The 57,671-nt window shown below is 49.2% G+C and carries 57 protein-coding genes and 3 pseudogenes (2 of these 60 only partly in view); 37 read left to right on the top strand and 23 right to left on the bottom strand.

Going from position 1 to position 57,671, the window contains the following annotated elements:
• Nucleotides 1-144: the final stretch of a transposase gene (locus JOY44_RS23025; protein WP_197985699.1), read on the top strand. 396 nt of this gene lie to the left of the window's left edge; 144 of the gene's 540 nt are visible here — the last part of the coding sequence; its start codon lies off the left edge, out of view; it ends in the stop codon at nt 142-144.
• Between the two features lie 439 nt (nt 145-583).
• Nucleotides 584-1,657 carry an IS630 family transposase gene (locus JOY44_RS23020; RefSeq protein ID WP_171574415.1) on the top strand — a complete coding sequence of 358 codons (1,074 nt, stop codon included), beginning with the start codon at nt 584-586 and terminating at the stop codon, nt 1,655-1,657.
• A gap of 5 nt (nt 1,658-1,662) precedes the next feature.
• Here JOY44_RS23020 and JOY44_RS23015 read toward each other — a convergent pair whose 3' ends face one another.
• Together JOY44_RS23015 and JOY44_RS31640 are read right to left on the bottom strand one after the other, a co-directional pair.
• Nucleotides 1,663-2,886, bottom strand: a complete 1,224-nt coding sequence (locus JOY44_RS23015; RefSeq protein WP_171575738.1) for a PAS domain-containing protein — start codon at nt 2,884-2,886, stop codon at nt 1,663-1,665.
• A gap of 332 nt (nt 2,887-3,218) precedes the next feature.
• Nucleotides 3,219-4,333: pseudogene (locus tag JOY44_RS31640) on the bottom strand (ISAs1 family transposase).
• 923 nt (nt 4,334-5,256) lie between these two features.
• On the opposite strand from JOY44_RS31640, the gene JOY44_RS23000 reads away from it, so the two are divergent.
• Nucleotides 5,257-6,870: a histidine kinase N-terminal 7TM domain-containing protein gene (locus JOY44_RS23000; RefSeq protein ID WP_171575737.1), complete on the top strand. Its 1,614-nt coding sequence runs from the start codon at nt 5,257-5,259 to the stop codon at nt 6,868-6,870.
• Between the two features lie 212 nt (nt 6,871-7,082).
• Nucleotides 7,083-7,361, top strand: coding sequence for a helix-turn-helix domain-containing protein (locus JOY44_RS22995; protein WP_171575736.1), 279 nt, complete (start codon nt 7,083-7,085; stop codon nt 7,359-7,361).
• A gap of 14 nt (nt 7,362-7,375) precedes the next feature.
• On the opposite strand, the gene JOY44_RS22990 is transcribed toward JOY44_RS22995, so the two are convergent.
• From JOY44_RS22990 to JOY44_RS22980, 3 genes are all read right to left on the bottom strand, one after another.
• Nucleotides 7,376-8,205 (bottom strand): IS5 family transposase gene (locus tag JOY44_RS22990; RefSeq protein WP_415881121.1). Its coding sequence is split into 2 segments (ribosomal slippage): nt 7,376-7,815 and nt 7,815-8,205, totalling 831 coding nucleotides; the frame shifts between segments, so codons are not numbered across the junction.
• Nucleotides 8,206-8,225: 20 nt separating this feature from the next.
• Entirely contained in the window at nt 8,226-9,533 is a 1,308-nt protein-coding gene (locus JOY44_RS22985; protein WP_171573592.1) for an IS701 family transposase, read from the bottom strand.
• Nucleotides 9,534-9,607: 74 nt separating this feature from the next.
• Nucleotides 9,608-10,491, bottom strand: a protein-coding gene (locus tag JOY44_RS22980) for an IS630 family transposase (protein ID WP_197985220.1) whose coding sequence is annotated in 2 segments (ribosomal slippage) — nt 9,608-10,162 and nt 10,165-10,491 — 882 coding nt in all. Because the reading frame shifts where the segments join, the coding sequence is not laid out codon by codon here.
• 122 nt (nt 10,492-10,613) lie between these two features.
• Here JOY44_RS22980 and JOY44_RS22975 point away from each other — a divergent pair.
• The 16 genes and pseudogenes from JOY44_RS22975 to JOY44_RS31630 form a co-directional block, all read left to right on the top strand.
• Nucleotides 10,614-11,321 (top strand): annotated as a pseudogene (locus JOY44_RS22975) (IS630 family transposase); the annotation flags it as partial.
• A 265-nt stretch (nt 11,322-11,586) separates the two neighbouring features.
• Nucleotides 11,587-12,099 (top strand): DsbA family protein, encoded by a 513-nt coding sequence (locus JOY44_RS22970; protein WP_171576214.1) that lies wholly within the window; start codon nt 11,587-11,589, stop codon nt 12,097-12,099.
• A 92-nt stretch (nt 12,100-12,191) separates the two neighbouring features.
• Nucleotides 12,192-12,614, top strand: a complete 423-nt coding sequence (locus tag JOY44_RS32655; protein WP_171575735.1) for a response regulator transcription factor — start codon at nt 12,192-12,194, stop codon at nt 12,612-12,614.
• Nucleotides 12,615-12,721: 107 nt separating this feature from the next.
• Nucleotides 12,722-13,312: a Dps family protein gene (locus JOY44_RS22960; RefSeq protein WP_171576213.1), complete on the top strand. Its 591-nt coding sequence runs from the start codon at nt 12,722-12,724 to the stop codon at nt 13,310-13,312.
• A gap of 259 nt (nt 13,313-13,571) precedes the next feature.
• Nucleotides 13,572-13,910 carry a hypothetical protein gene (locus JOY44_RS22955; RefSeq protein ID WP_171575734.1) on the top strand — a complete coding sequence of 113 codons (339 nt, stop codon included), beginning with the start codon at nt 13,572-13,574 and terminating at the stop codon, nt 13,908-13,910.
• A gap of 202 nt (nt 13,911-14,112) precedes the next feature.
• A complete protein-coding gene (locus JOY44_RS22950; protein WP_171575733.1) occupies nt 14,113-14,517 on the top strand; it encodes a hypothetical protein in 405 nt (134 codons plus the stop codon).
• Nucleotides 14,518-14,706: 189 nt separating this feature from the next.
• Nucleotides 14,707-16,308: a GMC family oxidoreductase gene (locus JOY44_RS22945; RefSeq protein WP_171576212.1), complete on the top strand. Its 1,602-nt coding sequence runs from the start codon at nt 14,707-14,709 to the stop codon at nt 16,306-16,308.
• 59 nt (nt 16,309-16,367) lie between these two features.
• Nucleotides 16,368-17,276 (top strand): SDR family NAD(P)-dependent oxidoreductase, encoded by a 909-nt coding sequence (locus tag JOY44_RS22940; RefSeq protein ID WP_197985695.1) that lies wholly within the window; start codon nt 16,368-16,370, stop codon nt 17,274-17,276.
• A gap of 101 nt (nt 17,277-17,377) precedes the next feature.
• Nucleotides 17,378-18,271, top strand: a complete 894-nt coding sequence (locus tag JOY44_RS22935) for an alpha/beta fold hydrolase (RefSeq protein WP_207211202.1) — start codon at nt 17,378-17,380, stop codon at nt 18,269-18,271.
• Nucleotides 18,272-18,381: 110 nt separating this feature from the next.
• A complete protein-coding gene (locus JOY44_RS22930) occupies nt 18,382-19,482 on the top strand; it encodes an alkene reductase (RefSeq protein WP_171575731.1) in 1,101 nt (366 codons plus the stop codon).
• A gap of 29 nt (nt 19,483-19,511) precedes the next feature.
• Nucleotides 19,512-20,306: an SDR family NAD(P)-dependent oxidoreductase gene (locus JOY44_RS22925; RefSeq protein ID WP_171575730.1), complete on the top strand. Its 795-nt coding sequence runs from the start codon at nt 19,512-19,514 to the stop codon at nt 20,304-20,306.
• Nucleotides 20,307-20,445: 139 nt separating this feature from the next.
• Nucleotides 20,446-21,834 carry a mercuric reductase gene (locus JOY44_RS22920; protein ID WP_171575729.1) on the top strand — a complete coding sequence of 463 codons (1,389 nt, stop codon included), beginning with the start codon at nt 20,446-20,448 and terminating at the stop codon, nt 21,832-21,834.
• Entirely contained in the window at nt 21,831-22,022 is a 192-nt protein-coding gene (locus tag JOY44_RS22915) for an SDR family oxidoreductase (protein WP_171575728.1), read from the top strand. The genes JOY44_RS22920 and JOY44_RS22915 overlap by 4 nt, the downstream gene beginning before the upstream one ends.
• An 88-nt stretch (nt 22,023-22,110) precedes the next feature.
• Entirely contained in the window at nt 22,111-22,590 is a 480-nt protein-coding gene (locus JOY44_RS22910) for a DUF1348 family protein (RefSeq protein WP_171575727.1), read from the top strand.
• 51 nt (nt 22,591-22,641) lie between these two features.
• Nucleotides 22,642-23,031, top strand: coding sequence for a DUF302 domain-containing protein (locus JOY44_RS22905; protein WP_197985693.1), 390 nt, complete (start codon nt 22,642-22,644; stop codon nt 23,029-23,031).
• 26 nt (nt 23,032-23,057) lie between these two features.
• Nucleotides 23,058-23,468: pseudogene (locus JOY44_RS31630) on the top strand (DUF6130 family protein).
• Nucleotides 23,469-23,564: 96 nt separating this feature from the next.
• Here the strand turns inward: JOY44_RS31630 and JOY44_RS22890 are convergent.
• From JOY44_RS22890 to JOY44_RS22820, 16 genes are all read right to left on the bottom strand, one after another.
• The gene (locus JOY44_RS22890; protein ID WP_171575726.1) at nt 23,565-24,383 is read right to left on the bottom strand and encodes a hypothetical protein; all 819 of its coding nucleotides are present in this window, start codon (nt 24,381-24,383) and stop codon (nt 23,565-23,567) included.
• 2 nt (nt 24,384-24,385) lie between these two features.
• Nucleotides 24,386-25,222: a DUF488 family protein gene (locus JOY44_RS22885; protein WP_171575725.1), complete on the bottom strand. Its 837-nt coding sequence runs from the start codon at nt 25,220-25,222 to the stop codon at nt 24,386-24,388.
• A 456-nt stretch (nt 25,223-25,678) separates the two neighbouring features.
• On the bottom strand, nt 25,679-26,707 hold the full coding sequence (locus JOY44_RS22880; RefSeq protein WP_171575724.1) for a class I fructose-bisphosphate aldolase: 1,029 nt from the start codon (nt 26,705-26,707) through the stop codon (nt 25,679-25,681).
• Between the two features lie 152 nt (nt 26,708-26,859).
• Nucleotides 26,860-27,507: a cysteine hydrolase gene (locus JOY44_RS22875; protein ID WP_171575723.1), complete on the bottom strand. Its 648-nt coding sequence runs from the start codon at nt 27,505-27,507 to the stop codon at nt 26,860-26,862.
• A 30-nt stretch (nt 27,508-27,537) separates the two neighbouring features.
• Nucleotides 27,538-28,287: an SDR family oxidoreductase gene (locus JOY44_RS22870; RefSeq protein WP_171575722.1), complete on the bottom strand. Its 750-nt coding sequence runs from the start codon at nt 28,285-28,287 to the stop codon at nt 27,538-27,540.
• A 203-nt stretch (nt 28,288-28,490) separates the two neighbouring features.
• A complete protein-coding gene (locus JOY44_RS22865) occupies nt 28,491-29,486 on the bottom strand; it encodes an alpha/beta hydrolase (protein ID WP_171575721.1) in 996 nt (331 codons plus the stop codon).
• Between the two features lie 331 nt (nt 29,487-29,817).
• On the bottom strand, nt 29,818-30,219 hold the full coding sequence (locus JOY44_RS31625; RefSeq protein WP_197985776.1) for a hypothetical protein: 402 nt from the start codon (nt 30,217-30,219) through the stop codon (nt 29,818-29,820).
• Entirely contained in the window at nt 30,110-30,400 is a 291-nt protein-coding gene (locus JOY44_RS32990) for an alpha/beta fold hydrolase (protein WP_242541851.1), read from the bottom strand. The genes JOY44_RS31625 and JOY44_RS32990 overlap by 110 nt, the downstream gene beginning before the upstream one ends.
• 154 nt (nt 30,401-30,554) lie before the next feature.
• A complete protein-coding gene (locus tag JOY44_RS22855; RefSeq protein ID WP_171575720.1) occupies nt 30,555-30,992 on the bottom strand; it encodes a cupin domain-containing protein in 438 nt (145 codons plus the stop codon).
• An 83-nt stretch (nt 30,993-31,075) separates the two neighbouring features.
• Complete coding sequence (locus JOY44_RS22850) at nt 31,076-31,945, bottom strand: alpha/beta fold hydrolase (RefSeq protein WP_171575719.1); 870 nt, start codon at nt 31,943-31,945, stop codon at nt 31,076-31,078.
• Nucleotides 31,946-32,002: 57 nt separating this feature from the next.
• On the bottom strand, nt 32,003-32,653 hold the full coding sequence (locus tag JOY44_RS22845) for an MOSC domain-containing protein (RefSeq protein ID WP_171575718.1): 651 nt from the start codon (nt 32,651-32,653) through the stop codon (nt 32,003-32,005).
• Nucleotides 32,654-32,891: 238 nt separating this feature from the next.
• The gene (locus JOY44_RS22840; RefSeq protein ID WP_171575717.1) at nt 32,892-33,521 is read right to left on the bottom strand and encodes a response regulator; all 630 of its coding nucleotides are present in this window, start codon (nt 33,519-33,521) and stop codon (nt 32,892-32,894) included.
• Nucleotides 33,522-33,526: 5 nt separating this feature from the next.
• A complete protein-coding gene (locus JOY44_RS22835; protein ID WP_171575716.1) occupies nt 33,527-35,791 on the bottom strand; it encodes a CHASE2 domain-containing protein in 2,265 nt (754 codons plus the stop codon).
• Nucleotides 35,792-35,807: 16 nt separating this feature from the next.
• Nucleotides 35,808-36,599, bottom strand: a complete 792-nt coding sequence (locus tag JOY44_RS22830) for a DUF928 domain-containing protein (RefSeq protein ID WP_171575715.1) — start codon at nt 36,597-36,599, stop codon at nt 35,808-35,810.
• 8 nt (nt 36,600-36,607) lie between these two features.
• On the bottom strand, nt 36,608-39,247 hold the full coding sequence (locus tag JOY44_RS22825; protein WP_171575714.1) for a CHAT domain-containing protein: 2,640 nt from the start codon (nt 39,245-39,247) through the stop codon (nt 36,608-36,610).
• 22 nt (nt 39,248-39,269) lie between these two features.
• Nucleotides 39,270-44,216: a beta strand repeat-containing protein gene (locus JOY44_RS22820; RefSeq protein ID WP_203032093.1), complete on the bottom strand. Its 4,947-nt coding sequence runs from the start codon at nt 44,214-44,216 to the stop codon at nt 39,270-39,272.
• Between the two features lie 494 nt (nt 44,217-44,710).
• Here JOY44_RS22820 and JOY44_RS22815 point away from each other — a divergent pair, with 494 nt between their 5' ends.
• From JOY44_RS22815 to JOY44_RS22775, 9 genes are all read left to right on the top strand, one after another.
• Entirely contained in the window at nt 44,711-44,950 is a 240-nt protein-coding gene (locus JOY44_RS22815; RefSeq protein WP_171575712.1) for a hypothetical protein, read from the top strand.
• A 190-nt stretch (nt 44,951-45,140) separates the two neighbouring features.
• On the top strand, nt 45,141-45,341 hold the full coding sequence (locus JOY44_RS22810; protein WP_197985689.1) for a DsbA family protein: 201 nt from the start codon (nt 45,141-45,143) through the stop codon (nt 45,339-45,341).
• A gap of 129 nt (nt 45,342-45,470) precedes the next feature.
• Entirely contained in the window at nt 45,471-46,151 is a 681-nt protein-coding gene (locus tag JOY44_RS22805; RefSeq protein WP_171575711.1) for a VOC family protein, read from the top strand.
• Between the two features lie 187 nt (nt 46,152-46,338).
• Nucleotides 46,339-47,193 carry an oxidoreductase gene (locus tag JOY44_RS22800; protein WP_171575710.1) on the top strand — a complete coding sequence of 285 codons (855 nt, stop codon included), beginning with the start codon at nt 46,339-46,341 and terminating at the stop codon, nt 47,191-47,193.
• 51 nt (nt 47,194-47,244) lie between these two features.
• Nucleotides 47,245-47,955 carry an SDR family NAD(P)-dependent oxidoreductase gene (locus tag JOY44_RS22795; protein ID WP_171575709.1) on the top strand — a complete coding sequence of 237 codons (711 nt, stop codon included), beginning with the start codon at nt 47,245-47,247 and terminating at the stop codon, nt 47,953-47,955.
• A 106-nt stretch (nt 47,956-48,061) separates the two neighbouring features.
• Complete coding sequence (locus JOY44_RS22790) at nt 48,062-48,391, top strand: NIPSNAP family protein (RefSeq protein WP_171575708.1); 330 nt, start codon at nt 48,062-48,064, stop codon at nt 48,389-48,391.
• A 245-nt stretch (nt 48,392-48,636) separates the two neighbouring features.
• Nucleotides 48,637-49,287: a VOC family protein gene (locus tag JOY44_RS22785; protein ID WP_203032092.1), complete on the top strand. Its 651-nt coding sequence runs from the start codon at nt 48,637-48,639 to the stop codon at nt 49,285-49,287.
• A gap of 319 nt (nt 49,288-49,606) precedes the next feature.
• Nucleotides 49,607-50,917: a dihydrolipoyl dehydrogenase family protein gene (locus JOY44_RS22780; RefSeq protein WP_197985688.1), complete on the top strand. Its 1,311-nt coding sequence runs from the start codon at nt 49,607-49,609 to the stop codon at nt 50,915-50,917.
• A 128-nt stretch (nt 50,918-51,045) separates the two neighbouring features.
• Nucleotides 51,046-52,119, top strand: coding sequence for an IS630 family transposase (locus tag JOY44_RS22775; protein WP_171571797.1), 1,074 nt, complete (start codon nt 51,046-51,048; stop codon nt 52,117-52,119).
• Nucleotides 52,120-52,124: 5 nt separating this feature from the next.
• Here the strand turns inward: JOY44_RS22775 and JOY44_RS22770 are convergent, their stop codons facing one another.
• Nucleotides 52,125-52,265: a hypothetical protein gene (locus JOY44_RS22770; protein ID WP_171575706.1), complete on the bottom strand. Its 141-nt coding sequence runs from the start codon at nt 52,263-52,265 to the stop codon at nt 52,125-52,127.
• 55 nt (nt 52,266-52,320) lie between these two features.
• Here JOY44_RS22770 and JOY44_RS22765 point away from each other — a divergent pair, with 55 nt between their 5' ends.
• Nucleotides 52,321-52,707 carry a cupin domain-containing protein gene (locus JOY44_RS22765; protein ID WP_171575705.1) on the top strand — a complete coding sequence of 129 codons (387 nt, stop codon included), beginning with the start codon at nt 52,321-52,323 and terminating at the stop codon, nt 52,705-52,707.
• Here JOY44_RS22765 and JOY44_RS22760 read toward each other — a convergent pair.
• The gene (locus JOY44_RS22760) at nt 52,688-53,995 is read right to left on the bottom strand and encodes an IS701 family transposase (protein WP_171573592.1); all 1,308 of its coding nucleotides are present in this window, start codon (nt 53,993-53,995) and stop codon (nt 52,688-52,690) included. The two genes, JOY44_RS22765 and JOY44_RS22760, sit on opposite strands and share 20 nt — an antisense overlap.
• Nucleotides 53,996-54,126: 131 nt before the next feature.
• Between JOY44_RS22760 and JOY44_RS22755 the strand changes: the two genes are divergently transcribed.
• The 7 genes from JOY44_RS22755 to JOY44_RS22730 form a co-directional block, all read left to right on the top strand.
• Nucleotides 54,127-55,010, top strand: a protein-coding gene (locus JOY44_RS22755; protein WP_197985220.1) for an IS630 family transposase whose coding sequence is annotated in 2 segments (ribosomal slippage) — nt 54,127-54,453 and nt 54,456-55,010 — 882 coding nt in all. Because the reading frame shifts where the segments join, the coding sequence is not laid out codon by codon here.
• Entirely contained in the window at nt 55,003-55,182 is a 180-nt protein-coding gene (locus JOY44_RS22750) for a hypothetical protein (protein ID WP_171573862.1), read from the top strand. The genes JOY44_RS22755 and JOY44_RS22750 overlap by 8 nt, the downstream gene beginning before the upstream one ends.
• Nucleotides 55,183-55,312: 130 nt before the next feature.
• Nucleotides 55,313-55,816 (top strand): helix-turn-helix domain-containing protein, encoded by a 504-nt coding sequence (locus tag JOY44_RS22745; protein ID WP_171573907.1) that lies wholly within the window; start codon nt 55,313-55,315, stop codon nt 55,814-55,816.
• A complete protein-coding gene (locus tag JOY44_RS22740) occupies nt 55,813-56,388 on the top strand; it encodes an IS630 family transposase (protein WP_171575927.1) in 576 nt (191 codons plus the stop codon). Before JOY44_RS22745 ends, JOY44_RS22740 begins: the two co-directional genes overlap by 4 nt.
• Nucleotides 56,389-56,442: 54 nt before the next feature.
• The gene (locus tag JOY44_RS32985; RefSeq protein WP_415881123.1) at nt 56,443-56,721 is read left to right on the top strand and encodes a hypothetical protein; all 279 of its coding nucleotides are present in this window, start codon (nt 56,443-56,445) and stop codon (nt 56,719-56,721) included.
• On the top strand, nt 56,652-56,909 hold the full coding sequence (locus JOY44_RS22735) for a hypothetical protein (protein WP_203032091.1): 258 nt from the start codon (nt 56,652-56,654) through the stop codon (nt 56,907-56,909). The genes JOY44_RS32985 and JOY44_RS22735 overlap by 70 nt, the downstream gene beginning before the upstream one ends.
• Nucleotides 56,910-56,969: 60 nt before the next feature.
• On the top strand, nt 56,970-57,671 hold the 5' portion of the coding sequence (locus JOY44_RS22730) for an SDR family NAD(P)-dependent oxidoreductase (protein WP_171575704.1). 105 nt of this gene lie beyond the right edge of the window; only the first 702 of its 807 coding nucleotides appear in the window; the start codon lies at nt 56,970-56,972; its stop codon lies off the right edge, out of view.

Raw genomic sequence — 57,671 nt, 5'->3', positions numbered from 1 at the left:
CAAAAAGCGATTCGATCGCTGGCTTACAAGTGGGGCAGAATTTTGTGGCGCTGTTGGCAGGACAACACTCCCTATGATGAGGAGAAGTATGTTGCTGCATTGAGACAGAAGCAATCACCGTTAGTCAAACGGTTGGCAATTTAGTCACTCATTTTCCTGACAAATGAAACCAGTTAAACATCAAATAAACAATGGAGAAATCAACAGAAAAAACAACTGCGAGACAAATGTAAAAATCAAGCAAGCCTGAAATAGGTAACTGAATAAATCTGAAGTTGAGAATAAAAACAATTCACTAACCAACTACAGACGATTTTGTTGGGCATCCAAAAGCAAGTAATACACCAAAACTAAAGGTTCAGACTTCTCTATTGACTCCGTCCACCTCAGGGACTATTTTAGACAGCCTCAATGCAAAATCTCCTGACATTTTACTGTCAAGGACTGCCTTTACGAATGAGATCGCTGTAGGCTGGGTTAGTGATAGGTTACTTTGTGGGAAGCAAGCAAGCGAGCTATGTAGGTCTTATACGGAATTGAGTAGGGGAGTATCATTTAGCAAGATGAAAAAGGTACTCTGTCCATGCCTCGACCCCGCACTCAAATTAGCCCTCATCTAGACTACGCAGATCTAACTCAGCGGTATGTTCAGTGCCAAGATGCTGGCGAGAAAAACCGTTGGTTGGTGATTCGATTGCTCAGTCATCCAAAGACTCCGATGAGCATCGAACAAACCGCTGAGATTTGTGGACTCAGTTGTAGTGGAGTGCGGAAAATTGCCCGTCGCTACAACGCCGAGGGTGCGGTCGGACTAGTCAATCGGCAACGCTTGAACCCTGGGGGCAATCGGTTGGCTTTAAGTGATGAACAGCAACGGCTATTGCGGCAACGCTTACAGAGTGCCCCGGATGATGGCGGACTCTGGAGTGGACCGAAAGTTGGGGAGTATATCGAAACCTACTTTGGCATTTGCTTACACCCCTCAACAGCCTGGAAGTATCTACGACGTTTGGGGTTGAGCTTGCAGGTGCCGCGTCCGGTGCATCATCAAAGCGCAACCCTTGAGCAGCAAGCAGAGTTCAAAGCAGGATTAGCAGGTCATGTGGCGTGGTTGCGCTCGTTGTTTCCCAATCGGGAGATTGTAATTTGGGCGGAAGACGAAGCTCGATTAGGCTTGCAACCCATTGTCAGGCGGGTTTGGGCACCCATAGGAGAACGCCCATCAGCGCATCATTCTCGCCGCTATCAATGGGTCTACACCTATGGTTTTGTCCATCCTGCCACTGGAGCGAGCTACTTCCTTTTATTGCCCCGTGCCAATGTCTCCATGATGCAGATGGCGTTAGAGCTATTTGCGGCTCAGGTCAATCCCCATCGTCAGCAGTTGATCATTCTATTGGTTGATCAGGCCGCGTGGCATATGAGCCAAAAACTTCAGGTGCCCCCCGGCATTTTCTTCTACCCGCTATTGCCCTATACCCCCCAACTGCAACCCACTGAATGTGTCTGGTCTTTGCTGCGCGAAGCAATCGCTAATCAAGTGTTTGACAATCTTGATGCTTTAGAGGATGTCTTAGTCAAGCGGTGCCAATGGTTGATGCAGCATCCTGTGATAGTTCAAGGCAAAGTGGGCTTTGATTGGATTCAAGCAATTTAATCTGGTCAAAAAGTACTGCCTTCCGCAATTCCGTATAATACCCGATATTCCGTTTCCACAAATTCGTCATCCTGAGCCATCAAAAGACGTTGATAACTGGCTAGCAGATGGTGCAGGTCGTCTGGATGGATCAGCAGCGTCAGGAGATCGTTGTCCATCCGTCGGATCTCGTCTACGGAATAGCCCAAAACTGCTTCAACTTGTTGATTGCAGTAGATATTGCGTTGCTCAATCAGGTCATACACATACAGAATTGCTAGGGTGGAGTCGGCTATCTGCTCGGTCAACTGCTGCTGCTGCCGCAATGCCGCTTCGGCAGCTTTGCGATCGTCAATCATCATCCAACACCCTACGATTTCCAGCGGCTCTCCCTCAAGGTTGCGGATCAGCCTCAGATCGTCTTGCACCCAACAATAGTGTCCATCGCGATGCCGAAAGCGGTATTCATGGCTGTGGTGTCCTTGCTCAAATAGAGCAGGCAGTCCAGCGAACATCTTCGGTGCATCGTCGGGATGCAAACGCTGAGCCCAAAAGTCTGACCCTCCCAAAAAATCAGACGGGGTGTAGCCAAACATCCTGGACACGTTCTCGCTGATGTAGGTACAGGCAAAATTTCCCCCTGCTTCGCAAGAGTAAACCATGCTAGGGCTGGCAGCGAGGAGGAATTGCATCCGTTCCTGCAATGCTTGATTTTCGAGTTCTGCCTGTTTAAGTGTGGTCAGATCCTGCACATTGATTACCACACCGGAAATCGTGCCATCCAGTTCTACATAAGGCGCATAGGTGGCTTTAGCATAACGCCGCTGACCATCACCATAGTCTTTCCATGACTCCACGGTCTGCTCAGTTGCTCCTGCAAGGCAGTTGTCTAGCAAGGGTTTACAGACCGTCTCAAAAAAATCTTGACCGAGTAAATAGCCGAATGAATGCCCCACGATTTCATCGTAGGCTTTCTGGTGCCAGGTTAAATAGGTCTGGTTAACGACTTGGTAGATATAGTTGCGATCGATTAAAGACACGCAATCTGGGGTGGCAGAAACAATCCGCTCGTAGCTATACAACATCGCTGAGAGTTGCTGCCGCTCTGGCTCAGAAGCGGCGCATACTGCAAACCTTTCACCTTTCCCACTCTTACATTTAGCTGTATCAGGGTAGTTAGCTGGGCTGAGTTTGCTTTGACCTCTCTTCGATAAAGCCAACGAATCTTGAATCGATCTGGAGAGAGACATGATGTACTGTAAGCCCTGATGTTAGTGATTGAGATGGCTGATACTAAGGAGTTTGAACTTGCAAGTGTTAGGGAATCGCTAAAGGGCTCCGTAAACTAGTCCACACGATATACCGCTGTTTCGAGGCACTGATGAGGGTTGGAATCCCTTGTTCAAGCAGCTCGCATCCGTACCGATAAGCCTCCAACCGATCACTTGCAACAAACTGTCTTGCTAGCCGATACAGCTCTTTGCCATAGGTCACTCCATCTTGCATAGACTGATCCATGTAGAACTTGAACGGAGTGATTTGTTGTTCTGGGATCATGTTGGGAGCAGATTCTAGAGCAGGGTTATTTCATTCTAAATAGCTTCTTCAACAACTTCAGCCCATAACCTGCTTTCCGCCTTGCCTGTGCCATATTAGTTTCTCCGGCATCCCGATAGAGGTTGAGGGCTAGATTCCGGGCAGTGGCAAATAGGACAGGTAGTGCGCTGACTCGGATTCTAGAACCATCTTCGCCTTGAGTCACATCTCGCACATGATGGACTTTATTCTCAACGTGCCAGTAATCCCGTATCCGTCGCCCAAACTGTTCGACTGTTTCGTCTAACGAACTGATGTAATAACGGATTTCAGGCTTTTTAATCAAGATATATTGCCCCTTGAGGATGTGCCGATAGCTCTTGACTCGAATAATGCTTCGTAATCCTGACCATTCTTCTGCTCCGGGCAACCCATCCCAGGTCTTCCACAAGCTGACGCTTCGGCGTTCGACTCGACCATGCCCCGTTTCAACGCAATTAATATGGGATTCGGACTGAAATTGTGCCGTAATTGCAGCGTAAAAATTGCCGTGGTTTCCTTTCAATGCGCCGAGATAGTCGTTTTCAGAGTCGATGATTTGCGCAGATATTTTTTTTGAGTGTTCAAAGCGTCGAAAGCAAACACCACTCCGCGTTTTGCCAGTTGCTCTAAGATCGGCGGAATCGCTTTAATTTCATTACTTTTGCAATCCACGGGCTGGGGAGGTAGGATCAGTCCTCGTTCCACGACGTATGCCGTGACTAATTGAATCGCAGGATGAGATTCTGTCGTACTCGCGTTCGTCTCAATCTGGTAAGAACCCCGTAAGACCTTACCATCAAGAGCGATCGTTTCTCCCGCTTTCGGTTCTATTGTGAAGAACTCTGAGATACAAGCTCCGTAGGATTGATAGTCCAGCGTTAATAGCACCCGACGGATCGTACTATAGGATGGTAGTCCATGTTTCGGTGACCCAAACAGGAGAATCAGGGATTCACGGTATTCCTCTAACCAATCTCCCATCGCGATAAATCCGCCACAGCCTGCACTGATCGCTAAGGTAAACAAGGCTAAACAGACGGCATACTGATGACGGCTGCCCGCGCCTCGGCGGGGGTCGGGTAGGTGAGAAAATACTTCTACGATTGCAAGCGTACTCATCACGATCAAAGGGGGGAGAATGGACTTCCATACTCTGGACCCTATGCTCACCTACTGTCTAGAATGAAATAACCCTGGATTCTAGAGCGATGGTAGATGGAATCGTAAGGACTGACATTATGTGCTTTCCCAACTATTGCTGGAACAAATTGGAACAAACGAGTAGGAACTTTGCAGCATAAATAACTCCTAGCGAACTCATGCGGTTATTTCTCCCAATCGTTTTGTCCTTATAAAACTTACTCGTAAAGTAGGAAATGACTTTAGAATTCAATTCAAGGTTTTCCTGAAATTTTATCTATCTTTAGATAGAGTATTGCAACATTTCTACACAAATTCAAGTAATCTTTGATACATTTCTTCAAAGATTACTTGAACTTTATATTTACCGCCTGATCAGCTTTTTGTGACCCTACCGAAAAGACTGAATTTTCACTTGTCGTGTAAAAGCATATGCCAATTAATCTGCTAGAAATTTGTGCAAATCTAAGCAAACAGGGCAAACGATTTACCAACTCAAACACGGATTGCTAGACAATTACCTGTGCCAGCAACTCAAACACCCATCGCTCAAAATGGCCTTTGCGTAAGTCCCACTAAGAAATGGACGATGCCGATTAAAGATTGGCGACCAGCCTTAAATCGGTTTGAGATCACTTACGATGATCGTTTTCTACTACAGTTCCCTACCTTCGAAACAAATTATTTGACATAACCCTGGACTCACTAGATTAAGGCTCTCAAAGCGCCTATTCCGTCTTGGTAGTTTCTATGTAGCTGATTAATAAAATGCATTCAAGCAGACTTTTGGCACAGTCTCTAAGACTTCTAAGGCTTTTTGTTTACTATCCAAATAGCTCTAAGCAGCCAAAACTCGCTAGCGGCTCTCGCGGTGAGAGCCTGCCCCGGAACCCAATGTCACTATGCTCTTTAAACATAATACCTCTTTCGCTATCCTCAGCCTCACAGCGCTGCTCGCGGTTGCGGTTGCGGCGGCTGCTTGGCGCAGGCGTGCTGCCTCCTCTGCCAGCAGACCATTTATTTTATCGTTGCTTTCTATTGCTTTCTATGCCACTGTTGCCGCTCTCGAAGCGGCAGCGATCGCTCTACCCGACAAAATCTTTTGGTCTAAGTTGGAATATGTTGGCTCTGGCTGCGTGGTTACGTTCTTTCTCATCTTTGCTATCCACTTCACGCACAAAAGGCAGTGGCTCACACTCAAAAACACCGTCTTGTTATGGCTACTCCCCAGTCTCAATGTGGTTTTAGTGGCAACCAACGAACAGCATCGGTTGGTTTGGAGTGGCTTTTTGCCATATTCCCAGGGCACAAACCAGATTGTTTACCAGCATGGTCCAGGTTTTTATTGGGTAATGTCCTGCGTTTATCTTTATACACTCACTGGTTCACTGCTACTGGTTAAAGCGATGCAGCAATCCGCGCGACTCCAGCAGCAACAATCCTGGCTGGCGTTAGCAGGAGCGCTCGTCCCGTTGCTCGGTGGTAGCGCATATATGCTCAATCTCACGCCTGCCGGTTTAAACCTCACTCCCATGAGCTTTTTGCTGACAGGTATCATCTATTTCGTCACGCTCTTTCGCTTTCGTCTGTTTGATCTTGTACCAGTGGCACGAGACACGTTGATCGAGAGTATGTCGGATGGTGTCTTAGTACTAGATTTACACAATCGGTTGATTGATATAAATCCAGCTGCCCAGCAGCTCACTGGGATCAGAGTAACTTGCTTGGGGCAACCGCTCAGGCAATTATTCTCAAGCTGGCAAGTGATCGCTCAGCTTTGCGAAGCGTCTGAAACAGTGCAGTGTGAATTGCTCCTTAAGGTGAGCGCAGACTGCTATGTGGAGTTACACGTCATACCTTTACGCGATCGCTGTAAAGGTCTCACTGGGCGCTTGCTTGTCTTGCGCAATGTCACTCAACGGCAACAAGCTGACCTTGAACTACGACAGGCAAACGAACGCCTACAAGCACAGCTGCATGAGATCAAGGCACTCCAAACGCAGCTACGTGAACAGGCGATCCGCGATGCTCTGACGGGCTTATTCAACCGACGTTATTTTGAGGAGACGCTCCCTCGAGAGTTGGCACGCGCGGCTCGGGAAGCTTACCCGGTCGCTGTGATCCTGATGGACATCGATTTTTTCAAGCAAGTTAATGATACCTACGGGCATCAAGGTGGGGATTGCGTCTTACAGGCTTTTGGTAGTTTGCTGCGCGATCACAGCCAACAAGGCGACATCGCGTGTCGTTACGGTGGTGAAGAATTTGTACTGACGCTGCCTGCTATAACGCTGAAGGATGTTTATCAGCGAGCAGAACAGATTCGACGCTCCTTTCAAGCAATGCGCGTGCAGTTTGGTTCTGCAACTATCTGCACGACACTTTCGCTGGGGGTCGGGTTATTCCCTGAACATGGGGACACCAGTCAGTCTCTCATGCAAGTCGTTGATCAAGCCCTCTATATTGCTAAAGCGGCGGGACGAAATTGTGTTAGATGTGTCGAGACAGTGGTCTAAGCCACTGGACGGCTTCCTTGTAGTACTCACTGTTGCGGAGTTTTAGGGGCAAAGGTAGCGTAGCTGCAAGTTTCTTGACAAGTCAAAACCGTAGGTTTTTTCGTAAATGCCCCCGCTGGTCCCATTCCGGAAAATTTGCTGAATCAGCCGGACTCCTGTTGTTGTTTTAGTCAACATTTTGGTACGATTGACTGCACCATCCGGAGAATGCAATGACAGCCCAGGATCGCGATCATCCTTCAGCCTTTCCTTCAGAGGACGCGAAACAGAAACTTGCTCAGTCCTATGCCCAGTTAAAGTTGGCAACGGGAATTGACCGAGCTGTCTGGAGTCGGTACTTCAGAGGAAAACGATCGCCTACGCTACGGCAGTGTCAGCAAGCGGCTGTGGCACTAGAGCTAGATGCGATCGACTTTGTGGCAGCTTTATTAGAACGGGTGGCGGCTCAGTCTTCTCCTGGGGATGCAGATCTAGTTAGGGGGATAGATTAGAACTCTTGCGTGAATCAAGAAGAGAGCGAAAGTTCACAGTTGATGATCGCCGCAATCAGGTTGAAGCGCAACCCGAAGCGCTTGCGTCGATTTCGATACCGTTCAGCGAGAATCCGAAAAATCTTGAGCTTCCGATTCACATGCTCAGCGACCACTCGTAATCGGGCTAGAGTGCGGTTGTGCTGACGCTCGGCTTTGCTCAGTTTGCCTTTACGGGGCTTTTTGGTTGGAGTGCAACTACAGGGATGTAGCTTTGCCATACCCTGATAGCCTCTGTCCGCTAAACACAACTGCTCCGGCAGCATCGGCAGGCGATGGAGCTTGAACAAGCGAAAGTCATGGACTCGCCCTTTGCCAAAGGCTGTGCAGATAATCTGTCCAGTCGCTTGATTGACTACCACTTGAGCTTTTAGGGTATGCCGCTTTTTCTTGCCGCTGTAGTAGCCTCGCTGTTTTTTTGGGGACGCTCAATGGGGCTTTCAGTCACATCCACTGCCACTACGCTCCAAGTACTGGCATTCTGGTAGAGTTGCTTTTTGCCGGGTAGCCGAAACTGGTCTGAATTGGTCAATAATCCTTCCACCTTTTGAATCAATCGACATACGGCTGACTCGCTCATCCCCCACGTGGTGGCGATATGAAACTGTGTCCGGTATTCTCGCCAGTATTCAAGTACGACCAACAATTGGTCTTCTACGCTTAATTTGCACTGTCCACCCCGTTTTCCCCTGCGGTCAAGATCGGGACGCAATATTGCTACCATCTGCTCAAACGTTTCAAGGTGAACCCCACATCGACGTTTGAAAGCTCCGGGTTTAAGTTGGCTAAGTTGCTCGTAGGTCATAATATCCCTCATTAATCACTCTAAGCAGATGAAAAGATAAGTTGGAGGTTTAGCTGATGCACCCGTGGACAGATAAACTGATTCATCTTCTGCGTCAGTTGCTCAAACCCTAACTGAAGGGAAGCAATGGGAAAAACCGTCAACCAGTGTTTAAGCCAATTGAAGCAAACTAAAGGTTGAATAACTAAACGCAAGTTGTTGAGTAAGTTCTTCCAACCGCTCTGGTTATTCCACCACGGGTGCTGCGAAAACCGCTGATGGGCCAGTGGACAGGAGTCGTTGAATGGGTCGGCAAACAAACTGACCATCAAAAACGTACTCATGACCAACTCCCACCACTTCTCAATCTGCTCATAGCGGGTCATACGAAAGTCTGCCCACCCGAGTGCATCTTTGGCTTGTTTGAGACCATACTCAATCCAGGTTCTAAAGCCATAACTGTCACCAATATCTTTGAGTTTGATTGCCGGGGCACAGACCATGACATAGGACGTTGAGTTGTCCGGTAACGTGTCAGGGTCAGTGGTCAACAGCCAGTACTGCTTGCGGTGGCTTTTGCCGTAAATCACCTCAGCCATGTGACGGGTTTCTGTCGTGCCATTACTAAAGGTGCGCTTGAAGGTCTGCCAAGGCTCCTGGTACACCTCCTGGTCTTGCGGTAGCCACAAAGCATGGTTGCTGCGAATCGCCAGGATGTAAGGTAGGTTTAATTCATCTAGCACATCGACAAAGTTGACTTTACTTTCGCCATACAAGCTATCGGCGAGCACCAGTTCAAACTCAAATCCTAGTGCTTGTAATTGTCGAATCATGGTTGCCGCAATTTGCGGTTTACTTTGATACTCTTCTCCCTCTTTGAGTCGTTCTCTGGGTTTATACACCTCAAAACTCAATGGCACAATCATGCCATCGACTAAGCCGTAGGCAGTGACAGCGACAATGCCATTTTCCTTCTTACCGACGTTGCCGATGTATTGCCGTTTGACGTAATCAGTGCTTTTTCCCTTCTTACAATCTCCAGTTTCATCAATCAGTAATATCAATGACCGACCGTTGAGTACCTTGAGGGTCAACTCCAATCGCTTCTGGCGTAACTGTTGCACCTGCCAAGGAGACTCGGTAAGGAAGTGATGTAAGTTTTGCTGATTGTTTAAGCCTACTGCTTTGGCAATGGCAGGTAAGGATTTGCGTTTAATCTCGCTAATCATCCCCAGATGCAGAAGCTTAAAGGCTTCATAGCTGCGCACTTCTGGGAATAAGTCCTCATACAATTGGCAGTATTCATCCACAAAATGTATCGTCGGGCGGGCGGCTCTAGATGCTGGCATGGCAATTGAATCTGGACAAACGTACCTCTATAATAGATAGTCTCTAGTCAGAGTGATTTAAGAGGGATATAGCGCTACGCATGAATGTTGGAACACTGATTGAACGCAGCATCGACACACTCACGAAAGCTATCAAACTCATCCCACCGTTGCCTCATCCAATTCTTAAGCACAAACCACCAATGCTCAATCTGATTGAAGTCAGGAGAGTAGGCAGGCAGATACCAAAGCTCACAGTCAGCCGCTGCTACCCTGTCCTCAATGCTTTGAGAATGGTGAAAACTAGCATTATCGATGACGATGACATCTCCTGGCTGCAGTTGCGGTAATAGACACTCCTCTAACCACACCTCAAACAAATCCCGGTTACACGAGCCGATAAACGTCAGCGGTGCAAAAAGCTTCCCCTGTTTAAGTGCCGCAATCCAACTGACTCTCTCGGTGCGTTTGCCCGACTTGAGGGCATGAAAGCGGTGTCCAATCTCGCAGTAGCCATAGGGATACTCGTCTCGATTATCAACGCCTGCTTCGTCGACATAAACCATCTGAGCCGCTGTCTTGGTCTTCAATCGCGCTTGAAACTCTTGGCGCTTAAGCTCATCTCGCTCTTGATACCCGTACGTCTTTTTTTTCGACTGATTCCCAGCTTTTGCAACGCATCACTGATGTTTTGTTGCGTCACACCCTCTCCCCATAAAGTTGCCATTTGCCCTTGGGTCTTGCCGCCATGCTCTTGCACAAACTCCCTAAACCGTTGCCAATCGGTGATTTTATGTCTACACCCCTGCTGATAGTTGCGTATGGCTCCACACTTCCCGGTTTGGGCTTCTCGTTTGAGCCACTGGTCTAAGGTATTGCGGCTGATATTTAACATCCGGCTGACTTCGGTTTTACGGTCTCCTCGTTTGACTGCTGCAATTGCTTTCTGACGAAGGTCGTCACTGTAGGGGGCTGGCATAAAAGGTCATTGATATTCTTTGCAATCTTAACTATACGTCCTCATAAGATTTCGTAGTGCTATATCCTCCTCCTTGACCTAGTTCTAGCTGCTTACATACATTCACGCAAGAGGTCTAGTATATCGAAACCTACTTTGGCATTTGCTTACACCCCTCAACAGCCTGGAAGTATCTACGACGTTTGGGGTTGAGCTTGCAGGTGCCGCGTCCGGTGCATCATCAAAGCGCAACCCTTGAGCAGCAAGCAGAGTTCAAAGCAGGATTAGCAGGTCATGTGGCGTGGTTGCGCTCGTTGTTTCCCAATCGGGAGATTGTAATTTGGGCGGAAGACGAAGCTCGATTAGGCTTGCAACCCATTGTCAGGCGGGTTTGGGCACCCATAGGAGAACGCCCATCAGCGCATCATTCTCGCCGCTATCAATGGGTCTACACCTATGGTTTTGTCCATCCTGCCACTGGAGCGAGCTACTTCCTTTTATTGCCCCGTGCCAATGTCTCCATGATGCAGATGGCGTTAGAGCTATTTGCGGCTCAGGTCAATCCCCATCGTCAGCAGTTGATCATTCTATTGGTTGATCAGGCCGCGTGGCATATGAGCCAAAAACTTCAGGTGCCCCCCGGCATTTTCTTCTACCCGCTATTGCCCTATACCCTCCAACTGCAACCCACTGAATGTGTCTGGTCTTTGCTGCGCGAAGCAATCGCTAATCAAGTGTTTGACAATCTTGATGCTTTAGAGGATGTCTTAGTCAAGCGGTGCCAATGGTTGATGCAGCATCCTGTGATAGTTCAAGGCAAAGTGGGCTTTGATTGGATTCAAGCAATTTAATCTGGTCAAAAAGTACTGCCTTCCGCAATTCCGTATAACTTTAGTTGGAGCTAGCCTTCCATAGTGAGATGGATTGATTCACCCATCACTTGATTATACAAAAGTGTCAACTCTGAGTGGACGACAAATGAAAGTCCATTGCCTATATTGAATGCATACAAACACAGACAACAACCGAGTTGCAGGTTTAGAGTTTGCTATACACCAATCATACAAAGAAGGTATAGAGATTGCTTGTGATGAATACCTTCCTTCAGAGGTAGCAGTGAATCAAGACCGGGATCGCAGTTCGTTATCCGTCCCACCTTCCATCCAAGATCACAGGCAAGGCTTGCTAGATGCCACCATGGTGCTGGTGCTGTATGGGGACTATCAATGTTCTCAGAGTGCGGACGTTTATAGATTGATTAAAGTCATTCAGCGACAGTTCGATGTTTCTTTGGGAGAGGATTACTTGTGCTTTATCTTTCGACACTTTCCACAGCGCCAAATTCATGCTCAGGCTCAACGTGCGGCTGAAGCGGCGATCGCGGCGGCGGTTCAAGGGCAGTTTTGGCAGATGCATGACATACTATTCAACCATCAACAAGCGTTAGGAAACGGTTACCTGGTGGAATATGCCAATCATTTAGGACTCGATGTTTGCCAATTTTTGCAAGATTTAGCCGGGAAAGTACATGTTGCTCGCATCAATCAAGATATTGAAAGTGGCTTACAGAGTGGAGTAATAAATGCCCCAGCCTTATTTATCAATGGCATTCGGTATAGCGATCTCTGAAACACGGAGCGGTTGATAGCAGCTATAACCACCAAAAGTCATTAAGTCCGCTAGTTTTTAACCCTAATGAATAGCTCAATGAGGATTATTTTATGGCATCCATTCCATTACTGATCGAAGATGAACTTGAGCGCTTAAGCGCTCCCACTCAGATTGATTCCTTTGGTGGTTCTTCTGTGAATCGAGCGTTCATCACTGTTGCACAAGAGGTTGTAGGCTTGCTGAAGCAATCTCATCCTTTTCAGACCGACAGCATTAATCGCACTGAGATGATCATGATTCGGGCGAGCGATCCAGAGTACAGGCAAGTTATGGAAATCGAACCATTAACGGCTCGTGAGCTAGAAGTGTTGCAATTGATTGTGGAGGGACACAATAATCCCACGATCGCTGGCAGGCTACATATCACGATGGGTACGGTGAAGACTCATGTTCGCAATATCTTGAAGAAGCTCTATGTGAGCGATCGCACTCAAGCCGCGATTCGGGCACTCCGCTCTGGTCTGGTTCGCTAGATCGAGCCATTCCATTAGCTCAACAAAAAAGCTAGTGACTGGAAAAAATAGTCTCTTGACACAGGCAAAAGATACAACCATTGACTTCCACAGAAGGAGCGCCAATTGTGCCCACTCAAAATACAAACAAAATCACTCAAGTCGATCGCAGCCAGCCTTTGCTACATCAATATGGACATGAAATTCAACAGTACGGTACTCTACTCAATCTGTCGATCACCCTCAACCCTAGTGTCCGCAGCGAAAGTTGTGCGTTAGTCAATCAAATTTTGGCAGATACCATCATTCTCTACCACCTCTACAAAAAACATCACTGGCTGATGCGTGGACACACATTTTATCAACTGCACTTGCTATTCGACAAACACGCCAGTGAGCAGCTTGAGTTAATCGATGCACTGGGCGAACGAGTTCAAACGCTGGGCGGTGTGGCGATCGCTGACCCACGTCATGTCGCAGAAGTCACCAAAATTCAGCGTCCTCCCAATGGTGTAGAAGCAGTGCCCGTAATGCTGTCACGGTTGCTAGAAGCACACGAATTGATTATTGGAGATTTGAGAGTGGCGATCGATAAAACGGCAGCCAATCAAGATAGCGGTACGAATGATTTGTTGGTGAGCCAAGCGCTGCGAACGAATGAGCTACAGGTTTGGTTTCTGGCAGAACATTTTGTGGATACACCACTGGTAAGCAGTTAACTTGAGTCATTCAGAGGCTGCATTAGTTGCTGATTAAGTTTCATATTCTCTAGCTTCTAAACCCAACCTTTCTATAAAGACAGAGAGTAAAGTCATGTACCAAATTTCATTCCCTAATCATGATCGAGTGCATTCTACTGTGTCTCGCAAGCACAATCGTAACCGGGGTGTCATGCTGTCAGACCTAGGGTGGCAGAAATTGACTTAGGCAAGTGCTCTCCATGCTCAATGGGGCAATCGTTACACGTATGAAAATTGAGTGAGTGATCGCTCACTCAACGAGCGCACCATCAGCCGCATTCTCAGTTGCGAAGTAAGAGTAGACAAGCGAACACTGAAAATCTTCTTTGCAGCGTTTGATTTACAGCTTGATAGGGATGACTATATGACCGCTGAATTTCATCCCGTTGGTCAACCCATCACAAACCTTTCACTCTATCTAAACTCAACCGTTCATACCGTTGAGACAACTTTATCCTATCAGGAACTCATTGAACTCTATCAACGGTTGATGCAGGATTTGAGGCACCTTTCTCATTTACTTAATTTGGGCGAGGTGAATGAAAGTCTTCAATTGCAAGCAACAGAATTCAATTAGCCATAGTTGTTTAACTATTTAGCGATCGCTGGGCGTTGCGAAGTCAGTCTAGGCAAAGATATTCAAGCGGTGTTAGCCACACTGCAAAATTGATTCAGAAGTTTTATGAGGAATTAAAACTTTCTGAGGCACCTGAAAATAATATGCCTAAACCTGAAATGTATCCACTTTTAAGTCATCTATTTTACCAAGGAGAACTGTGATGAAAAGCCAGATTGTTGCAACAATTACCGCATTTAGACTTAGCTCTTCGATTCCTATAGCACTCTTATTTGGAGTTGCTTCATTAGCTCTCTCTATTGATTCGCGTGCAAATGCAGTTGAGTTATTTGAGTTTCTGCCTAACCAAACTATCTCTCAATTAACTGGTATGGAAAGAGCCGATTTAGAAAAACCGACTAGAGCAGCAAGTGATTTCAATACTCAGCTAGCCAGTCCTATTTCCAGCCAGCCAGGACAACCTAAATCTCGATTAGATACTCGTAAAGATGACCAAGTGAAGGTAGAGGATGCTCCAGAAGGTTGCCGTGCTTATTTTCCTCCAAGCGGTTCAGTCAGTCTTTTTGACTATCAACAAGGCATAAAGTTATGTAAGTACGGTCGGTAAATCTGAGATTGACGTTTGATGTCCAGTGATTACAGAAAGAGCTACAGGTGGCACTAGCACCAGAGGTTGCAAGTGTGCAGCAAGTAAGTTTGCTTAATGACACAAATTTGTTCTGATGTCAGAGTGCCATCAATTTTCGTTATTTCTGCCTACATTCATCCATTACACAGAACCCAGAAGGAGGATGCCATGACTCAATATGACTATATTGTGATTGGTGCAGGTTCGGCAGGCTGCGTGGTCGTCAACCGTTTGACCGAAGATAGTGACACAACCGTGTTACTTCTCGAAGCAGGTAACCCGGATACGAAACCGGAGATTTACATCCCATCGGCTTTCTTGAGCCTATTGGGTTCCGAGGTCGATTGGGCATACTTCTCTGAGCCGGAACCGTACTTGAACGATCGCAAAATGTTTTGTCCGCGTGGCAAAGTTTTGGGAGGCAGCAGTTCGATTAATTTCATGATGTATGTTCGAGGCAATCATCACGATTATGACCATTGGCAAGCATTGGGAAATCTCGGCTGGAGTTATCAGGATGTCTTACCCTATTTCAAGAAGTCAGAGCACCAGCAACGAGGAACCTCTGAATATCACAGCATTGATGGTGAATTGAGCGTCACCGATATCAAGCCTTCTGCTGTCGTGTCTCAACGCTTTATCGATGCTTGTGTCGCAAGGGGTTATGACTATAATCCTGATTTTAACGGGGCACAGCAGAAAGGGGTGGGACCTTATCAGCTAACGGTCAAGGATGGTAGGCGACATAGTGCGGCGGCGGCTTTTCTCCTACCCATTCTGCAACGTCCCAATTTGACTGTGACGACAGGCGCGTTAGTGACTCGATTACTGTTTGAAGGTACTCGCACCGTTGGAGTGGAATATCTGCACGAGGGCACGCTCCAGCAAGTGCGAGTCAACCAGGAAGTGATTTTAAGCGCGGGTGCGTTTGATTCACCGAAACTATTGCTGCTATCCGGTATTGGGAATGCAGATTATCTGCAAGCAATGGGAATTTCAGTGGTCGCTGATTTGCCGGGCGTGGGTCAAAATTTGCAAGATCACCTGCTTGTCTCTGTGGTGTATGCGGCCACCCAAGCCGTACATCCGACTATCACCAGTAATGGGGTCGAAGCCGGATTGTTTTTGCATAGTGAGGGAGATCGGGAGGTTGCGCCCGATTTACAGTTCTTTTTCGGTCCCATTCAGTTCTTACCGCCTGGTTATGCCTCAGCGGAGTTTGGCTTTACGGGTGCCGTCTCTTTAACCCGTCTCCAAAACGTGGGCAATGTTGAATTGAGATCGCTTGACCCCAACGATGCACCGATGTTTCGGATGAACTATCTACAGAGTGAAGTCGATGTGCAAAAGCTGGTAGCGGCGCTGAAATTAATGCGTCTATTGCTTCAGAGCAAAGGGTTTGACGAGTTTCGCGGCAAGGAAATTGCTCCGGGTGCTGAGGTTCAAAGTGATGAGGCACTCGAAGCTTACGTCCGAGACGCTTGTAGCACAGTGTATCACCCTGTCGGCACCTGCAAAATGGGCACTGACAACATGGCGGTGGTAGACCCGGAACTGCGAGTCCGTGGGATTGAAGGGTTGCGGGTCGTGGATGCTTCCATCATGCCAACCATCACCACTGGCAATACAAACGCACCCACGATCATGATTGGCGAAAAGGCGGCGGACTTCATTAAGGCCAGTCGTACTCGACAAACTCTGATGACTCAGTACAACATCAAGAATCCAGCGCACTCAATTTATTTGGGAATGGGCGATCGCGAGTGGTAAAAGTTCATCTGTTGATGAGAAGAATCTGCACTTAACACTTGACATCCATCAAAGAGCACATGATGACACAGATTAAGACACCTTTTGGTCAGCATTCCACCGCTGCTGAGGCCGTCAAGGGCATTGATCTTTCTGGCAAACGGGCGATCGTCACTGGAGCAGCATCCGGCATTGGGGTAGAAACGGCGCGGGCACTGGCTAGTACAGGAGCTGAGGTGACACTGGCTGTGCGTAACACCGAGGCAGGAGCGCAGGTTGCGGCTGACATCACGGCTATCACCGGAAACCAGAACATTTATGTTGCCTCGCTTGACCTCAGCGATCGCAGATCGATCGCCACATTCGTTGCCGCATGGGATAAACCATTGCACATTCTCGTCAACAACGCTGGGGTGATGGCGTTGCCCGAACAATACACGCCCGAAGGCTGGGAGATGCAGTTTGCCACCAACCACCTCGGACACTTTGCACTAGCACTCGGACTCCACGACGCACTGGCTGCGGCTGGTGCGGCACGGCTCGTCTCCGTTAGTTCTAGCGGACACATGCTCTCGCCCGTTGTTTTCGACGATATCCACTTCGCGTTTTGTCGTTACGATCCGTGGCTGGCATACGGGCAATCCAAAACCGCCAATATTCTCTTTGCGGTTGGTGCTACTACCCGCTGGTTCAAGGATGGTATTACGGCTAATGCTTTAATGCCTGGCGCGATCGCGACTAACCTTCAGCGTTATGTTGGTGGTATCCAGACCCCACCAGAACGGCAGAAGACACCGGAACAGGGTGCTGCTACCTCAGTGCTGCTGGCAACGACCCCGTTGCTGAAGGGCATCGACGGTCGCTACTTTGAGGACTGCAATGAAGCCGCAATCGTACCTCGGCGAACCGAAGACTACAGCGGCGTTGCGCCCTATGCCCTTGACCCAGATAACGCCGATCGACTCTGGGAGGTATCGTTTTCAAGTTGAACCTCAAGGAAGGAGTCCTTTCCCTCTTTTACCCGAAAGATTTAGAGCAGTGCCGCCGCTGATAAACCGATGGGGCAACTGTTGAGAAGAGGGCATTGCGCTTGATCGCATCGGCTAGGGCAATCATCTTTTCGCCACCTAACAACATCAACAAACACAAAGGAGATTACGACATGAATATGCTCATCCGCAGGAACGGCATCCGCCTACTTTTGATCGCCGCACTTTCCCTGGGAATCATCCTGATCACTTCCCTGGGAGCCATCATGAACCCTGCAAACGCCCAAGACAACAAGCCCACCGTCGTCCTCGTCCACGGCGCGTTTGCCGAGTCCGCCAGTTGGGACGGTGTATTGACCAAACTGATCACAAAAGGGTATCCGACGATCGCCGTCGCCAACCCTCTGCGCGGAGTCAAGAGTGACGCGGACTATGTTGCCAGCATTCTCAAGGATATCAAGGGTCCAATCGTGCTGGTCGGGCACTCCTATGGAGGCTCAGTGATTACCAATGCAGTTAATGGCAACCAGAACGTGAAGGCACTGGTCTACGTTGCTGGCTTTGCCCCTGAGACGGGTGAGACTGCCGTCGCTCTCTCCGGTCGTTACCCAGGCAGCACGCTCGGACTGACACTCGCGCCGCCGATCGCCCTGCCCGATGGTGGAAAAGACCTCTACATCCAGCAGTCCAAGTTCCACGCGCAGTTTGCTGCGGATGTGCCCGTTGCAGATGCGAAGCTGATGGCTAGTACCCAGCGACCAGCCACGGACGCTGCACTGAATGAGGCATCTGGCGCACCGGCATGGAAGTCCACCCCGTCCTGGTTCATTTATGGCGATCGCGACTTGAACATTCCAGCAGCGGTGCACGCTTTCATGGCGAAGCGCGCTGGATCAAAGGAGACGATCGCCGTGAAGGGCGCGTCCCATGTGGTGATGATTTCCCATCCGGATGCCGTTGCCAGGCTCATCGAGCACGCTGCGGCTGCGAAATAGAATCGGGGCAAATGATGACACTTCTCTGGGAAGAATTGTTCTGCCTGCTCACTTGACCTGTTGTCTTTAAACAGGAGAATCACAATCATGACTATTGGAGAGAATACGCTATGAGTCTTGCTATCAATCTTTTCTCGCCGCTTCAACTGGGTTGCTATACACTGCCGAATCGGGTTGTTATGGCACCGATGTCCCGCAACCGTGCTGGCGAAGGCAACGTGCCTACTGCGTTAAATGCAACTTACTACGCTCAACGCGCCTCAGCGGGACTGCTGATTACCGAGGCAACCCAGGTAACGCCTTATGGACAGGGCTATCCAGCCACTCCAGGTATCCATTCACCTGAGCAAGTTAAGGGTTGGCAACGGGTGACAGAGGCGGTGCATACCCGTGGTGGACGCATTTTCTTGCAGCTTCAGCATGTGGGACGGATTTCGCATCCATCGCTACAGCCTAACGGAGTGTTGCCAGTTGCACCCAGCGCGATCGCACCTGAAGAGGGAGAAGCTGCAACTTATGAGGGTTCCAAGCCCTATGTCACACCGCGTGCCCTGGAAACAGATGAACTTCCAGGCATTGTTGAAGCCTATCGCCAGGGTGCTGAGAACGCTCTAGCCGCTGGGTTCGATGGGGTTGAAGTTCACGGCGCGAATGGTTATCTACTTGATCAGTTTTTGCGTGATGGCACCAACAAGCGCACCGATGCTTACGGTGGCAGCGTTGAAAACCGTGCTCGGTTGCTGTTGGAAGTGACCGAAGCGATCGTTGGGGTATGGGGAGCTGATCGTGTGGGTGTCCGGCTGTCGCCCAGCAACACCTTCAACAGCATGACTGACTCTGACTCCAAAGCGACGTTTGGTTACACCATTAATGCACTCAATCGCTTTGGGCTAGCGTACTTGCATTTGATTGAACCCAGTGAAGCCGATGAACGACATGGGGGTACGCTCACTCCTACGGTTTATTTTCGCCCATTCTTTAAGGGTCTCCTGATGACGAACGGGGGCTACGATCGCGACAAAGCCAACGCTGCGATCGCTCGTGGCGATGCCGATCTAGTCTCCTTTGGCACTCTCTTCCTTGCCAACCCCGACTTACCAGAACGTTTTCAATCAGATACCGCACTCAATGCACCCGATCCATCAACCTTTTACGGTGGCGATGAGAGAGGTTACATCGATTACCCGGCGCTTGAGCTTCAGGTGCGCTAGGTTTATCAGTACTTTTGGGGACGATGATTATGGATTTGAAATTAATAGGGAAAACAGCATTAGTCAGCGGCTCTACAGGCGGCATCGGCTTTGCGATCGCGCAATCGCTTGCCCAAGAGGGAGCCTCAGTGATCATCAATGGACGCTCAGAGGAACGAGTAAAGCAAGCGATCAACAAGATCAACGGACTCGCTCCAAAGATTAAACTCTCAGGTATTGCAGTTGACTTGTCTACTCGTGAAGGTGCTGAACAACTCTTTCAGCAAGTGCCCACTGTAGATATTTTGGTGAATAATCTGGGCTTTTACGAGCCAAAAGCATTTAGTGATATCTCAGACGATGATTGGCTCAAAATTTTTGAAGCAAATGTTTTGAGCGGTGTTCGCCTCAGTCGTCAGTATTTGCCTGCCATGCTAACGCAAGACTGGGGACGCATTATCTTTATCTCTAGCGAATCTGCCGTCCAAATCCCGGTGGAAATGATCCACTACGGCATGACCAAAACAGCCCAAATTGCGATCGCCCGTGGTCTGGCTGAAATGACGGTTGGTACAGGTGTAACGGTCAATTCCGTGCTGCCTGGACCCACTCGCTCGGAAGGAGTCGGCGATTTTGTCGAAAAAATGGCAAGCGATCGCGGTGTTGAGGTTGCTCAGGTCGAAAAAGAGTTTTTTGAGTCCGTGCGTCCTTCCTCGCTGCTCAAGCGTTTTGCCACGTCCGAAGAGGTCGCCGCCTTAGTGACCTATGTGTCCAGCCCGCTCTCATCCGCCACAAATGGGGCAGCACTGCGGGTGGATGGCGGTGTAGTCAGATCAATTCTCTAGTTTTTCATTCACCTAAGCACAGCTATCGCAACTCTGGGCATTGGAAGATCAATCATCAAACGAGACAGGCTTTCCAGGCAAAGCAATCTAGACATCAGAGACGGATATTGTTTGGCTGTCAACCGCAAAGGAGAAGTCAGTGGACATTGAATACTACGATGACATCATTATCGGCGGTGGCAAAGCCGGTAAAACACTGGCACCCGCGCTAGTCGCGGCTGGACATAAAACCGCTTTGATAGAACGCAGCTTAACCATGATTGGTGGCGGATGCATCAATATCGCCTGCATTCCCACAAAAACGATGGTGGCAAGTGCAGAGGTCGCCCATACCGTGCGGCACAGTGCTACGTATGGGGTTAACACTAGTGCACCTATCGTAGATTTGGCAGCGGTAATCCAACGCAAGCGATCGGTCGTGGAAGCGGCGCGGGCAGCGAACTTGCATAATCTTGAAACGGCTCTCGGTCACGATCTCATCATCGGCACAGCGCGGTTTATCGCTCCTAAAACCATTGAAGTGGCAACGGCTGAAGGCACTATTCGACACCTCACCGCCGGACGGCTGTTTATTAATACTGGTACGCGACCGTTGATTCCATCAGTGCCGGGACTTAAAGAAACTGGATTTCTCACCAGCGAATCGATGATGGAATTGGAACAGTTGCCAGAGCATTTAATCGTTCTCGGCAGCGGTTATATTGGCTTGGAATTCGCCCAGATGTTCCGGCGCTTTGGCGCTCGCGTGACTGTAGTTGGGCAAAGTGGGCAAATTTTGTCATCGCAAGATTCTGATATCGCGATCGCTGTTCAAACCCTCTTAGAACGAGACGGTGTTGAATTCCTGTTGGAGTCGAAAGTATTGAAAGTTGATCGCGCTCGCAATGAAACCAGGCTGCAAATTCAGGTGGGCGATCGTGAGATCAGTCTTCAAGGAACCCATTTACTGGTAGCTGTGGGTCGTGCGCCCACCACTGATACTTTAAACCTGGCGGCTGCGGGTGTTGCAATGGATGCCAGCGGTTTTATTCAAGTCAACGATCATCTGGAAACCAACGTTTTGAATATCTGGGCATTAGGCGACATCAATGGAGGACCGCAATATACCCATGTGGCGCTGGATGACTATCGGATCATTAAAGCGAATCTCATTGATGGCGGTAACCGCAGTACGAGCGATCGCCTAGTTCCATCTTGCTTGTTCATTGACCCAGAATTAGCGCAGGTAGGTCTGACTGAAACCGCCGCACGGCAACAAGGGTATGACATTCGCGTGGCAACGCTGGATGCCTCTGCCATTCCCAGAGCAAGAACTTCGGGTCGAACCGATGGACTGCTGAAGGTGATCGTGGATGCGAAGACAGATCGTATTCTTGGCTGCTTACTCTTGTGCCATGCAGCGGGTGAAGTGATTTCGACGGTGCAAATGGTGATGCAGGCTCAACTGCCCTACACTGTCCTGCGCGATGGTGTTTTGACTCATCCCACGATGACTGAAGGGTTAAATTTGTTGTTCTCAAAGTTGTGAGGCAGCCAGCACAACATCCTGCACTGGGCGTGCTGGAGAATGATTTCCGCAAACAAATAGAAGTGCAACCCCCATGGGGTCGCATCGGACGACCACAGGACATCGCCCCTGCCGCTGTCTTCTTCTCCTTCTCTGATTCAGCCTGGATCACTGGTGAAACACTAGTGATCGCGGATAGTCTGCATTGATGTAGATCAGACTACTTTTGACGACGGCTCGTAAAAGCAGTGCTGAGACTGATGATAAAAACGCTTGAAACGCTATTGGACACAATCTATGAACAACCCCGAAAAGCTTCGACTACCCTTGCCACCGTTCGATTATGAATCCGCTATTCAAAAAGTCCGCAGCGCCGAAGATGCCTGGAACACACGCAATGCCGAACAAGTATCACTCGCTTACACGTCGGATAGCGTTTGGCGCAATCGCTCAGAATTTCTAGTCGGTCGTGAGGCGATCGTCCAGTTCTTGACCCAGAAGTGGCTGAAAGAATTGGATTACCGTTTGATCAAAGAGCTGTGGGCGTTTCGGGACAACCGTATTGCTGTCCGGTTTGCTTACGAGTGGCATGATGATGCTGGCAACTGGTTCCGTTCCTACGGCAATGAGAATTGGGAGTTTGACGAACACGGCTTCATGCGGTGGCGGATTGCTAGCATCAATGACCTACAAATTCAGGAGAGCGATCGCAAGTACCACTGGCCACTGGGTCGTCGTCCCGATGATCATCCCAGCTTGTCCGACCTTACTCTTTGAGCAGCCGGAGCAACGCTATATCACCCAGTTTTTATCCTATAATCCATCGCTATGACTGTAACTGACGGCATTATCAGCCAGCCCAGTTCCTATTCGGTGACTGAAATTATTGATCGCTTAGCCGCCGTTCTTCAGGCAAAAGGCATCACCATTTTTGCCCGCATTGATCAACAAACTGAAGCTGAGAAAGTTGGCTTAAATCTGCGTCCCACACAGTTGTTATTGTTTGGCAGCCCCAAAGCCGGAACACCTCTCATGGTGGTAGAACCCACGATCGCCCTGGATTTACCGCTGAAAGTGCTGGCATGGGAAGCAGCTGATGGCAGAGTATGGCTGAGTTACAACGATGCCCATTACTTACAACAGCGGTTCTCACTCTCGCATGAGTTGGTGAAAAACATTGGTATCATGGCACCGCTCATCCATCAAGCCTTTCTTTAGATAGCTACTCACTGGAATTGACCATCATGACTGACCCAAACCCGATCGCCACCGCTGCCTTAACCCAGAGCGCCAAAGATATTCGTGGTTCATCACCATTGATTGCGATCGCCAGCGAACCACCTGCCAAGCTAATTGTCGATCCACCGCTGCCCGAACCGTTGGCTCAGGGTCGTGTCTTCATCCAGTACCGGACGGAGAACCTGCGCGTGGTGCCAGTATTCGGCAAAGGTGCCCTCGACGTATCGCCACGTATTGGTCATATCCACATTACGGATGATGCACCCTAGCACTTTGTGGATGCTAGCGGCGAAGCAATTATCCTGGGTGGTCTGGAACCTGGACAACACAAGGTGCTGATCGAACTAGCCGATCCCACGCACAACGTCATCACCAGCGAAACGGTGACATTGATGCTGCCTAATCCGAAGCGATGAGTCGTGCCCCACTTTTCCAGCAGACCTTCGCCTATGATACGAAGTCTCGCCCCAATCCTGGATAAGCACCCCAAAATCAGCTATCAGATACGCGTCTTAAAATAAAGTTCCTTGAATTGCCTCTGGCTGGGAATTGCTTGGTTTAGGCGGCCAAAAAACACCGAGGACGACCCATGTGTTATACGGAAATACTGTACCCATAAAGAAACGGGTATCTTTGCTCTGGTTACATAGCTCGTCGAGAAACTTGCGGCGAACGCTCAAAGCTGCTTGCTCTTCATCGCCCAAACGAGCTACTTCATTTAGCCAAAGCACCCCGAGTTCCCAGTCCTCAATCATGGCATTGTGAGGTCTGTGGCTGTCATCGCACTCAAAAACATAACTGAACTTGTATGGTATTTTGCGAAGAGGTTTTTGAACAGGTCCAAAAAGGGTCAATTGGTCAAATAAAGCTTGCCATTCTGATTTCCATTCAGGATCAGCGGGTTCAATCTTTAAATCAAGTACTCTTGTAGGCTGCACAATACCAAGTGATACATGGTCAGATCCATGCAATTCTCGTAACTGCTTTACCGTGTGAATTGGAATTTGATCAATAATTTGACGACGCTCTTTCCATTCATGTTTCGTGGAAAGCGGTTCTCCTAGAACGCGGAGCGTATCCAAAATCGGTTTCCTGCTTTCTTTCCTCCGATCATTACCCGCTCCATGCGGGAAGAGATCAACTTCTATCCACTGATATTTACGGAATTGTTGATTTCTGGGTCTGTAACGGTAGTCTACTGGATAAAGTCGTACCCATTCGCCCTGCTCAGTTACACCAGCCGTACAAATAAGTTCTTGATAACCTCTAGATGGATGTGGGTAGGTCATCACAGTTATAAGAACTTTAGTTCTGATTGCCTGATTACTCATGGCTAACATCCCAAGTGCTTAACCGGCATATCAACTAAAGTTGTTAGATGTTGAGCCAAAACGTTGCGATGGCAAAATTCTGGATTAGCTTCCATACACATGAGGACACTAGGCTCAGACTTCAACAACCGACTTACGTTAGTCAAATCCTTTTCACGAGAAGGAAGACTACAACGATAATTCTCGAACAAAGATGTGTATTGATGATCAGAGCCTAGATGTTCTCGTTCTGAGCCTGGTATTCCCAGACCAGGAAGGTGTTGGTAGTCTATTTTCAAAGAACTACATAGGCGCAGAAGAGTACTTTTATGGAAACCATATCGGCGTGAGATTGGATTATATCGGACATCAATCAATCGCGATATACCAGATTCCATAAGGAGATTTAGAAACTCATCAACGGTTTTGCCTTCATAACCAGCAGTATAGATAGACTTCTCAGCAACTGGGCGTTTTCTTTTTCTTCCAGGAAGATCGCTGTTGATTGTAAACCAAGAATACTTGTCATAGATTAGATTGATTAACTTTTGTCCGGATAATTTCCCATAGATCTCAGAAATCTGGCAAATATCTTTGCTGACATCATTAGGTAAAGCTATGTCTAGATTCTTTCCTAGAGGAGTGAGATTCCATCGATTGTCAAGTCCTTTTTCTAGGAAGCCATTACGAATGAGTGAATCTGTTTCCTGATTAAGAGTAAAAGAGTAAGGACCGTACCGATACGGAATAAATTGATAAAACGTTTTTCCTCCATGAGACAACGTTTCGCAGGACAACAAAAACGCCCACTTCATCATTTGCAAGTTGGAAGCTGTACCCCCAACCTGCTGAAGCATCATTAGTAGGGCTTTTTGTCGGTGTAACACCTTGCTTATCAATCTCCAAATAGTTCATTTATACTATTAATTGTCTCACGAAGAGGTTTGAAGTCAGCTCAATATTAAGATGGCTTTACATATTACCTCAAAAGCTTCTTGGCATTCTAGCTGGCGGCTAAAATTTTGGCGCGTCTTTTGTCTCACCGCGTTTTTTGCAGTGTACCGATAGCTGCTCAAACACTACGTTGGTGCGGACGGTAAAAGTTTGTCAGTGAGAGTTCAAGGCTGCTTGCCGCTGCAAAAATATAACGTTAGCTGGCTTCCGCGCAGAGTTTTTGCACTAATCTTTTGAGATTGTTTATGAGGCTGAAATCATTTAGGAAGCAATTTTCTAAAGAGAGGTTTTGCCTGCTAGAGATGGTTGTTGAGGGGCGATCGCCCCTTAACGGATAAAGCCCAGTGATGGTGCAAAGCAGTTCACACAGTTACTTTCTCCATTTCAGGTTGATACTGCCCCAACGCGGCAGCACCGTTTAATTGAGCACGATGATACAGTTCTTTCTGAGCCGCAGCCACATTTGCATCCTGTCCATTCCAGGTTTGCATCGCGGCTTGCTGGAGCGCCCGACCGTAGGAAAACGTTAGGATCCACGGCAATTGGTCTTTGAAGAGAGCGTTCATTGCATTCAGGTGGGCAGTTGCGAGTTCATCACTTTGTCCGCCGGACAGAAAGGCACAACCGGGAACGGCAGCCGGAACGAGCTCTCGCAGACATTTCACAGTCCATCGCGCGACATCTTCAACGCTTGCCTGCTGAGAACTCTTTTCACCTGGAATCACCATACTGGGCTTGAGGATCATCTGATCAGGTTCGACCCCCTGACTGTAGAGTTCATCGAACACCATTTTGAGCACTTCATGATGCACTGCATAACTATGCTCCAGCGTATGATCGCCATCCATCAGCACTTCTGGTTCAACGATTGGGGTCAATCCGCCTTCCTGACACAGCGCGGCATACCGGGCAAGGGTATGGGCATTGGTTTTGATACAGCGATTGGATGGAATACCGTCACCGATCGTAATCACAGCCCGCCACTTAGCAAAGCGGGCACCCATTTGGTAGTACTCAGCAATGCGATCGCGCAAACCATCCAAGCCCTCAGTCACCGTCTCACCAGGCGCTTTGGCTAACGGTTTTGCACCTGCATCGAGCTTGATGCCGGGAATAATGCCAGCATTCGACAGAACTTTGGTAAACGGAGTACCATCCTTGGTGGATTGGCGAATCGTCTCATCAAATAAAATCACGCCGCTAAAGAAGTCACCAATCCCAGGAGCGGTAAAGAGCATTTCGCGGTATGCCCGACGCATTTCTTCGGTCGTGGGAATGCCCAGCTTCTCAAACCGCTTATTCGCGGTGCTGTAACTCTCATCCGCCGCCAAAATACCCTTGCCTGGGGCAACCATTGCTTTGGCAGTAGCTGCTAACTCTTGTTCGTACATACCTCAGATGTCTCCTTAAGCATGGATAAATGTACTGGAACTATCATACTTATCCCAACTTTACTTAACGTAGCAGCATGACGTTGATGGAGACAAACACAGGCGAAAAGACCTTGTCAAGCTGTAAATAAAGGTAATCATAATTGCTACCGTCACTGCATCGCTACTACAACGTCATCTGTAGACAAAACGGCGTTAGCGACATACCCGAAGTTAATCAATGCTGCCTTGTAGCCATCACCTAGCTCTGGATGGTGCGGAGCTGCTGTTGCATCTTTGACGACAAGCACCTCAAAGCCCTGTTCGATTAAGTCGCGCAAGTGAGCTTCCACACAAAGATTTGCCAGCATACCGAGCAGAATGACTTTGCTGAGATTGCGTTTACGCAGTTGCAAAACGAGGTCGTTGCTCTGCGGTCCATAGACCTTGTGAGGGCTGACCACGATCGTCTTACCATCTTCAATGAAGGGTTTGTAGCGATCGAGCCAGTCGGCACCCGATCCCAAGAAACCGTCGAGGGTTAAGGGTCCACTGCGAGTGAACTCTTTCACCCCAAACATCATCTGCTCCAGAGTTCCGGCAAATTTCCAGTTGTAATCAGTAGGGTAGTAATAGTGGGGCGAAATGAACACCTCAAAATCGTTCTGCTTCGCGGCTTTGAAGATGCGCTCGATATTCTCAACAGTTTTATTATCTTTCACACTGTCGCCCACTAAATCCCAAGAAACTCCGTTTTCACTTAAAACATCGTTCTGTGGATCAATCACGACAATTGCAGTGTCATTTTTATTGATGTTCATGTTTCTCTTTGCGATCGCTGTTAGAGGACTTTAGATCTGTGCCATACCGCCATCGACAAACAGCTCAATACCGTTCACAAAGCTGCTGTCATCCGAAGCGAGAAAGACAACGGCCTTGGCAATCTCATCCGGTGTGCCGACTCGTCCCAGTGGGATGGTGACAGCTTGGCTATCCACAAATTCCTTCAATTGATCTTCACTTAGTCCCAGGTGATCGTAACCAGGAGTTGGAACCACGCCAGGACTGATGGCATTGACGCGAATTTTGCGATCTTTGAGGTCGAGTGTCCAATTCCGGGCAAACGATCGCACAGCGGCTTTGGTGGCACTGTAAACACTGAAAGCTGGAGTACCCTTGATGGAAGTGATCGAGGCATTCAGAATGATGGAAGCACCGTCTGGCAGCAGCGGTAGCGCCTTTTGGACGGTGAACAACAGCCCCTTAACGTTAGTATTAAACGTTTTGTCAAAGTGTTCTTCAGTGATTGATCCGAGTGGGGCGAGTTCGCCACTACCCGCATTGGCGAAGATGACATCAAGGTGCCCCTGCTCCTGCTTGATTGTGGCAAAGAGGCGATCGAGGTCTGCTAGGTTGGAGGCATCGCTCTGAACCCCCGTGACACTTTTACCAATCTCCTTTACAGCAGCATCCAGTTCGGTTTGGCGACGACCCGTTATGAAGACATAAGCACCTTCAGCGATAAAGCGCTTGGCTGTAGCAAGACCGATGCCGCTAGTGCCACCTGTGACCAGCGCAATTTTCCCTTCTAGTTTGTTCATGATGAATCCTGCAACAATTGATTTTACAAAAACGGCCCTTAATGAGTTCTTGAAAATGTGGAGTCGATCGCCAACTATCAACCGATCTCTGACTTACCCAGCGAAGAATTAGACAAGCCAGAGCAGTCTTTAGCTTGTGATCAACCCCAACCCAACAAGAACAAGAATGTATGGCAACGAATAATACAAGAACCAATCGCTGACTATTGAAGATATTTCTTCAGTTCAGCGGCTGCTTGGACAAACAGCGAACGCACTGCCGGAACCTCAGCTAAACCATTCAACAGCCCGAAGTCATGAATCATGCCGTTGTAACGCACGGTTGTTACAGTTACCCCCGCTTCATCGAGCTTGCGTCCATAGGCTTCACCGCCATCACGCAAGATATCACTTTCTGCAACCTGAATGAGCGTCGGCGGTAATCCTTGTAATTGCTCAACCGTAGCCTGTAAGGGAGAGGCATAGATGTCTTGACGTTTTTCTGGGTCAGCAATATACATGTTATACATCCACTTCATCAACGGTGTTGTCAGGAACCGCTGATCACCAAATTGATGATAAGAATCCGTTTCAAAACTAGCATCTACAATCGGCCACATCATAATTTGCAACTTGATCTGTGGACCACCTTTCGCTTTTGCCATCAACGCAGTCACAGCCGTCATATTCCCGCCCACGCTGTTGCCAACAACTGCCAATTTTTTGCCATCTACCTCAATCTCCTCACCATGCTCGGCAACCCATTTGATACTGGCATAGATTTCATTGATCGCCTGGGGATACTGAGCATCTGGAGTGCGCCTGTAGTTGACGAAGACAGCCGCGAACCCTGAGAGCACTACAAGATCACGTACCATACGTTTGTGCGTTGGGTAATCGCCTAATACCCAACCGCCACCGTGAATAAAGATGAAAACAGGCAATGTGCCTTGAACTCCTTCAGGGCGCACAATGTTGAGCGTAATCGTGTAGCCGTCCGCAGTAATCGTTTTCTCAGACTCTTCAATACCTGAAAGATCCACTGTGACGGAGGCTTGTGCATCCACGAGTACTTGACGCGCTTCGATCGGAGATAATTTCTCTAATGCCACATCTGCTGAATTCAGTTCTTTCAAAAATGCCTTCACTTCTCTGGAAAGACGTGGATCATCTGCAACTTTCAAACCGTTTGCTGCTGGTGAATATACTTGAGCAACCATGATGTTCTCCTTTTGATAAGTGGTAAACAATCTGTTGAAACAGCACTGTTAAGCCTATTAACTTGACAGTGTGAATTGATGAGCAATGATTGTGAAATGACAATCACTTCCGATTGACTTTGATTTTTAGACGAAATCATTTCCTGCCAGTCGCTAGCATGGTGTCCTGCTTGACAACGTGAGTAGTCATAAATTGACGGATATGATCTGCGATCACCTCGACCTCTTCCTCCAGAGCGAAGTGCCCAGTATCCAGCACATGAAACTCAAGGTTCTGCAAGTCACGTTTGTAGGCATCGGCTCCTTCGACTAAAAAGCCCTGGTCATTTTTTCACCACACGACTAGCGTAGGGGGTTGATACTGACGCAGGTAAGCTTGCCATTGCGGATATAGCAACACATTGGATTGATAGTCGTGCTTCAGTGCCAGTTGGATATCTCGATTGCCAGGGCGATCAAGAAGCGCTTGATCTAAAGTCCAGGTATCCGGACTGAGGTTTTCTAGATTCTTGGCTCCGGTGGTGTAATACCGTTTTGTAGCCTCCGATGTCATCGTCTGACGTACTCGATCAGCATTCTCCGGTGTCTTATTTTGCCAAAAAGCTCTCATTGGCTTCCAGAAATCACCTAACCCTTCTTCGTAGGCATTGCCATTTTGCACAATCAATGACTCTACTCGCTCTGGATGCTGCGTGGCAAGACGATAGCCAATAGGAGCGCCATAGTCCATCATGGTAAAGACTGTAGCGTTTCAAGTCGATCGCATCGATAAAACCTGCGATGACTTCGGTGAGATGAGCAAAGGTGTAATCAAATTCATCTACTGTGGGCATTGAACTATACCCAAAACCAGGATAATCAGGGGCAACTAGATGGAATTGATCAGCAAGCGCAGGAATTAAATTGCGGAACATATGCGATGAAGTCGGGTAGCCATGCAGCAGTAAAATTGTTGGATGATCACGAGAACCTGCTTCACGATAGAAGATATTTAAACCATCAATTGAGACTGTGCGATATGTAGTCATGAAATTATTCCTTGGAGATTCATGGAACGCGTTTGCCACCTTATGCATTGGGCAAATCTCCAGGCAAGCCCAAAAGTTCATCGCCAATTTCGACAGAAATGCGGTCAAACAGCGCCATGTCTATTTGTTCTGTCTCATCCACTGTTCCAGTAGCTTCAATCAACCGAGCAAAGGCACTGGGGGCAGCAACGACTAACCCACGGGCTGGCTTATCACTGAGCACAGCAACCACATGAGGGGTGCCTGAAGAAATGAGATAACTTTCACCAGGGCTTAGCACCACTTTGTTCTCACCTGCCCAGACTGTGAACTCCCCTTCTAGCACATAGAGTTGCTCGGAATAGCGCGTGTGACGATGGGGAGGAGTTTGTGCGCCGGGTGGGAAGTACCCTTCGATCAGATCATACTGACCTCCGGTTGTAGTGTGATCTGCAACGATGGTGAGACGAGTGCCAAATAACCAGAGAGTTTGTGTCATGATGTCCCTGTGGGTAAGTAATTTGTGTGATCAATGCTCAAGCTTCTAACTCAAATTGAGAAAGCATTCATGAATGGCAATGATTAGACAGGAATGGGTTGCAACCGTGACGCGAGAAATTGACTGATGTAGTTTGCGATCGCTTTCCCCTCTTCCTCTAGTGCGAAATGTCCTGTATCGAGTAAATGGAACTCAACGTCTTTCAGGTCGCGTTTGTAGGGATAAGCACCCTCAGCAGGAAAGATGTAGTCGTTCTTGCCCCAAACAATCAGGGTCGGTGGTTGATACTTGCGGAAATACTCCTGCCATTGTGGATAGAGCGGTGGATTGGTGCCATAGCTATACAACAGCGCCAGTTGAATTTCACCGTTGCCGGGGCGATCAAGGAAATGTTGATCGATCGTCCAGGTATCGGGACTGATCGCTTCCAGATTGCGAACGCCGTTGGTATATTGCCACTTTGTTGCTTCCAGGGTGACAAGGTATTTGAGCTTGTCTGCATTTTCAGGCGATTTGTCTTGCCAGTATGCCTTAATGGGTTCCCAGAACTCCCGCAGACCTTCCTCGTAGGCATTACCATTTTGCACAATGAGACTTTGTACTCGCTCTGGATATTTCGCTGCAATGCGATAGCCAACAGGGGCACCGTAATCCATCACATAGAGGCTGTATTTTTTAAGGTCGATAGCGGTAATGAATTTCTCAATAATTTCAGCCAGATGATCAAAAGTGTAGTCAAATTCATCTACACCTGGCGCGGAACTGTTGCCATAGCCTGGATAATCGGGAGCAACCAGATGGAATTTGTCAGCAAGCGCAGGAATCAAGTTGCGGAACATATGAGAGGAGGTTGGGAAACCATGTAACAGCAGAATCGTAGGATTGCTGCGGGAACCCGCTTCACGGTAGAAGATATCTAAACCATCGATCGAAACAGTGCGATAAGTAGTCATGAAATTACTCCTTGCTATTTATAAAGGTGAAATGGTGACTTTTTCGGGCGGATTAATCTATCTCTCGTCCTGACGACGGCTTTGCTCCTGGAAATAATCGCGCCAACTTACGGGTAATGCTTTCAGTTGGGCTGCGCGTTGAAGCAACTCTGGATCGGTCTTCTCATGGGTATACAGTTGTGTGATATCAGCAACCGTAATATTGTTGTTATCTCGACTCACCAACTCTAAAGTGTCTCCGGCTCCGACTTCACCCTCTTGCAAAACAGAGAAGTAAAACCCGGTGCGACGACTGGAAAGAAGCCGTTTCACCATATCTGGTCGTCCAAACCGAATCCCTAGTTTGTAGCAGGGTAGACGAGGTTGGGTCACCATCAGTTGAACAGTGCCGATCGCAAACCGATCGCCAATATTCAGTTCCTCTTCTTTCAATCCAGTAGTTGTGAAATTTTCACCAAAGTTACCTAGCGTTAACTCTGTGTCAGGCAATTCACTGCGCCAATAATCGTAATGCTCAAACGGATAAACGTAGACTGCTTTCTCCAAGCCACCATGAACGGTTAAATCAGCCTGTCCATCCCCGTCTAAATTGAGCGATCGCACCATGACGCGATTGCGAATTGGCTCTTTGAAAATACCAGTGCTAACGGTTCTCCCTTTCCAAGTCACTTCACGCGGAAGCCCGACATTGACAGAGATGAGTTTCATTTTTAGCTCCACATTTAGTCATGAAGAAGTGGCAACCCTTTACGGTAATCCATCTTCTTTGCATCAACCCTGCAACCGTTTGCATGACCTTAATTTAGGGGACTAATTCAAAGTTGTCGTCCATTCAGGGTCTATCGTTTAAGCAACAAATCGATCAATGATTGGTTGATCCGAGGTATAGGTTTAGATCAAACTTAAGTTCAAGGTTTAGATCAAACTTAGGTTGGTCATGACCAACCTATAGGATGGCAATCCCTCGCTTTAAGGCAATAATGGTTGCCTGTGTGCGGTCTTTCGCTCCCAACTTGCTTAAAATGCGGTTGACATTCGATTTAACAGTGCTTTCAGTAATATTGAGGGCAGCACCGATTTCTAAGTTGCTCAGGCCCTGAGCGACTAATTGAAGGACTTCTAATTCGCGATCGGTCAACTCTGGGTTATTCATGCGCTGCACTAACTTAGCGCCAACATGCGGTGGAATATATTGTTGCCCACGGTGAACAGTACGAATAGCGGTTCGGAGTTCGTTAGGTTTGGAGTCTTTGAGCAGATAGCCCTTTGCCCCAGCCCGTAAGCCACGATAGATATCCTCATCGCCGTCATAGGTGGTCAATACAATAATACGAGCCGTATTGAATTCCGCACAAAGCGCTTTAATGGCTTCAACGCCTCCCATTTGGGGCATCCGTAAATCCATTAAAGTGATATCCGGTTGTGATTCGCGGAACAACGCGATCGACTCAATCCCATTTTGTGCTTGACCAACCACCGTCATATCGTCTTCTTCATTGATGATGGCAGCTATTCCTTGCTGAACGATCGCATGATCATCCACAATCAGAACACGTATGACTGCTGGTTGGCTCATAGACGCTACTCCCGATTCACAATCACAACAACTTCTGTGCCTTGACCGGGCTGGCTTTGAATGAGTAATTCACCCCTAATCTGCTCAGCCCGTTCACTCATGCCCAATAAACCAAAGCCCTGCTCCAGAGATACTTGACCCACGTTAAAGCCCCGTCCATCGTCCTTCACCCGTAAAAAGCACTGTGTCTCCTCGTACACTAACTCAATGTGAATTTCAGTGGCATGGGCATATCTAACGGCATTGGTGAGTGCCTCTTGTCCAATCCGTAAGAGGTGATTCTCAACGTATGGTGCTAAAGCATAGGCTACACCCATAACCTCGTAAGTGAGATGGGTCTGACTGGAAACTTGCATTTGATTGGTTAAGTGTTTAAGAGCATCAAATAAGTTGCCCTCTTCTAATAGTTTAGGACGCAGTGCTGTTACTGAGCGCCGCGCTTCAGCCAATCCTGTGCGGGCTAATTCATCTACGGTTTCCAGGTGAGTTTGTGCGGTTGCTGGTTTTTTCGTAATCAGCTCGGTGGCAGCTCCAATATGCAGCAGGATACCTGTAAAGGCTTGGGCGAGGGTATCATGAATCTCTCGTGCCATCCGGTTGCGCTCGTCTAAAATTGAGGCTTCTTCAGCCCGTTTACGATCGCTGATGTCTTGCCCAATCCCCACAAATAACTTGTTGTCAAGCTGAACATTTGCCCAGGCGGTGTTGACGAAGCGATCGTCTTTTGTTCTAATTTTTAGATCAAACCAGGTGCCAGTCGCGGCTAACATATGGTCTAAAATCTGCTGCCGCTGTTCCGAATCAGAACTACATTCAGCCACTAGGTCAATATTCTGCAAATCGGCGGCTGACCAGCCCAACATTTGCTCAAACTGACGATTGCCAAACTCAACGCGCCCGGTTGCGTCGTAAAGCGTAATCATCACCGGAATGTGATCCACGATCGTTTGAAGAAGCTGTTTCTGCTGGCTTAATGTCTCTTCCGCCTGTTTGCGTTCAATAATTTCTTGCTCTAGATTCAGGGTTCGCTCTTCTACTTTTTGTTCTAGGGTGCGAGCGTGCTCCTTAAGATTTTCCCAGAGCAGGTAGCCATTGCTGGTGATCGCAGAGCCCACAAGGGCAAGTAGCGGTGGCACGATGATGATCCACCAACCCACAAGAAAGAAACCGTAGGCAGCACCGCTAAAAGCCATGCCCAATAGCACAACTTTCAATACGGTTTGTCGCGGTGATGAGGCTGTCCAGCCAATGACGGCTCCAGTGGTTGACCAAATCACGATCCACAACCACTCCATTGGCTCTGACCAAGTGTGCAAGAGTGACCGTCCATCTAACGCGGCACTCAGCAATTGGCTAGTTAACAGCGCATGAACTTCAACACCAGCGGGTACAGCAGTAGAGTCAGTGGTGTAAGAGGTGAAAAATTTGTCTTTCAGGCTTTCTGCGGTCACTCCAATCAGGACGATGCGATCGCGCACCAAGCCAAGTGGCAGCCGTCCCTGCAAAACATCCGTGAGCGAGATCGTGTGAAACCCATGCCGGAATTTGGGGAAATTTGACAGAATTTGATACCCACCTGCATCCATCCCCACATAACCGCCATCATTGGGCTGCAACGGTGTAAAGATAGCTCGACCCAACTGAAACTTCGTCTGCTCAAGGTTAAGAGGTTGACGGGAGATACCTTGTTTATCAAGGTAAAAAAATGCCAGACGTGCGCCCAACGTAAAGATCGATCGATCATCCTGAGTTCTCAAATACAGCAAGCTGCGACGCACTCGACCATCTCCATCCAACAGCAGATCACTGGCACTGACCTGATTTCGCTGTTTTAAGAGCGGCGGGGCTGGAATGACTTCACCATTTGCGGCTTTAATGACGTTCTCAATTCCAATTAAGTTAGGGGTAGAGGTGAAAACGTTGCTCAGGTCTTGATGACCGGGTTCTACAGGTAAATCGCGAAAGAGATCCAGCCCAATGACTCTGGGCTGCTGTCGTTTGAGCAAAGTGATGGCACGAGCCAGCATGGCATCAGACATGGGCCATTGACCAAGCTGTTTGATATCCGACTCATTGATCGTGACGAGGACGATGCGAGAATCAACCGGTTCAGAGGGACGCAGACGAAACATCTGATCCAGTGCCATTAGTTCCATGAACTGGAGTGCGCCAGTTAACCGCAAAAGCAGCAAACCTCCAGCAACGCTGGGAACCGTGAGTAAGACGACCCCACGCCAGCGCCAAATTTGCTGTTTCAGAATTGTCCACATAGGTTAATGCGATCGCTCAACGCAGGTTTTCTTTCTCTAAGTTGCTATCAATCAGGGTATCGACTCCCCCTGATTGCAACAGTTCACGCCAAGCAGTGCTAATACTTGGATCATTGAGTTGACTGCGCTTCAACTGATACAGAACGGCAAGGGTATCGTACCAGGCGTTTGCTTTCTGATAGAGTGCCACCTGTTCTTTGGGTGGTGCTTGCTGAATTTGGCGCAAACGAGCGGAATCGAATTCAATGCGTTGCACCATCCCTGTCACAAAGCGATCGTCCAGGCGATCGCTGGGACTGCAAATGATTGCAAACAACCAGGTATAGGGCTGCTCCACGGTTAAAGGCGGTGCCTGGGCTGGTAGGGTGAGGGTGATCAGGTTGGGAGTGTTGGTCAACGCAACCGTGGTGCGGTAAATGCCGCGACCGCCTCGACTGCGGAGGCTAAATTCGGCATTCTTGGCGCTAGTTTTGGGCACGTAGACGAGGAAGGTGGGGCGCTCTGCTAAGGTGAAGCCCGGTTTAGTCGCGGGGCTGAGGGCAGTCAGCAATGGGCTGCTTGGTGCTTCCGCATCTTGAGGGCAGTTAGATGGATTACGTCGTCCTCCTGGCGATGATCGACCCGGATTTTTGGGTGGCGGTGGCGGGTTGCTCTGCGCGAGTTGAATGGTAGACTGGCTTGCTGAGGAAAGTTGGAATTGGGTTGGCGAAGCGATACTGGGCGCAATTACCCCAATTTGCATCGCCACTTCTAGTGTCAAAGCAATGCCAACGGGTAAACAATACAGCAGGGTTTTAGAGCTAGCCATCACGTTTTTTACAACCAATTTCCTAACAGAATAAACGGTGCCCAGTAGTAAGGCGAGGTGTAATCATCTTGATGTAACAAATTGATCTGAGCGCGACGCAATGCTTCGGCTTTCGTCACTCCTGGCTTTCCTAACTCACGATAAAATTCAATCATCAGAGAAGCGGTGGAGCGATCGCTGACCGACCATAATGAGGCGACAGTGCTGCGTGCCCCGGATCGCACTGCTACGCCTGCCATTCCTAACGCTGCCCGTTTGTCTCCCGTTGCCGTTTGGCAGGCACTAAGGACTAACAATTCGATCGGATTAAGTCTTCCCTCTCTAGAACGCAGCAGTTGATCCAATTGTTTAACGTTAATGCGTCCATCCCAGGTCAAGATGAATGTGTTTTCTGCATTCGAGCTAAACTGACCGTGCGTTGCCAAATGAATGATCGGTGAAGGTGTAGTGTCAATCTTTGTCTCAAACGATAGATTCGTGAACGACTGATCGAGCAGCACTTGCGCCGGAATTTCTGACTTAACTTGATCAATTTCCACGGCAACATTGGGCAATGCCGCAAATCCCTCCCGTGCTTGCGTTAACCCGGCTAATAGTCCTTGTAGCCGCTGACGCTGTAGTGGTTGGGGCTGAAGCAGTTGAAGACCAGGGGTTAGCACAACACTGTATTTCTCAATCAGATACTGTTGACCATCATGTAGGGCTGCCATTGGCACACCACGCAGCAATCCATCGGGCACAAAGACGAGGGTTTTCACGCCATTCGCCGCCAGTTCTGTTTCCACAGGCTGTAGGAGCAGCTTGTAAACCTGCTGAGCAACGGGCAACCAATCTTCCACAAAGGCAGTGGGTCTGAGGGATTGTCGCATCTGAATGAGAATCCGCTCAATTTCTGTTTGCGGCAGCAGGGTCTTGTGATAATGCAACGGTTGATTCGGCAAAGACAGGATCACTGCAAACTGGTTGGGCAATATGATTGGGTAAATGACGGCGGCTTGCGGATCAATCTGGTCAATTTTTACCGGACGTGCTGTGATGCAGGCTTCTCGGAAGAAGTTGTCGAGTTCTGCTAATTGGAGTGCTTCAATCACCTCCCGCGCTTGTCTCAGGTTTTCCTGATTGGGCGCATTGTCAGATTGCAACAGTAGTTCCACAAACTGTCGATAAACAGGTTCGACGCTTTCCCGGAATGAGAATTGCACTTCTGGATTAATCGCTGCCAGGTCACTGCGGAGAGATTGCAGGGTTTTAACAGCTTCAGCATAGGCAGCTGTGGCATTTTGCAGATTTTCAGTTGAAGTGCAGGACAGTTTTCCTTGACAGAAAACTCGCCCTAACTGCCACTGCCACTGGTAAGCAATGTCAGGCGCGTTAATTGACTGAGCTAAACGGAGCGCCTGTTGAGTCAGGGTTTTCGCACTGCCCCATTGATGGGTTGTTTCATACAGACTTCCTAACGTACCGAGAGCATAGGATTCGGCACGAGCATCTCCCAGCGTATGAACGTGCTGAATCGCGATCGCAAGTTCTTGGGCAGAGGTTTTGAGTAGATTGGCAGGTAACGCTTTTTCGGTTCCCTGACGGCTCATCTTGGTAGCAATTTGAGCCAGATTGATGCGGGCATACACAGCCAGATGCCCGAGAGGAAACTGGGCAAGTTGGGATTGAATTTGTGGCAATAGGCTTTGAGCATCGGCTGGGCGATCGCTCTCAACGAGCAGACTTAACCAGGCAATTTGAACTTGAGTTTTTGCAGTTAGCGAAGGAGCGATCTCGGCGGCTCGTTGGTAGAACGCCAGTGCTGTATCGGTATCTCCCTGGGCGCGGGTGGTGTTGCCCAAACTCAGGAGAACGCCGCTGATATCGGATGGAGTTGTTTTGTCTGGAAGTCTCTCAGCGATCGCCAAACTTTGCTCCAGAACAATCCGTGACTGCCTCAAATTGCCTACTAAGCGCAGCATCTTGCCCAGATTCCGCAGCCCAGTCACCTTGAAACGCGAATCTGGCTGATTTTGCAATGACTGCTCTACCTGTGTCAGAAGAGCAGTGGCGCGTCTGTAAAGTCCCTCCGACTGTAATGCTCTTGCCTGATTAATTTGACTACCCAGGATGCCGATCTCATCATTGGTGTTGCGATAAACCGTTTCAGCTTGCTGCCAGATTGCCAATGCCTCGCTGACTTTGCCCTGAGACAGTTGCAGCTTTCCTTGAGTCGTGAGTACCTGGGCGAGAACCTGTGAACTACCTGGATTGGAACTATGAGTATTCAACAACCCGATGGCTTGCTCGATCGCTTGATTCGCCTGCTTCCATTGTCTTAAATCTGTAAAGGCAGCAGCGAGGAAATTCAGCACGAGAGCTTGATTGAGGCGATCACCGCTATCCTCGTAACGAGTGGTCGCCTCTTGCCAAAGTGCGATCGCGTCTGAGAGTTGCCCTACCTGATAGCGATCTTCTGCCTGCTCTAATAATTGAGCAGGGGAATTAGTGGTAGCGGGTTGTATCGCCACTGCAATCTTTGTATGAAGACTGACAATCAACAATCCTAACAGCGCAAATCGCAGGAATTGCCGTAATCTCTCGTCTGAGAAAAGCTCCCGGATGAACGTTCCTCGATTGATTCGCCTGTTCCAGCGTCCTTCTTTCATAGGATTTTTGGCTCCTGATTTACTACCTTTTCTGGCAAGCGACTGGTGAATTCAACCAGTTTTGAACTGTTGAATCAGACTGATTGGTAACCAGGAAAATCTCTCCAGTGGGAGCTATTTGTACTCTAGTGACTTCGACAATGGGCGCGGGATGATGGGATGTGGGATGTAGCGTGTAGGAGGGTGTTGAGTGGGAAGCTTGTTGAGCCACAACTAACCTACGCCGATCGCTCCATTCCGCATCGTCATCTAATTGCTGCTCTGGTGTGGGCGGCAAGCCACCACGCCCGGTGATCACAAACGAGTTGCCCTGATTGACGGGACAGCCTTGAGCAATTAACCCAGATGAGTCTACAAGGTCGGTTGATAGTTGCAATAATCCAGAGTTTGGGTCGATACCTGTGAGGATGATATTGATCGTGCCACTCAAGGCGGAGTTTGCACCTGTGGCGGTGATGTCACTCAAAGGGGTAGGAAACGGACGGGATTGAATACCATAGATCCCAACGGCATTGATGCGGATATTGCCACCCCGAAAGTCTTCAGAGTTGGCGCTGATGTTGCTATTTTCGTTCAGTACTGCAATCAGAAATCGAGTATCAATAGTGATGTTGCCACCGGGAATGTTCGCTCCTGTAGCATTGGTGGTGATGTTGCTGCCATTGCGGAGGAGGATGAAGGGCGATCTCAAGTTAATATTGCCCCCACCGCCCGTCGTATCGGCTCGAATACTGCCCTCATTGTTTAGGTAGATGCGATTCGCGTCCACAAACAAATTACCTGCCGATCCGGTGCCCGAACTGCTAACGGTGACTTCTGCCTGGTCTTGGATGTTGAGAGTTCCGGTGCGAAGCGTTAAGTTTCCCCCTGCGCCGCTGCCCTCTGTTTCAGCGGCAATCACCGAACCCTTGCCCGTGAGCGTAATCGATTCGGGAGTGACGATCGTCAGTTGACCGCCCTGTCCAGTGCTGGAGGTGTCTGCCCGAATGCTGCCCCCCCTGTTGACAACAACCCGATTTGCATCCACGAACAAAGAGCCAGCGTTGCCCGTGTCTGAACTGCTAACGGTTACTCCTGCTTGGTCTTGAACACTGAGCGTATTAGTTTGCAGCCTCAAGTCACCGCCTTTTCCGCTGCCTCCGGTTCCGGCAGCAATGATGGAACCGTTGCCCGTGAGCGTGATCGATTCGGGAGCGGTGATCGTCAACTGCCCTCCCCGTCCAGCGCTGGAGGTGCCTGCCCGAATGCTGCCCCCATTATTGACCACAACCCGATTTGCATCCACAAATAAAGAGCCAGCGTTGCCAACATCTGAACTGCTGACGGTTACTCCTGCTTGGTCTTGAACACTGAGCGTATTAGTTTGCAGCCTCAGGTCACCGCCTGCGCCGCTGCCTCCGGTTCCGGCGGCAATGATGGAACCCTTGCCTGTGAGCGTGATCGATTCGGGAGCGGTGATCGTCAACTGCCCTCCCCGCCCACTGCTAGACGTAGAAGCAGAGATTTGTGCGCCGTTTTGCAGGTTCACCCGCACACTGTGACCATTGTCGCGGGGTTGAATGGTTAAGTTCCCTGCATCTCCAGCGCTGGTAGTGCCAGCGAACAGACCGCTGTTTACCCCTGACAATTGCAGGTTGGGTGTATTAATGGTGATATCTCCGGCTCGACCGTTGCCAGAGGTCGAAGTCAGCAATTGTCCTGCCCCAGTCACATTCAAGCGATCGGCATCGACGACGATATTTCCGCCTCTGGCATTGGTTTGAGTCTGAGCATTGAGGATTGCTCCATTGGCAACATTCAAGCTGTCAGTCGTGACGCGAATATTGCCGCCTGCGCCGATATTATTGCTGGTTCTGCCCAACAGCGTGTTGCTGCCGCCACTGCCAGATAGAATATTGCTATTGATCCCTGATAAATTGACCTGGTTTGGTGCAGTGATTTGAATGTCTCCTGCCCGCCCCTGTCCCAGCGTTTGAGTTTGAATCGCGCCTGCTGTAATCACTAGAGAAGGCGTGTTGATTGCAATTCCGCCGCTGTCGCCGATCGCGCCCCCTGCCACGCCGCTCAAAATTCTGCCATTTGCCAGAGAAACCGAATCATTAGCTTGAATGGAGATGCTGCCTGCATTGCTATTTTGTCCAAAGGTGGTCGTTGCCAGAGCGGCTCCATCCTGAATGATTAAGCGCCCGGTTTCAATGATCAAGTTGCCTGCGCTGCCTGTAGCGCCAGCGGTCGTTTGAGTGAACGCACCCGTGGGAAATACAGTTCCAGTCGGAAGTTGAAAATTCCCTGTAGCATTGGGGTTAGCGCCAGTGGGAATGTAGCCCCCCACATAAGTACCGGGTGGCAGCCCAGCAAAACCTGATCGCAAATTAGTACCAAACGGATTTACTGTGGTTGCTCCACTTAGTTGGATGGAGTCAGAGGCACGTAAGGTGATGTTGCCTCCCTGTCCACTGCTATGAGTGGAGGCAGAGATTTGTGAACCATTCGTCAACGCGATCGATGGAGCTGTAATTTGAATATCGCCGCCACGACCCGCACCAAAGGTATCGCTGGAGATCAAGAAAGTAGCAGGTAAAACAAACGGAGCTTTCGTCTCAATGGTGACGTTGCCAGAACCCAACGCACCTGTAGAGTTAATGGTGGTGGTGGTGATAAAACCACGACTAATAGGCGTGGGATCGTAGGGTTGAATAGTTCCCTCTGCAATCAAGGTCACATCTCCTCCCCTGCCTCCCCTGCCTACTGTGGAGAACGAGCCACTAGACAACCACTCTGTGGTAATGATGCTGCCACTTGGGGCAGTTAACGTAATTGCTCCTCCATTCCCGGTATTAGATTGAGCAGAAACATCAGATTCTAATCGAGACGTGGAAATGTTGCCGTTGATCGCAGTTAGAGTAATTGCACCCCCATTTCCAGCGGTACCAAAACCCGTAGTAGAGTTAGCGCTACCTCTGGCGCTAGAATTTACGCCAAAAGTAATAATATTTCCATTGGTAGCACTGAGAGTGAGCTCTCCACCATTGATTGCAGTACCGCTAGAACTGTTGGAGCCAGATTGAATCCGACCTCTTACTCTAATGTCACCGTTGGTCGTACTCGCGGCAATCCGACCACCATTACCCGCAGTGCCAGAGGTAGAGTTTGAGTTTGAGTACGGACTGCCGACATTGATGCTACCATTAGCGGCGGTTAGACTAATGTTCCCTCCTCTGCCTGCGCTACCAGAGTTAGAGCTAGTGACAGCATACAACTCCTCTCCAATAATGCTGCCATTGGCGGTACTCACGGTAATATCTCCTGCTCTGCCGCTATTTAAGGAAGAGATCGAGCCAGTCCTGGTGAAGCCAATCGCAATATTGCCAATAGTCGTACTCAGAGTGACATCTCCTCCGTTACCTGAATTACCTTGAATAGAGGATGAGAGAGATGAGAGAGCGGTGATCGCGCCCGTACTGATATCACCATTTGCATTTACGGTGATGCTGCCCCCGTCATTTGCACCATTGCTTGTATCAAGGGGTTGTTGATTGCTGGTAAATGATCCAGCACTGGTAATGTTGAGTGCTCCGCCGTTGGTTGTGATCGCCCGAGTGCTAATGTTGCCAGTACCCGTGGTCAAATTAACAATTCCGCCTACTCCATTGAAGGGCTGCAAAACAACTGCTCCACCCAGCGTAATGCCTGTCGGAATAGGACTTGTACTGCTGCTCGTAGGAACTGCTCCAGAATTTGTGCCGCCATAGGCTAAGGTGCTTTGTCCCGATCGCAGCACTAACGCAGAACTCGTGCGGAGTGTTTCGGTATCCGGTCCAGGCGGCAATCCAGCGGTGTCTGGACCGGTGATTGTGACATTACCCTGTAAGTGAATGTTGCTCTGGGATTCGATCAACAGGGACGCTCCAGTATAATTCGCTGCTACGTCTACATTGCCCGTCGCGCTGATAATGGGGTCATACAAACTGACAAAATTTGCCGAACCGCCTGACACACTTGTGATCTGAACGCGATCTCCACTCACAAAGCGGCTATCTCCAGAAATCACCCCATCACTGATTAAACTCAAGTTGCCGCCGCTCACAAACGAAGGCTGCATGGGGTGATTAAGTGCCAGAATATCGATGCCCTGATTACCTTGCAGAGTGAGATTGCGTCCCGCTTTTGCCAGAAACGGAGCGGCTGCACTATCTCTGATCTGAACTGTCTCTGCCAGCAGCGATAAATCACGTCCGGCTTGCAGTTGCCCTTTCAAATCTAATTGGCTAGCTGCCAAGGTGAGATCTTGGGCAACCGATAGATGGGCGCGATTGACGATCACTGCACCCGGTGAACTCGTGCCATACTGCAACCCTGGTGTTAGATTCACGCTTAACAGCGGTGGGGCTTGGGGATTGACGGCACTAAACTCACTGCCATCAGGAAATTGAAAGCGATCGGCAGTCGTCGCCACAAACGAACCGCCAATATTGAGTGACGCATTCGGACCAAACAAAATTCCATTGGGATTGAGCAAAAATAAATTTGCTGTTCCATTTGCCCGAATTAATCCATTAATGTTGGAAATAGATCCACCTGTGACCCGACTGAAGATACTTTGCACATCAGCCGCATTGTTGAAAAAGGCAGACCCACCTGTAGAAATCGAGAACTGGCTGAAGCTGTGGAACAGATTGCCCCCTCGTCTTACTCCGCCATCAATTTGAGCGTTGAGATTGCCCGTGACTTGAGATCGCTCTCCCGTAGGCAGCGTCGCATCAGGAATCGCCTGAGCCGCGATCAACTGAGCATAGAGTAATACGTTCAAGCTACTGCCCGCCAAAATCCATGCTTTCAGGTGCGATCTGTTCATTTTGCGACTCTCATGCCATTGTTGCAATCGACCGGGAAGGACGACTCTTGGTGCGGTGCAAAGCATTTTCCCTGCGGGTAATCGCTTCAGCCAGGATACAAGAATCGATCGCATCAGACCAGGCAAGATCAGTAAGTTAACATGACTTCGTCAATTTGTAAGTTGTGCTTTAGTTCATACTTGGATACCAACTTTAGTTGGAGCCAAGCTGCAAATTTGAGATGGATTGGCTCATCAATCCATCTGTTGGAAAGAAGTATGAACTCCGAATGGACGACAAGTGAGAGTTGATTGCCTATATTCAACTCATGCAAAAACAGCAGTCTTTTCCGATGAAATTAAATACTACTTCTTGAAACAAAATAATTGATAGTGATGTTTATTACTTCGAATAATTCAATCAGTTAGAAATCAATCAGAAAGTCGGGGTAAAATAAGTGTCTCAAATTCTACGCACTCAATTTAGTTCGATTGCCTCAATAGATGGATATCGCCGACAGAATACTTTTGATCCGCCTCAATTTCATCTCTCGTCTGCAAAACGTAGTCGCAATCGGGGTACGTTACTGTCGCAGTAAGGATGGCAAAAATTAACTCAAGCTGGAGTATTGCATAACGAATTTGGTCAGCGTTTCACTTATGAACAATTGAGTGAGCGATCGCTCCTGGATATGCGTACTGTCAGCCGATTGTTAAGTTGCGAAGTCAAAGTTGATAAGAATACGCTTGAAACATTTTTCCGTGCTTTCAACCTGTCATTAGAAGCGGATGACTATATCGTATCTCAGGATGATGGAGCGAATGAGGTAAAACCTGATGCACCCGCTCACACAATTTTGATGGTGTAGAGAGGTGAGTTTGAGCAACTCGTTGAAGAATTGAGCCAATCAAAGCAGTGTATCGAAGAGTACGATCGCCTGTTTCAGCGGTTGGGACTGAACGAAGATCTTATTAGTCACCCATTGAGGGCCTAGATTACTCACTGAATTATAAATAATGAGGACAGTGTTATGACATCGACCCTATTTCTACTCAAGCATGATTTCTCGTCACTTTCTGCAAGATTTATCGAGAGGAGTGCATGTCGATCGCATCAATAACGATATTGAAAGCGGAATACGAAGTGGAGTAACGGTCGCACCAGACCTGTTTATTAATGGCATTCAATACACGAATCAATGGAGCATTGAGCCATTGATGGCAGCATTATCAACAAACGATTCCTCAAATGAATGCTGAAAGTCTAGAAGGACACTTATTTAAGCCGCGTTTTAACTCAAAGAATTTGAGTGGTCAGAATGGAGCGATCGCTGAAGACTGAAAAGTAACCAATTCGAACAGCAAACTTACCAACAAAAGGAGAACAAGATGAACAGCAATCATGTAAACCGTCCAAACCTAAAACTCGAAGTTGTGGTATTCAACGTTTCCGATGTCGATCGCGCCAAGGCATTCTACGAGAAGCTTGGCTGGCGGCTTGACATTGATATCGCGGCGGGCGGCTACCGCAATGTGCATGTGACACCACCCAACTCGGACGCCTCGATCATCTTTGGCAAAGGAGTCGCTCTGAACAATCCTGGTTCGGTGCAAAACCTGGTGCTCGCCGTGGATGACCTCGATGCTGTCCGTGCAGACTTGATCACTCGTGGTGTCAACGTGAGCGAGATCTTCCACTACGCTGGTGGACCCTTCAACAACGCGGTGGAGAATCCGCGCGGCGGCGGACGCGACCCAGAAGGTCGTTCCTACTTCTCCTTTGCCTCGTTTGAAGATCCGGACGGGAACGTCTGGCTGCTCCAGGAAATCACAACGAGGCTTCTTGGTCGCCTGTGGGACTCTCCACGAACAGACGTTGCGACCCTTGCAACCCTTCTGCGCGAGACAGCAGAGCACCACGACCCCTACGAGAAGACTCACGCCGAGCATCACTGGTGGGACTGGTACGCACCCTATCTGAGTGCACGTCAGAATGGCAGCAGTCCAGAAGATGCCGCCGTCGCTGCTGACCGTTATGTGGAGGAGGCTTTGCCTGTTCTTTCCAGATGATGTGGTTAGAGTTCCACATCCGCCGAGTACATCGGCGACTAGGTTAGGACATCAATCGCTTAATGATAAAAGGGGGGCAAGAGTATCAAGCTTTTCGGTCTTTTTGATACTCCCCATCCGTACAGCAGTCATGCACTAGCCGAGTTCAAGCCAACGCACTAAACAACACCTAAAACGAGGATACACAATGAAAACGCAGAAAGTATGGTTCATTACCGGAGCCTCCAGGGGCTTTGGGTTAGAAATCGCCAGAGCAGCCCTAGCAGTGGGCGACCAGGTCGTAGCAACGGTTCGTCGTCAGCCCGAACAACTCGCCGCCACCCTACACAACCACGAGGATTTGTATGTGGTGCAGATGGATGTCACCCAGGAAGACCAGGTACAAGCGGCTGTCCAGCAGGGTATGGCTCGTTTTGGTCGGTTCGATGTCTTAGTCAACAATGCTGGGTATGGCATAGTGACGGCGATCGAAGAAGCCACGGATGCCGAAGTCCGCAAACAGTATGATACCAACGTGTTTGGGTTACTGAACGTGACTCGTGCTGTGTTGCCGTACCTGCGTCAGCAAAAGTCTGGACGGGTGATCAATATCTCGTCGCTGTTTGGCTACGATGTTGTTCCGGGTTGGGGATTGTATGGGTCCACTAAGTTTGCGATTGAAGGTCTCTCGAAAGGGCTGGCGGTCGAATTGGCACCGCTCGGTATCCACGTTACGACAGTTGCTCCCGGTCTTTTTACGACCGACTTCCTGAGCACTGAATCCTATGTTGCCGCTAAAACTATGATCGATGATTACCAGGAAACGGTAGGTCAGATGCGGAGCGGAGCCGATGCGCTACATGGAAACCAGCCCGGTGATCCGAAAAAGTTTGCTCAGGTGATCGTTCAACTTGCCAATACAGACCGTCCACCGCTGCATCTGCCCGTCGGTAAGGACGCGATCGCGATGTACCAGAACAACGCTGCAAAAATGGCAGAGGAAATCGAAGCATGGCTGCCAGTTGCGACCAGCACCAACCATGACCACCGCATTGCGGCTTAGACCATCGCCTGATCTGCAACATTCACACAGTATTTACCAAGGAGTTTTACGATGAGCACTGAACAGAAAGTCGCTGTGATTACCGGCGCGTCGCAGGGCATCGGCGCAGCTTTTGTCAAGGCATACCGCGATCGCAACTATCGAGTGATTGCAATTTCACGCTCAATTGAGCCATCAGATGATGATGGTATCCTCGCAGTGTCAGGTGACATCGCTGATCGAAAAACTGCCGAGCGTGCAATTATCGAAGGCGTCACCCGCTTCGGGCGCATCGACACGCTCATCAACAACGCTGGCATCTTCATCGCTAAGCCGTTTACCGAGTATACCGAGGCAGACTACGCGGCATACCTGGGCACCAACATCACTGGCTTTTTTCACATGACACAACTTGCGATCGCCGAGATGGAGAAGCAGGACAGTGGTCATATTGTGCAGATCTCAACGAGCCTGGTTGACAACCCGATCGCTGGCGTACCGTCCGTACTGGCATCGCTAACGAAGGGTGGACTGAATAGCGCAACTCGATCGCTGGCGATTGAGTATGCCAAGCGTGGTATTCGGGTGAACGCCATTGCGCTGGGTAACATCAAGACGCCAATGCACCCTGCCGAGACTCATGCCCAGCTTGCTTCCATGCATCCGAACGGTCGTATGGGCGAGATCTCCGACATTGTCGATGCGATCCTCTACCTCGAATCAGCCCACTTTGTGACCGGCGAAATCCTTCACGTTGATGGTGGACAGAGTGCGGGGCACTGATACCACTTTGCAATCAGAGGAATGCCTCTGACGCTTTCAAACAAGATTCCACGATCGCATATCCTCCTGACAAAATCGCACACCCTCCTGACAAAGGAACACAGGCATGATCTACGAATTACGCATTTATCACACCATGCCCGGACGACTACCCGCGCTGCTATCGCGCTTCCAGAACCACACGTTACGGATTTGGGAAAAGCACGGCATCCGCCAGGCAGGATTCTGGACAACGCTGATTGGCAAGAGCGAGAGTAATCAGCTCACCTACCTACTTGCCTGGAACAGCCTGGCTGAGCGTGAGGAGCGTTGGAGTGCCTTCCTCACCGACCCCGAATGGATCGCGATAAAAACTGAAACCGAGAAGGACGCTCCACTCGTGCAGAACATCAGTAACGAGTTGTTGGCACCGACTGCCTTTTCCTCGGTGAAGTGAGCGGTGAGGCGATCGATAGAACTCAAACTGTCGTTCAATTTATTCCACCCCTTGATTCATCAAAGCTAAATTCACTTAGATGTTGAAAGTTTCAAGGGCACCCATTTAAGTCGCGTTTTAACTCAAATAACTTGAGTGGTTTGAATGAGGCGATCGCAGAAGAATGAAAAGTAACGGATCTGAACATCAAATTTGTTAACCAAAAGGAGAAAAAGATGAGTAGCAATCTTGTAAGCAGTCCAAACATGAAACTCGAAGTTGTGGTGTTCAGCGTTTCTGACGTTGATCGCGCCAAGGCATTCTACGAGAAGCTCGGTTGGCGGCTTGACATCGACATCGCGGCGGGCGATTACCACAACGTGCATATGACGCCACCCAACTCAGACACCTCAATTATCTTCGGCAAGGGAGTCACTCTGAACAATCCTGGTTCGGTGCAAAACCTGGTTCTTGCCGTGGACGACCTTGATGTCGCCCGCGAAAACTTAATAGTCCGTGGTGTCAACGTGAGCGAAATCTTCCACTACGCTGGCGGACCCTTCAACAACGCCGTGGAAAACCCACGCGTTAGTGGTCGTGACCCAGAAGGTCGTTCCTACTTCTCCTTTGCCTCGTTTGAGGACCCGGACGGGAACCTTTGGCTGCTTCAGGAAATCACGACGCGGTTTCCTGGTCGTTTGTGGGACTCTCCACAAACAGACGTTGCAACCCTTGCAGCTCTTCTCCGCGAGACGGCAGAGCACCACGACCACTACGAGAAGACTCACGGTGAGCACCATTGGTGGGACTGGTACGCGCCCTATCTAAATGCGCGTCAGAATGGCAGCAGTTCAGAAGATGCAGCCGCTGCCGCTGACCGTTACATGAAAGAGGCTTTTCTTGTTCTTTCCAGATGATGTGATCAGAATGGCATTTGCCAGGTTGGGTTCTAGACGAACTTTTTCTTACTGAATTGAGGGATGGGGCTTAGCACGGAACTCGCATCTATCACTGGCCCCACCTCACAACTGAGTCGTGCCGACAGACAATACGTAACCTCAGTTAAATCCAATTGGAGAAAGATCAATTTGGAGAAAGATCAACGTTTGAAAAAAACAAACATCAACGCCGCCACTTTTTGGGTCTAATTCCACTGGACCTATCCGAACGCAACGACAGGGAGGTCAGCACGTGTCCAAAAAAATCAACCATAATCGTCGCTACTTCCTAACAACCATGCTTACAAGTAAGAACGTTGTTTTATTTGAGCGCGATGCGTTAGGCGGCAGTTGCATAAACTATGGCTGTACGCCTTCTAAAGCCTTTTTAGCCGCTGCCCATGCCGCAGGTCGCGCTCGACAAGCCACAAAGCTCGGCATACACGCGCAGGTTGAAGTCGATTTTTCTGCGGTGATGGAGCGAGTACGTGGCATTCGCAGCCAGTTTAACCAGGGTACCAAGCGGCGATTAGAGAGTGCAGGGGTTAAAGTCGTTTGCGCTGAAGCCGCTTTCACCGGAGAGCGAACGGTCAGCGGAGGCGGTGTGACGGTACAGGCTCCGATCATCGTCATTAACACAGGCACATCCTCTACGATTCCTGACATTCCTGGTTTAGCTGGAACGCCTTATCTCACCAACCGAAATTTCTTTGATTTGCAGCAGATTCCGCCCCGGTTGCTCGTGGTCGGTGGAGGCTATATTGCCCTGGAGTTAGGGCAGGGAATGGCACGTTTAGGCAGCCAGACTGAGTTAATTGTACAGGGCGATCGCCTGCTGGCTCAAGAAGAATCTGATGTCAGTGCTGTGCTGGCAGATGCCTTTAAGCAAGACGGCATCGGACTGCATTTCAATAGGACGGTTCAGCAGGTTGCTTATGCTAACGGTGTGTTTACTCTCACGCTGAGCAATGGCAAAGTGCTCGACGGAGAAGCTCTGCTGCTTGCAACCGGGCGCAAACCCAATACTGAGGCATTAAATGCTGCGGTGACTGGCGTTGAATTAGATGCCCAGGGGTTTATCAAAATTGGCGACCAGTTTCAGACGACTTACCCTGGGGTCTATGCGATTGGAGACGTTGCTAAGCAGCCTGCGTTTACCCATGTTGCTTGGGAAGACTACCGTCGATTGAAAGCCATTCTGTGTGGCGAACAGCGGACACGCAGCGATCGCGTGCTTGGCTATGCCGTTTACACCGAGCCTCAAGTGGGTCGAGTGGGCATGACGCTAGAGCAGGCTCAGGAACAGGGACTCGCTGCCCGCGAAGTGACCCTGCCGATGGCTCACATCGCTCGTAGCATTGAGTGGGGGCACGATCTGGGTTTCTACCGCATGGTCATCGACACCCAAACAAATTTGATTTTAGGCGCAACGCTAGTTGGCTACGAAACGGCTGAACTCGTGCATGTCTTTTTGTCACTCATGGAAGCTAAAGCAACGTGGCAAGTACTCGAACAATCGGTTCACATTCACCCAACGTATGGGGAGGCATTGCCCAGTCTGGCAAGGCTACTTGTTGGAGATAATATGCCAACCTGTCCCAACATGTAAGAAAGCAGCAACAATGACGAGTCAAGAATCAAGTGACTTTGTGGTTTGTCGTGAAGACACATGGTGTTGCCTAATACGGAATTGAGTAGGGGAGTATCATTTAGCAAGATGAAAAAGGTACTCTGTCCATGCCTCGACCCCGCACTCAAATTAGCCCTCATCTAGACTACGCAGATCTAACTCAGCGGTATGTTCAGTGCCAAGATGCTGGCGAGAAAAACCGTTGGTTGGTGATTCGATTGCTCAGTCATCCAAAGACTCCGATGAGCATCGAACAAACCGCTGAGATTTGTGGACTCAGTTGTAGTGGAGTGCGGAAAATTGCCCGTCGCTACAACGCCGAGGGTGCGGTCGGACTAGTCAATCGGCAACGCTTGAACCCTGGGGGCAATCGGTTGGCTTTAAGTGATGAACAGCAACGGCTATTGCGGCAACGCTTACAGAGTGCCCCGGATGATGGCGGACTCTGGAGTGGACCGAAAGTTGGGGAGTATATCGAAACCTACTTTGGCATTTGCTTACACCCCTCAACAGCCTGGAAGTATCTACGACGTTTGGGGTTGAGCTTGCAGGTGCCGCGTCCGGTGCATCATCAAAGCGCAACCCTTGAGCAGCAAGCAGAGTTCAAAGCAGGATTAGCAGGTCATGTGGCGTGGTTGCGCTCGTTGTTTCCCAATCGGGAGATTGTAATTTGGGCGGAAGACGAAGCTCGATTAGGCTTGCAACCCATTGTCAGGCGGGTTTGGGCACCCATAGGAGAACGCCCATCAGCGCATCATTCTCGCCGCTATCAATGGGTCTACACCTATGGTTTTGTCCATCCTGCCACTGGAGCGAGCTACTTCCTTTTATTGCCCCGTGCCAATGTCTCCATGATGCAGATGGCGTTAGAGCTATTTGCGGCTCAGGTCAATCCCCATCGTCAGCAGTTGATCATTCTATTGGTTGATCAGGCCGCGTGGCATATGAGCCAAAAACTTCAGGTGCCCCCCGGCATTTTCTTCTACCCGCTATTGCCCTATACCCTCCAACTGCAACCCACTGAATGTGTCTGGTCTTTGCTGCGCGAAGCAATCGCTAATCAAGTGTTTGACAATCTTGATGCTTTAGAGGATGTCTTAGTCAAGCGGTGCCAATGGTTGATGCAGCATCCTGTGATAGTTCAAGGCAAAGTGGGCTTTGATTGGATTCAAGCAATTTAATCTGGTCAAAAAGTACTGCCTTCCGCAATTCCGTATAAGTTGGCATTGTACAGCTTCTCTCCAAGCCGAATGATTAAGTCGCGTTTTAACTCAAAGAACTTGAGCGATCTAAATGAGGCGATCGCTGAAGAATGAAGGGTAACCAAGTGAGCAGCAAACTCACCAACCTAATGGAGAGCAAAACTAATGGAGAGCAAAACGATGAGCACCGAATTTAGTAAAGGCAAAGTTGCAATTGTTGGTCAGAGTGAGGACCTCAATTGGTTCAATACCCTGCCTGGAGAGCAGATGGCTATCCGCGTACACAGCAGAGATGTCGGTGGAGCTTTCACAATCATCGAAGTGCGCGTTCCGCCGTTCATAGGACCGCCACTCCACTATCACGAAGAGAGGGAAGAAATATTTGAAGTCCTTGAAGGCAGATTTCGCTTTCACTGCGCGGGTGAAGAGTTTGAGGTCACGCCCGGAAGATCAGTTGTTGTGCCCCGTAACAGCGTGCATGGATGGGTGAACCTCGGACCAGAAGCAGCTCGGTTGCTCTTTACCTTCGTATCCCTCATTAATCACTCTAAGCAGATGAAAAGATAAGTTGGAGGTTTAGCTGATGCACCCGTGGACAGATAAACTGATTCATCTTCTGCGTCAGTTGCTCAAACCCTAACTGAAGGGAAGCAATGGGAAAAACCGTCAACCAGTGTTTAAGCCAATTGAAGCAAACTAAAGGTTGAATAACTAAACGCAAGTTGTTGAGTAAGTTCTTCCAACCGCTCTGGTTATTCCACCACGGGTGCTGCGAAAACCGCTGATGGGCCAGTGGACAGGAGTCGTTGAATGGGTCGGCAAACAAACTGACCATCAAAAACGTACTCATGACCAACTCCCACCACTTCTCAATCTGCTCATAGCGGGTCATACGAAAGTCTGCCCACCCGAGTGCATCTTTGGCTTGTTTGAGACCATACTCAATCCAGGTTCTAAAGCCATAACTGTCACCAATATCTTTGAGTTTGATTGCCGGGGCACAGACCATGACATAGGACGTTGAGTTGTCCGGTAACGTGTCAGGGTCAGTGGTCAACAGCCAGTACTGCTTGCGGTGGCTTTTGCCGTAAATCACCTCAGCCATGTGACGGGTTTCTGTCGTGCCATTACTAAAGGTGCGCTTGAAGGTCTGCCAAGGCTCCTGGTACACCTCCTGGTCTTGCGGTAGCCACAAAGCATGGTTGCTGCGAATCGCCAGGATGTAAGGTAGGTTTAATTCATCTAGCACATCGACAAAGTTGACTTTACTTTCGCCATACAAGCTATCGGCGAGCACCAGTTCAAACTCAAATCCTAGTGCTTGTAATTGTCGAATCATGGTTGCCGCAATTTGCGGTTTACTTTGATACTCTTCTCCCTCTTTGAGTCGTTCTCTGGGTTTATACACCTCAAAACTCAATGGCACAATCATGCCATCGACTAAGCCGTAGGCAGTGACAGCGACAATGCCATTTTCCTTCTTACCGACGTTGCCGATGTATTGCCGTTTGACGTAATCAGTGCTTTTTCCCTTCTTACAATCTCCAGTTTCATCAATCAGTAATATCAATGACCGACCGTTGAGTACCTTGAGGGTCAACTCCAATCGCTTCTGGCGTAACTGTTGCACCTGCCAAGGAGACTCGGTAAGGAAGTGATGTAAGTTTTGCTGATTGTTTAAGCCTACTGCTTTGGCAATGGCAGGTAAGGATTTGCGTTTAATCTCGCTAATCATCCCCAGATGCAGAAGCTTAAAGGCTTCATAGCTGCGCACTTCTGGGAATAAGTCCTCATACAATTGGCAGTATTCATCCACAAAATGTATCGTCGGGCGGGCGGCTCTAGATGCTGGCATGGCAATTGAATCTGGACAAACGTACCTCTATAATAGATAGTCTCTAGTCAGAGTGATTTAAGAGGGGTATAGCACTACGAAATCTTATGAGGACGTATAGTTAAGATTGCAAAGAATATCAATGACCTTTTATGCCAGCCCCCTACAGTGACGACCTTCGTCAGAAAGCAATTGCAGCAGTCAAACGAGGAGACCGTAAAACCGAAGTCAGCCGGATGTTAAATATCAGCCGCAATACCTTAGACCAGTGGCTCAAACGAGAAGCCCAAACCGGGAAGTGTGGAGCCATACGCAACTATCAGCAGGGGTGTAGACATAAAATCACCGATTGGCAACGGTTTAGGGAGTTTGTGCAAGAGCATGGCGGCAAGACCCAAGGGCAAATGGCAACTTTATGGGGAGAGGGTGTGACGCAACAAAACATCAGTGATGCGTTGCAAAAGCTGGGAATCAGTCGAAAAAAAAGACGTACGGGTATCAAGAGCGAGATGAGCTTAAGCGCCAAGAGTTTCAAGCGCGATTGAAGACCAAGACAGCGGCTCAGATGGTTTATGTCGACGAAGCAGGCGTTGATAATCGAGACGAGTATCCCTATGGCTACTGCGAGATTGGACACCGCTTTCATGCCCTCAAGTCGGGCAAACGCACCGAGAGAGTCAGTTGGATTGCGGCACTTAAACAGGGGAAGCTTTTTGCACCGCTGACGTTTATCGGCTCGTGTAACCGGGATTTGTTTGAGGTGTGGTTAGAGGAGTGTCTATTACCGCAACTGCAGCCAGGAGATGTCATCGTCATCGATAATGCTAGTTTTCACCATTCTCAAAGCATTGAGGACAGGGTAGCAGCGGCTGACTGTGAGCTTTGGTATCTGCCTGCCTACTCTCCTGACTTCAATCAGATTGAGCATTGGTGGTTTGTGCTTAAGAATTGGATGAGGCAACGGTGGGATGAGTTTGATAGCTTTCGTGAGTGTGTCGATGCTGCGTTCAATCAGTGTTCCAACATTCATGCGTAGCGCTATACCCGGCGGAATCGACGAATTCTTCCCCGAAATTAGTCAAACGCCACCCGATGGTTGGATAGATCTGGGACAGCAGTACGATAGTTGGATCGTCGGAGCGCCCCTGTGCGCTCAAGCTCAAGCTCACAGCGCAACTGCGGCTTACCCTCCAAAGCAAAACGATTAAATCGCGTTTTAACTCAAAGAACTTGAGTGGTTTGAATTGGGCGATCGCTGAAGAATGAAGGGTAATACCAAATTGAAAAAAGGGAGTAACAAATGGGAGACTAAGTTCTACCGTGTGGAGAACAACAGCAATGGTGGGTGTCACTCGCATCAAAATCCAGGAAACAGTGGCAGAACTAGAAGCTCTGATTCAACAGCAATCAAATCCAAACCGGAAAGAGCGGTTGCAAGTGTTGTACTTGCTGAAGTTAGCGGATGCCAGGAGTATTAGTGCGATTGCAAAAGTGGTCGGGCGGCACCGGGGGAGTGTGCAACGCTGGTTGAGCCAGTATCGGGAAGCGGGACTGAACGGATTGCTCGAAACTCGCCAAAGTTCAGGACGACCGCAGGTGATTCCAGGGTGGGCGCTCAAGAGCCTGCAACGACGATTGGATGACCCTGAAACAGGCTTTGGCAGCTACACACAAGTGCAGCAATGGTTATCAGAGACCTTGAACGTAGAAGCCGAGTATGCCACCGTGCATCATCTGGTGCGCTACCGCTTGGGTGCGAAGTTGAAAGCCGCCCGTCCGGTTCATGCCAAGCAGAACCCAGAAGCCCTTGAGGCCTTTAAGCAAACCTCAGCGACGACCTGATTCTGCTCAAACAGTATGCAACGCTAGTAAAACCGGAGTTTGAACGGATTCGCTACTTCGCTCAGGATGAAAGTCGATTTGGGTTGAAAACGACAGTTGGACGATTGATCACGAGCTTAGGAGTCAAACCACTAGGCAGTTGGCAATGGCAGTTCAAAGCCTTTTGGATCTATGGTGCGGTGGAACCGACCACCGGAGAGCAGTTCTTTTTGCAATTTACCCATGTCGATAGTGAATGCTATCAGCTTTTCCTCGACCAATTTTCGCAAGCCTATCCAGATAGCCTCAACATCCTCCAAGTCGATAACGGAGCCTTTCATAAAGCCAAAGACCTGGTGATTCCAGACAATATCATGCTGCTGTTTCAACCGCCTTACTGCCCTGAGTTGAATCCCATTGAGCGGTTGTGGCAGCACTTGAAGAAGGATTTGCGCTGGGCACTGTTCAAGAACCTAACTCAACTACAAACGAAAGTGGACAAATTGATTGCCGATTTAACGACCAAAACCGTTGCTTCTCTGACTGGCTTTAGCTTTATTGTAGATGCACTATCTGTCGCAGGCATTTTTTGATTTGGTATAACCAGGTGAGCAGCAGACTCACCAACATAACGGAGAACAATCAAGATGAGCAACATTAACGTGAACAGTCAAAACATGAAACTCGAAGTTCTGGTATTGCCCGTTTCGGATGTCGATCGATCCAAGGGCTTCTATGAGACGTTGGGATGGCGGTTGGATGCCGACTTTGTTACCAGTAAGGACTTCCGGGTAGTGCAGCTAACTCCTCCCAGCCAGAGTGCTCGATTATCATCGGCAACGGAGTTACGTCAGCCATGCCGGGATCAATGCAGGGTCTACACCTCATCGTTTATGACATTGAGACAGCCCGCGCCGCACTTGTAGATCGCGGCGTTGAGGTGAGTGAGGTATTCCATGACGAGGGAGGGATCTTCCACCACGCTGGGAACGAAGGACAGGTAACTGGACCCGATCCAGAGCATCGTGACTATAGCTCGTTTGCCTCTTTCAGTGATCCAGACGGCAACGGTTGGGTGCTCCAGGAGGTGAAGACACGGGCTCCTGGACGGTGACCTCTCTTAAACATTGATTCACTGCACAACGTTTGTACACAGACATAAAGGAGCAAGATCATGAGTAACTTAATCAATCAGACCGCACTTGTAACGGGGGCATCCACCGGAATTGGGGCCGTCTATGCCGATCGCTTCGCAAAGCGTGGTTACGATCTCGTGCTGGTAGCGCGTGATCGCACTCGCATGGAAGCTCTAGCCGCACGACTGCGCCGGGAAAGCGGAGTGACGGTTGACATCCTTCAGGCGGATCTCACCAACGTCGATGAACTCGCCCCTGTGGAGGAGCGGCTACGCACCGACATGCGCATCAGTATTCTGGTCAACAACGCAGGTGCCAGCATTGCCAGCAGTTTCGTTGATCAAAGCCCAGACGAGGTGACTAAAATTATCAACCTCAACACCACAGCCTTGGTGCGGCTTGCCAGTGCCGTCGCCCCACGCTTCGTTAAGGCTGGCAATGGCGCGATGATCAACATCAGTTCGGTAGTCGGGTTGGCACCGGAATTTGGTCTGACCGTCTATGGAGCTACCAAAGCCTTTGTCCTCTTCCTCACCCAGGGGCTTCACCTTGAGCTTGAACCTAAAGGGGTCTATGTTCAAGCTGTGCTACCAGCAGCAACGCGGACAGAAGTCTGGGAGCGCTCAGGGTGGGATATGAATGCGCTACCGCTTTTGATGGAAGTGGATGAACTGGTGGATGCTGCCCTGATTGGCTTCGATCGCCGCGAAACAATCACCATCCCGTCGCTTTCCGATGTA

This window comes from Leptolyngbya sp. Cla-17 (assembly GCF_016807185.1).
In the GTDB taxonomy this organism is placed as follows: domain Bacteria; phylum Cyanobacteriota; class Cyanobacteriia; order Leptolyngbyales; family Leptolyngbyaceae; genus ULC077BIN1.
The sequence above is the reverse complement of the archived record's forward strand: the minus strand, read 5'-3'. Positions and strand labels throughout refer to the sequence as shown.

Coding starts and splice junctions, on each gene's coding strand:
- JOY44_RS23020 (WP_171574415.1), top strand. CDS start 584: ATGCCTCGACCCCGCACTCAAATTAGCCCTCATCTAGACTACGCAGAT.
- JOY44_RS23015 (WP_171575738.1), bottom strand. CDS start 2,886: ATGTCTCTCTCCAGATCGATTCAAGATTCGTTGGCTTTATCGAAGAGA.
- JOY44_RS23000 (WP_171575737.1), top strand. CDS start 5,257: ATGCTCTTTAAACATAATACCTCTTTCGCTATCCTCAGCCTCACAGCG.
- JOY44_RS22995 (WP_171575736.1), top strand. CDS start 7,083: ATGACAGCCCAGGATCGCGATCATCCTTCAGCCTTTCCTTCAGAGGAC.
- JOY44_RS22985 (WP_171573592.1), bottom strand. CDS start 9,533: ATGCCAGCATCTAGAGCCGCCCGCCCGACGATACATTTTGTGGATGAA.
- JOY44_RS32655 (WP_171575735.1), top strand. CDS start 12,192: ATGGCATCCATTCCATTACTGATCGAAGATGAACTTGAGCGCTTAAGC.
- JOY44_RS22950 (WP_171575733.1), top strand. CDS start 14,113: ATGAAAAGCCAGATTGTTGCAACAATTACCGCATTTAGACTTAGCTCT.
- JOY44_RS22945 (WP_171576212.1), top strand. CDS start 14,707: ATGACTCAATATGACTATATTGTGATTGGTGCAGGTTCGGCAGGCTGC.
- JOY44_RS22940 (WP_197985695.1), top strand. CDS start 16,368: ATGATGACACAGATTAAGACACCTTTTGGTCAGCATTCCACCGCTGCT.
- JOY44_RS22930 (WP_171575731.1), top strand. CDS start 18,382: ATGAGTCTTGCTATCAATCTTTTCTCGCCGCTTCAACTGGGTTGCTAT.
- JOY44_RS22925 (WP_171575730.1), top strand. CDS start 19,512: ATGGATTTGAAATTAATAGGGAAAACAGCATTAGTCAGCGGCTCTACA.
- JOY44_RS22910 (WP_171575727.1), top strand. CDS start 22,111: ATGAACAACCCCGAAAAGCTTCGACTACCCTTGCCACCGTTCGATTAT.
- JOY44_RS22905 (WP_197985693.1), top strand. CDS start 22,642: ATGACTGTAACTGACGGCATTATCAGCCAGCCCAGTTCCTATTCGGTG.
- JOY44_RS22890 (WP_171575726.1), bottom strand. CDS start 24,383: ATGAGTAATCAGGCAATCAGAACTAAAGTTCTTATAACTGTGATGACC.
- JOY44_RS22885 (WP_171575725.1), bottom strand. CDS start 25,222: ATGATGCTTCAGCAGGTTGGGGGTACAGCTTCCAACTTGCAAATGATG.
- JOY44_RS22880 (WP_171575724.1), bottom strand. CDS start 26,707: ATGTACGAACAAGAGTTAGCAGCTACTGCCAAAGCAATGGTTGCCCCA.
- JOY44_RS22875 (WP_171575723.1), bottom strand. CDS start 27,507: ATGAACATCAATAAAAATGACACTGCAATTGTCGTGATTGATCCACAG.
- JOY44_RS22870 (WP_171575722.1), bottom strand. CDS start 28,287: ATGAACAAACTAGAAGGGAAAATTGCGCTGGTCACAGGTGGCACTAGC.
- JOY44_RS22865 (WP_171575721.1), bottom strand. CDS start 29,486: ATGGTTGCTCAAGTATATTCACCAGCAGCAAACGGTTTGAAAGTTGCA.
- JOY44_RS31625 (WP_197985776.1), bottom strand. CDS start 30,219: ATGATGGACTATGGCGCTCCTATTGGCTATCGTCTTGCCACGCAGCAT.
- JOY44_RS32990 (WP_242541851.1), bottom strand. CDS start 30,400: ATGTTCCGCAATTTAATTCCTGCGCTTGCTGATCAATTCCATCTAGTT.
- JOY44_RS22855 (WP_171575720.1), bottom strand. CDS start 30,992: ATGACACAAACTCTCTGGTTATTTGGCACTCGTCTCACCATCGTTGCA.
- JOY44_RS22850 (WP_171575719.1), bottom strand. CDS start 31,945: ATGACTACTTATCGCACTGTTTCGATCGATGGTTTAGATATCTTCTAC.
- JOY44_RS22845 (WP_171575718.1), bottom strand. CDS start 32,653: ATGAAACTCATCTCTGTCAATGTCGGGCTTCCGCGTGAAGTGACTTGG.
- JOY44_RS22840 (WP_171575717.1), bottom strand. CDS start 33,521: ATGAGCCAACCAGCAGTCATACGTGTTCTGATTGTGGATGATCATGCG.
- JOY44_RS22835 (WP_171575716.1), bottom strand. CDS start 35,791: ATGTGGACAATTCTGAAACAGCAAATTTGGCGCTGGCGTGGGGTCGTC.
- JOY44_RS22830 (WP_171575715.1), bottom strand. CDS start 36,599: ATGGCTAGCTCTAAAACCCTGCTGTATTGTTTACCCGTTGGCATTGCT.
- JOY44_RS22825 (WP_171575714.1), bottom strand. CDS start 39,247: ATGAAAGAAGGACGCTGGAACAGGCGAATCAATCGAGGAACGTTCATC.
- JOY44_RS22820 (WP_203032093.1), bottom strand. CDS start 44,216: ATGCGATCGATTCTTGTATCCTGGCTGAAGCGATTACCCGCAGGGAAA.
- JOY44_RS22810 (WP_197985689.1), top strand. CDS start 45,141: ATGATTTCTCGTCACTTTCTGCAAGATTTATCGAGAGGAGTGCATGTC.
- JOY44_RS22805 (WP_171575711.1), top strand. CDS start 45,471: ATGAACAGCAATCATGTAAACCGTCCAAACCTAAAACTCGAAGTTGTG.
- JOY44_RS22800 (WP_171575710.1), top strand. CDS start 46,339: ATGAAAACGCAGAAAGTATGGTTCATTACCGGAGCCTCCAGGGGCTTT.
- JOY44_RS22795 (WP_171575709.1), top strand. CDS start 47,245: ATGAGCACTGAACAGAAAGTCGCTGTGATTACCGGCGCGTCGCAGGGC.
- JOY44_RS22790 (WP_171575708.1), top strand. CDS start 48,062: ATGATCTACGAATTACGCATTTATCACACCATGCCCGGACGACTACCC.
- JOY44_RS22785 (WP_203032092.1), top strand. CDS start 48,637: ATGAAACTCGAAGTTGTGGTGTTCAGCGTTTCTGACGTTGATCGCGCC.
- JOY44_RS22780 (WP_197985688.1), top strand. CDS start 49,607: ATGCTTACAAGTAAGAACGTTGTTTTATTTGAGCGCGATGCGTTAGGC.
- JOY44_RS22775 (WP_171571797.1), top strand. CDS start 51,046: ATGCCTCGACCCCGCACTCAAATTAGCCCTCATCTAGACTACGCAGAT.
- JOY44_RS22765 (WP_171575705.1), top strand. CDS start 52,321: ATGAGCACCGAATTTAGTAAAGGCAAAGTTGCAATTGTTGGTCAGAGT.
- JOY44_RS22760 (WP_171573592.1), bottom strand. CDS start 53,995: ATGCCAGCATCTAGAGCCGCCCGCCCGACGATACATTTTGTGGATGAA.
- JOY44_RS22750 (WP_171573862.1), top strand. CDS start 55,003: ATGCGTAGCGCTATACCCGGCGGAATCGACGAATTCTTCCCCGAAATT.
- JOY44_RS22745 (WP_171573907.1), top strand. CDS start 55,313: ATGGTGGGTGTCACTCGCATCAAAATCCAGGAAACAGTGGCAGAACTA.
- JOY44_RS32985 (WP_415881123.1), top strand. CDS start 56,443: ATGAGCAACATTAACGTGAACAGTCAAAACATGAAACTCGAAGTTCTG.
- JOY44_RS22735 (WP_203032091.1), top strand. CDS start 56,652: ATGCCGGGATCAATGCAGGGTCTACACCTCATCGTTTATGACATTGAG.